Annotated in this window: 51 protein-coding genes, 2 tRNA genes, 1 other RNA gene and 3 pseudogenes (1 of these 57 cut by a window edge); 32 read left to right on the top strand and 25 right to left on the bottom strand. The window is 71.5% G+C overall.

The features are described 5' to 3' along the window. Window positions 1-54: 54 nt before the first annotated feature. Window positions 55-762, bottom strand: coding sequence for a purine-nucleoside phosphorylase (deoD, locus tag EV384_RS02785; protein WP_130329839.1), 708 nt, complete (start codon window positions 760-762; stop codon window positions 55-57). Window positions 763-837: 75 nt separating this feature from the next. On the opposite strand from deoD, the gene EV384_RS02780 reads away from it, so the two are divergent. After that, window positions 838-924, top strand: a tRNA-Ser gene (locus EV384_RS02780). Between the two features lie 86 nt (window positions 925-1,010). Here the strand turns inward: EV384_RS02780 and EV384_RS02775 are convergent. The 8 genes and pseudogenes from EV384_RS02775 to EV384_RS02740 all read right to left on the bottom strand — a co-directional run. Next, a pseudogene (locus EV384_RS02775) lies at window positions 1,011-1,403 on the bottom strand (hypothetical protein); the annotation flags it as partial. Between the two features lie 21 nt (window positions 1,404-1,424). Beyond that, the gene (locus EV384_RS02770; protein ID WP_130329837.1) at window positions 1,425-2,294 is read right to left on the bottom strand and encodes an aldo/keto reductase family oxidoreductase; all 870 of its coding nucleotides are present in this window, start codon (window positions 2,292-2,294) and stop codon (window positions 1,425-1,427) included. Window positions 2,295-2,656: 362 nt separating this feature from the next. Next, window positions 2,657-3,856, bottom strand: a complete 1,200-nt coding sequence (locus EV384_RS02765) for a low temperature requirement protein A (RefSeq protein WP_165439857.1) — start codon at window positions 3,854-3,856, stop codon at window positions 2,657-2,659. A gap of 232 nt (window positions 3,857-4,088) precedes the next feature. Next, on the bottom strand, window positions 4,089-4,868 hold the full coding sequence (locus EV384_RS02760) for a maleylpyruvate isomerase family mycothiol-dependent enzyme (protein ID WP_130329833.1): 780 nt from the start codon (window positions 4,866-4,868) through the stop codon (window positions 4,089-4,091). Window positions 4,869-5,575: 707 nt separating this feature from the next. Further along, a complete protein-coding gene (locus EV384_RS02755; RefSeq protein ID WP_130329831.1) occupies window positions 5,576-6,004 on the bottom strand; it encodes an SRPBCC family protein in 429 nt (142 codons plus the stop codon). Window positions 6,005-6,241: 237 nt separating this feature from the next. Then, window positions 6,242-6,736: a hypothetical protein gene (locus EV384_RS02750; protein WP_423202942.1), complete on the bottom strand. Its 495-nt coding sequence runs from the start codon at window positions 6,734-6,736 to the stop codon at window positions 6,242-6,244. A 32-nt stretch (window positions 6,737-6,768) separates the two neighbouring features. Then, the gene (locus EV384_RS02745) at window positions 6,769-7,383 is read right to left on the bottom strand and encodes a hypothetical protein (RefSeq protein WP_130329827.1); all 615 of its coding nucleotides are present in this window, start codon (window positions 7,381-7,383) and stop codon (window positions 6,769-6,771) included. 379 nt (window positions 7,384-7,762) lie between these two features. Next, window positions 7,763-7,847: transfer RNA gene (locus tag EV384_RS02740), tRNA-Ser, on the bottom strand. An 81-nt stretch (window positions 7,848-7,928) separates the two neighbouring features. Here EV384_RS02740 and ffs point away from each other — a divergent pair. The 9 genes from ffs (at window position 7,929) to EV384_RS02695 (ending at window position 18,155) form a co-directional block, all read left to right on the top strand. After that, window positions 7,929-8,018, top strand: an RNA gene (ffs, locus tag EV384_RS02735) — signal recognition particle sRNA small type. 107 nt (window positions 8,019-8,125) lie between these two features. Continuing rightward, window positions 8,126-10,789, top strand: coding sequence for a DNA polymerase III subunit gamma and tau (locus tag EV384_RS02730; protein ID WP_130329825.1), 2,664 nt, complete (start codon window positions 8,126-8,128; stop codon window positions 10,787-10,789). 114 nt (window positions 10,790-10,903) lie between these two features. Continuing rightward, the gene (locus EV384_RS02725; RefSeq protein ID WP_231929814.1) at window positions 10,904-11,212 is read left to right on the top strand and encodes a YbaB/EbfC family nucleoid-associated protein; all 309 of its coding nucleotides are present in this window, start codon (window positions 10,904-10,906) and stop codon (window positions 11,210-11,212) included. Window positions 11,213-11,220: 8 nt separating this feature from the next. Beyond that, on the top strand, window positions 11,221-11,814 hold the full coding sequence (gene recR, locus EV384_RS02720) for a recombination mediator RecR (protein ID WP_130329823.1): 594 nt from the start codon (window positions 11,221-11,223) through the stop codon (window positions 11,812-11,814). 331 nt (window positions 11,815-12,145) lie between these two features. Beyond that, window positions 12,146-13,816: an ABC transporter substrate-binding protein gene (locus EV384_RS02715; protein ID WP_130329821.1), complete on the top strand. Its 1,671-nt coding sequence runs from the start codon at window positions 12,146-12,148 to the stop codon at window positions 13,814-13,816. A 101-nt stretch (window positions 13,817-13,917) separates the two neighbouring features. Further along, entirely contained in the window at window positions 13,918-14,925 is a 1,008-nt protein-coding gene (locus tag EV384_RS02710) for an ABC transporter permease (RefSeq protein ID WP_130329819.1), read from the top strand. 80 nt (window positions 14,926-15,005) lie between these two features. After that, window positions 15,006-15,962 carry an ABC transporter permease gene (locus tag EV384_RS02705; protein WP_165440140.1) on the top strand — a complete coding sequence of 319 codons (957 nt, stop codon included), beginning with the start codon at window positions 15,006-15,008 and terminating at the stop codon, window positions 15,960-15,962. A gap of 112 nt (window positions 15,963-16,074) precedes the next feature. Beyond that, complete coding sequence (locus EV384_RS02700) at window positions 16,075-17,061, top strand: ABC transporter ATP-binding protein (protein ID WP_130329815.1); 987 nt, start codon at window positions 16,075-16,077, stop codon at window positions 17,059-17,061. Next, window positions 17,022-18,155 (top strand): ABC transporter ATP-binding protein, encoded by a 1,134-nt coding sequence (locus tag EV384_RS02695; RefSeq protein ID WP_130329813.1) that lies wholly within the window; start codon window positions 17,022-17,024, stop codon window positions 18,153-18,155. Before EV384_RS02700 ends, EV384_RS02695 begins: the two co-directional genes overlap by 40 nt. A gap of 57 nt (window positions 18,156-18,212) precedes the next feature. Here the strand turns inward: EV384_RS02695 and EV384_RS02690 are convergent, their stop codons facing one another. Continuing rightward, window positions 18,213-18,701 carry a hypothetical protein gene (locus tag EV384_RS02690; RefSeq protein ID WP_130329811.1) on the bottom strand — a complete coding sequence of 163 codons (489 nt, stop codon included), beginning with the start codon at window positions 18,699-18,701 and terminating at the stop codon, window positions 18,213-18,215. Then, window positions 18,683-19,339 (bottom strand): HNH endonuclease family protein, encoded by a 657-nt coding sequence (locus EV384_RS02685; protein WP_130329809.1) that lies wholly within the window; start codon window positions 19,337-19,339, stop codon window positions 18,683-18,685. Before EV384_RS02685 ends, EV384_RS02690 begins: the two co-directional genes overlap by 19 nt. Window positions 19,340-19,447: 108 nt before the next feature. On the opposite strand from EV384_RS02685, the gene EV384_RS02680 reads away from it, so the two are divergent. From EV384_RS02680 to EV384_RS02665, 4 genes are read left to right on the top strand one after another with little or no spacing between them, the layout of a single operon-like run. Then, window positions 19,448-20,968 (top strand): MFS transporter, encoded by a 1,521-nt coding sequence (locus EV384_RS02680; RefSeq protein ID WP_130329807.1) that lies wholly within the window; start codon window positions 19,448-19,450, stop codon window positions 20,966-20,968. A 58-nt stretch (window positions 20,969-21,026) separates the two neighbouring features. Next, a complete protein-coding gene (locus tag EV384_RS02675; protein WP_130329805.1) occupies window positions 21,027-22,082 on the top strand; it encodes a hypothetical protein in 1,056 nt (351 codons plus the stop codon). Between the two features lie 18 nt (window positions 22,083-22,100). Continuing rightward, window positions 22,101-22,523 (top strand): YbaB/EbfC family nucleoid-associated protein, encoded by a 423-nt coding sequence (locus EV384_RS02670; RefSeq protein WP_130329803.1) that lies wholly within the window; start codon window positions 22,101-22,103, stop codon window positions 22,521-22,523. After that, window positions 22,520-23,161: a hypothetical protein gene (locus tag EV384_RS02665; protein WP_130329801.1), complete on the top strand. Its 642-nt coding sequence runs from the start codon at window positions 22,520-22,522 to the stop codon at window positions 23,159-23,161. Before EV384_RS02670 ends, EV384_RS02665 begins: the two co-directional genes overlap by 4 nt. Window positions 23,162-23,260: 99 nt before the next feature. Here EV384_RS02665 and leuA read toward each other — a convergent pair whose 3' ends face one another. After that, a complete protein-coding gene (leuA, locus tag EV384_RS02660; RefSeq protein ID WP_130329799.1) occupies window positions 23,261-25,012 on the bottom strand; it encodes a 2-isopropylmalate synthase in 1,752 nt (583 codons plus the stop codon). Window positions 25,013-25,410: 398 nt separating this feature from the next. Between leuA and EV384_RS02655 the strand changes: the two genes are divergently transcribed. Next, on the top strand, window positions 25,411-26,511 hold the full coding sequence (locus EV384_RS02655) for a toxin glutamine deamidase domain-containing protein (protein WP_130329797.1): 1,101 nt from the start codon (window positions 25,411-25,413) through the stop codon (window positions 26,509-26,511). Window positions 26,512-26,522: 11 nt separating this feature from the next. Further along, the gene (locus EV384_RS02650) at window positions 26,523-26,804 is read left to right on the top strand and encodes a hypothetical protein (protein ID WP_130329795.1); all 282 of its coding nucleotides are present in this window, start codon (window positions 26,523-26,525) and stop codon (window positions 26,802-26,804) included. Here EV384_RS02650 and EV384_RS02645 read toward each other — a convergent pair. Beyond that, entirely contained in the window at window positions 26,741-28,069 is a 1,329-nt protein-coding gene (locus tag EV384_RS02645) for an MFS transporter (protein WP_130329793.1), read from the bottom strand. The genes EV384_RS02650 and EV384_RS02645 overlap by 64 nt on opposite strands. Before the next feature lie 77 nt (window positions 28,070-28,146). Here EV384_RS02645 and EV384_RS02640 point away from each other — a divergent pair, with 77 nt between their 5' ends. Beyond that, on the top strand, window positions 28,147-29,136 hold the full coding sequence (locus EV384_RS02640) for an ArsR/SmtB family transcription factor (protein ID WP_130329791.1): 990 nt from the start codon (window positions 28,147-28,149) through the stop codon (window positions 29,134-29,136). Window positions 29,137-29,168: 32 nt separating this feature from the next. Here the strand turns inward: EV384_RS02640 and EV384_RS02635 are convergent, their stop codons facing one another. After that, entirely contained in the window at window positions 29,169-29,699 is a 531-nt protein-coding gene (locus EV384_RS02635) for a nitroreductase family protein (protein WP_130329790.1), read from the bottom strand. Between the two features lie 84 nt (window positions 29,700-29,783). Then, window positions 29,784-30,566, bottom strand: a complete 783-nt coding sequence (locus EV384_RS02630) for a hypothetical protein (RefSeq protein WP_242623909.1) — start codon at window positions 30,564-30,566, stop codon at window positions 29,784-29,786. Between the two features lie 247 nt (window positions 30,567-30,813). On the opposite strand from EV384_RS02630, the gene EV384_RS02625 reads away from it, so the two are divergent. Further along, on the top strand, window positions 30,814-32,079 hold the full coding sequence (locus EV384_RS02625) for an aspartate kinase (protein WP_130329788.1): 1,266 nt from the start codon (window positions 30,814-30,816) through the stop codon (window positions 32,077-32,079). Between the two features lie 4 nt (window positions 32,080-32,083). Next, window positions 32,084-33,145 (top strand): aspartate-semialdehyde dehydrogenase, encoded by a 1,062-nt coding sequence (locus EV384_RS02620; RefSeq protein ID WP_130329786.1) that lies wholly within the window; start codon window positions 32,084-32,086, stop codon window positions 33,143-33,145. A gap of 35 nt (window positions 33,146-33,180) precedes the next feature. Here the strand turns inward: EV384_RS02620 and EV384_RS02615 are convergent, their stop codons facing one another. Further along, complete coding sequence (locus tag EV384_RS02615) at window positions 33,181-34,557, bottom strand: sensor domain-containing diguanylate cyclase (protein WP_423202881.1); 1,377 nt, start codon at window positions 34,555-34,557, stop codon at window positions 33,181-33,183. A gap of 231 nt (window positions 34,558-34,788) precedes the next feature. Here EV384_RS02615 and EV384_RS02610 point away from each other — a divergent pair, with 231 nt between their 5' ends. Next, the gene (locus EV384_RS02610) at window positions 34,789-35,568 is read left to right on the top strand and encodes a phosphodiesterase (protein ID WP_130329782.1); all 780 of its coding nucleotides are present in this window, start codon (window positions 34,789-34,791) and stop codon (window positions 35,566-35,568) included. A gap of 171 nt (window positions 35,569-35,739) precedes the next feature. Here EV384_RS02610 and EV384_RS02605 read toward each other — a convergent pair whose 3' ends face one another. Continuing rightward, on the bottom strand, window positions 35,740-36,543 hold the full coding sequence (locus tag EV384_RS02605) for an alpha/beta fold hydrolase (protein ID WP_130329780.1): 804 nt from the start codon (window positions 36,541-36,543) through the stop codon (window positions 35,740-35,742). A gap of 285 nt (window positions 36,544-36,828) precedes the next feature. On the opposite strand from EV384_RS02605, the gene EV384_RS02600 reads away from it, so the two are divergent. Then, window positions 36,829-38,568, top strand: coding sequence for a bifunctional metallophosphatase/5'-nucleotidase (locus EV384_RS02600; RefSeq protein WP_130329778.1), 1,740 nt, complete (start codon window positions 36,829-36,831; stop codon window positions 38,566-38,568). A gap of 83 nt (window positions 38,569-38,651) precedes the next feature. Here EV384_RS02600 and EV384_RS02595 read toward each other — a convergent pair whose 3' ends face one another. Beyond that, the gene (locus tag EV384_RS02595; RefSeq protein ID WP_130329776.1) at window positions 38,652-39,935 is read right to left on the bottom strand and encodes an MFS transporter; all 1,284 of its coding nucleotides are present in this window, start codon (window positions 39,933-39,935) and stop codon (window positions 38,652-38,654) included. Window positions 39,936-40,045: 110 nt separating this feature from the next. On the opposite strand from EV384_RS02595, the gene EV384_RS02590 reads away from it, so the two are divergent. Next, a complete protein-coding gene (locus EV384_RS02590; RefSeq protein ID WP_130329774.1) occupies window positions 40,046-40,519 on the top strand; it encodes a hypothetical protein in 474 nt (157 codons plus the stop codon). Between the two features lie 33 nt (window positions 40,520-40,552). Here the strand turns inward: EV384_RS02590 and EV384_RS02585 are convergent, their stop codons facing one another. Together EV384_RS02585 and EV384_RS02580 are read right to left on the bottom strand one after the other, a co-directional pair. Further along, complete coding sequence (locus EV384_RS02585) at window positions 40,553-41,365, bottom strand: class I SAM-dependent methyltransferase (protein ID WP_130329772.1); 813 nt, start codon at window positions 41,363-41,365, stop codon at window positions 40,553-40,555. A 69-nt stretch (window positions 41,366-41,434) separates the two neighbouring features. Beyond that, window positions 41,435-44,044, bottom strand: a complete 2,610-nt coding sequence (locus EV384_RS02580; protein ID WP_130329770.1) for an ATP-binding protein — start codon at window positions 44,042-44,044, stop codon at window positions 41,435-41,437. A gap of 202 nt (window positions 44,045-44,246) precedes the next feature. Here EV384_RS02580 and EV384_RS02575 point away from each other — a divergent pair, with 202 nt between their 5' ends. After that, a complete protein-coding gene (locus EV384_RS02575) occupies window positions 44,247-44,714 on the top strand; it encodes a hypothetical protein (RefSeq protein WP_130329768.1) in 468 nt (155 codons plus the stop codon). A gap of 57 nt (window positions 44,715-44,771) precedes the next feature. Here EV384_RS02575 and EV384_RS02570 read toward each other — a convergent pair. After that, window positions 44,772-44,882, bottom strand: a pseudogene (locus EV384_RS02570) (ionic transporter y4hA); the annotation flags it as partial. A 313-nt stretch (window positions 44,883-45,195) separates the two neighbouring features. Here EV384_RS02570 and EV384_RS02565 point away from each other — a divergent pair. The 4 genes from EV384_RS02565 (at window position 45,196) to EV384_RS02550 (ending at window position 47,919) form a co-directional block, all read left to right on the top strand. Next, entirely contained in the window at window positions 45,196-45,558 is a 363-nt protein-coding gene (locus EV384_RS02565; protein ID WP_130329766.1) for a cyclic-phosphate processing receiver domain-containing protein, read from the top strand. Between the two features lie 122 nt (window positions 45,559-45,680). Further along, complete coding sequence (locus EV384_RS02560; protein WP_242623908.1) at window positions 45,681-46,304, top strand: DUF1963 domain-containing protein; 624 nt, start codon at window positions 45,681-45,683, stop codon at window positions 46,302-46,304. 175 nt (window positions 46,305-46,479) lie between these two features. Beyond that, entirely contained in the window at window positions 46,480-46,998 is a 519-nt protein-coding gene (locus EV384_RS02555; RefSeq protein ID WP_130329764.1) for a hypothetical protein, read from the top strand. Window positions 46,999-47,208: 210 nt separating this feature from the next. Then, window positions 47,209-47,919 (top strand): DNA alkylation repair protein, encoded by a 711-nt coding sequence (locus EV384_RS02550; protein ID WP_130329762.1) that lies wholly within the window; start codon window positions 47,209-47,211, stop codon window positions 47,917-47,919. 272 nt (window positions 47,920-48,191) lie between these two features. On the opposite strand, the gene EV384_RS02545 is transcribed toward EV384_RS02550, so the two are convergent. The 4 genes and pseudogenes from EV384_RS02545 to EV384_RS02530 all read right to left on the bottom strand — a co-directional run bounded on the left by EV384_RS02545 (window position 48,192) and on the right by EV384_RS02530 (window position 51,478). After that, on the bottom strand, window positions 48,192-48,836 hold the full coding sequence (locus EV384_RS02545; RefSeq protein ID WP_130340165.1) for a DNA alkylation repair protein: 645 nt from the start codon (window positions 48,834-48,836) through the stop codon (window positions 48,192-48,194). A gap of 236 nt (window positions 48,837-49,072) precedes the next feature. Then, window positions 49,073-49,843 (bottom strand): MerR family transcriptional regulator, encoded by a 771-nt coding sequence (locus EV384_RS02540; protein WP_130329760.1) that lies wholly within the window; start codon window positions 49,841-49,843, stop codon window positions 49,073-49,075. Window positions 49,844-49,873: 30 nt separating this feature from the next. Beyond that, entirely contained in the window at window positions 49,874-50,635 is a 762-nt protein-coding gene (locus EV384_RS02535; RefSeq protein ID WP_130329758.1) for an ABC transporter permease, read from the bottom strand. Continuing rightward, window positions 50,632-51,478: pseudogene (locus EV384_RS02530) on the bottom strand (ABC transporter ATP-binding protein). Before EV384_RS02530 ends, EV384_RS02535 begins: the two are co-directional and overlap by 4 nt. Window positions 51,479-51,718: 240 nt before the next feature. Here EV384_RS02530 and EV384_RS02525 point away from each other — a divergent pair. The 5 genes from EV384_RS02525 to EV384_RS02505 all read left to right on the top strand — a co-directional run. Then, window positions 51,719-52,093: a PadR family transcriptional regulator gene (locus EV384_RS02525; RefSeq protein WP_109801855.1), complete on the top strand. Its 375-nt coding sequence runs from the start codon at window positions 51,719-51,721 to the stop codon at window positions 52,091-52,093. Further along, on the top strand, window positions 52,090-53,466 hold the full coding sequence (locus EV384_RS02520; RefSeq protein ID WP_130329754.1) for a permease prefix domain 1-containing protein: 1,377 nt from the start codon (window positions 52,090-52,092) through the stop codon (window positions 53,464-53,466). Before EV384_RS02525 ends, EV384_RS02520 begins: the two co-directional genes overlap by 4 nt. A gap of 641 nt (window positions 53,467-54,107) precedes the next feature. Further along, entirely contained in the window at window positions 54,108-54,488 is a 381-nt protein-coding gene (locus EV384_RS02515) for a YciI family protein (RefSeq protein WP_130329752.1), read from the top strand. Window positions 54,489-54,493: 5 nt separating this feature from the next. Next, window positions 54,494-54,880, top strand: coding sequence for a YciI family protein (locus EV384_RS02510; protein ID WP_130329750.1), 387 nt, complete (start codon window positions 54,494-54,496; stop codon window positions 54,878-54,880). After that, a protein-coding gene (locus tag EV384_RS02505; protein ID WP_130329748.1) for an RNA polymerase sigma factor crosses the window boundary here: on the top strand, window positions 54,877-55,982 show its 5' portion. It continues 139 nt past the right edge of the window; 1,106 of the gene's 1,245 nt are visible here — the first part of the coding sequence; the start codon lies at window positions 54,877-54,879; its stop codon lies off the right edge, out of view. Before EV384_RS02510 ends, EV384_RS02505 begins: the two co-directional genes overlap by 4 nt.

Genomic DNA, 55,982 nt, shown 5'->3' with positions numbered 1-55,982 from the left:
GAGATGCGGCCGCCCCGCCACCGAGGGTGGCGGGGCGGCGAGGCTGCGGAAGGGTCAGGCGATGGCGGTGTCGAGGGCGATCTCGACCATCTGGCTGAAGGTCTGCTCGCGCTCGGCGGAGGTGGTCTTCTCGCCGGTCTTGATGTGGTCGCTGACGGTCAGGATGGTCAGCGCCCGCGCCTTGAACCGGGCGGCGATCGTGTAGAGCGCCGCGGACTCCATCTCGACGGCCAGCACGCCGTAGTCGGCGAGGGCGTCGTAGAGGTCCGGCCGGTCGGTGTAGAAGGCGTCCGCCGCCAGGATCGGCCCGACGTGCATGGTGATGCCGCGCCGCTCGGCCACCTCGACCGAGGTGCGCAGCAGCCCGAAGTCGGCCACCGGGGCGTAGTCGATCAGCCCGTCGAAGCGCATCCGGTTCATGTTCGAGTCGGTGGACGAGCCGATGGCGGCGACCACGTCCCGCAGCGCGAGGTCCTCGCTGAGGGCACCGCAGGAGCCGACCCGGATCAGGGTCTTCACCCCGTACTCGTTGATCAACTCGTGGGCGTAGATGGAGGCGGAGGGCATGCCCATGCCGGAGCCCTGGACGGAAACCTCGACGCCGTTCCAGCGGCCGGTGAAGCCCAGCATGCCGCGGACCGTCGAGTAGCAGCGGGCGCCCTCGAGGTAGGTCTCCGCGATCCACTTGGCCCGCAGCGGGTCACCCGGCATCAGGACCCGCTCGGCGATCTCTCCCGGCTCAGCGCCGATGTGCGTACTCATGGCAAAGATCCTGCCAGGCCCGCCACCGGGATACCGGTTCGGCGTCCACACCCGCGGTCCTGTACCCTACTCGGCGGTGGCGTGTCCGAGTGGCCTAAGGAGCACGCCTCGAAAGCGTGTGAGGGTGCAAGCCCTCCGCGGGTTCAAATCCCGCCGCCACCGCTCGTGAGATGCGAGAACGCCCGGTCGGTCCGTGAGGACCGGCCGGGTCTTCCGCTTGTGGTCTCGGTTTTGGTCTCAGTTCGCGCTCAAGGGCCCCTTTTCGGGTCCTCTGCCGGGCTGTCCCCGAGCAGCCCGCCGACGCGCTGGGCGATGTCCCGACGGACCTGGGCGGTCAAGTCCGTGCGCGGGTTGACGGGGCCACCGGTCGGCGTGGCGAACAGCCAGTCGCTGCCTTCCCAGAGTTGGGCGGCGGTGGCGCGCTCCTGGTCCTGCTCGTCGCGGTGCTTGCGGAGCAGCGCCACCAACTCGTCGGGTAGCCCGATGCTGCGCCGGCCAGCCCACGACCTGGTCTCGGCGGTGTCGGCTCGCACCTGGCGGCGGTCGGGGCAGTGCCCGCCGTGCTTCCGCCCGCACGGCGAGCGGCACCCGTGCTCCCATCTCGGCCGCTGCCGGCCGCGCCGGACGGTCAGCGTCCCGGCGGGGTTTCGTGGCGCTGGCTCTCAGGAGGCGATCCGGTTCAGCTCGGTTAGCGCGTCCTCGGGGAGGTTCAGCGCAGCAGCGGAGACGTTCTGGCGCAGGTGCGTAACGGATGAGGTGCCGGGGATGAGCAGGATGTTCGGGGAGCGCTGTAGCAGCCACGCCAGCGCGACGGCCATCGGTGTGGTGCCGAGGCGGGTGGCGACTGCGCTCAGTTCCTCGGACTGGAGTGGGGAGAAGCCGCCGAGCGGGAAGTAGGGCACGTAGGCGATGCCCTGTGCGGCGAGGGAGTCAACCAGGTCGTCGTCGTCCCGGTTTGCGATGTTGTAGAAGTTCTGCACGCACACGATCGGCGCGATGGACTGTGCTTCGGCGATCTGCTCGGCGTTGACCGTGCTGAGACCGAGATGCTTAATCAATCTCTCCTGCTGCAGCTGCGCGAGCACAGTGAACGGTGCGGAGATTGGGCCGGGAGTGGGCCTGTCGAACCCGCCGACGCGCAGGTTGACGATGTCGAGTGCGTCTAGTCCGAGGTGATCCAGGTTGTCGTGCACGGCCTGGCGCAGCTGCTCGGGAGCGAGCGCCGGCAGCCAGTTCCCCTCGGCGTCTCGCAGCGATCCGACCTTCGTCACGATGCGCAGATCGTCCGGGTAGGGATGTAGGGCCTCCCTGATCAGCTCGTTGACGACGACAGGCCCGTAGAAGTCGGCGGTGTCGATGTGGTTGATGCCCAGGCGCACGACCTCGCGCAGTACGGACACGGCAGCGTCGGGGTCGGCCGGTGGGCCGAATACGTGTGGCCCTGCCAACTGCATGGCGCCATATCCCATGCGAGTGACCGTCAGATCCTCGGCCATGGTGAACGTCCCGCCGGGAACTCTGGTCGATGTCACGACGATTCCTCTCCCTGTTGTCGCAAGTTCCCTGGGCTTCCCGCCGAAGCGGCCGCCAAACTGCGGCCACGTCAGCACGGGATGGCTGCACACTCCGCCAGCGGCGCGAAACAGGCAGCGACCCGGCCGATCCTGGGAGCGGCACGGACAGGCAGACCACGATCGCCGCTGCCCACAGCGATCGTGGGGTGGGAGTGTCACCCAGGTCCTGATACCGATCTGTCACGCAGGTCCTGAGACCCGACAGCCGGCTGCCGGCCGTGTCGTACTCCGCTTGATGAGTGACAGATTGGTTCCACATGATGCGCGACACTCCCGCCGATCGTGATGTTGACGGAGAGAGTGGCGCTCGCCGGTGCTGGTCACGTCTCGCTGGGGCGGTGGGGGCCTGGTGGGGAGATCGGTGCGGGGTGTCGTCGTACACGAATGTTGTCAGTGATGACGATGCCGGTGAGGACTGTGGCGCTAGCGAGGGCGTTGACGAGCGGTCCCAGGAGCAGCATCGGCGGCAGGAGGCAGGCGAGCGCGAGTAACCCAATAACACAACTTCTATAAACGCGGCCGAATACCAGGTACCCCAGGAGGGTCCGACCGGCGAGGAACAGCGCGGTACCGCCGAGGATGGTGACGGTCGCGGTCGCGCGTGGATGGCCGAACGGGTCGTCGATGACCAGTTCGTTGCCGACCGAGGTGACGACGAGGCCGGCGATCATGACCAGGTGGGCGTAGGACACCAATTTGCTGAGCCGGTCGGGGTTGGCTGAAGCCTGGATGGCCGGCCCCATGTCTTCTCCGGCGCGGAAAATGTAGATCCGCCAGATCAATGCCGTGACGGCGAATGTCATCACGAACGCCACGGTCTGGTCGGTGGAAAAGCCGCGACCGGTGAGGCTCGATCCGATGGCCAGGATCACCTCGCCGAGGGCGATGACGAACAGTGCCCGGTTGCGGTCGGCCAGGTACTCGCCGCCGGGCGGCAAGTCCCCACCGGCCAGGCGCCTGAGTCCTGGCAGGGGGTAGCTGAACCACCGTGCGACGTAGATGAGGACAACCGCGAGCGTCCACAGCGCCGTACGTACCGTGCCCGAGGCGACCGCCCCGATAAGCCAGGGCACCCCGGTGGCGGCATGCCAGATCGTCGCCCGCCCAGCAACATGTTGCAGCTCCTGGCCCCGCAACAGGACCACGAGGAACAGATCGCGGCCGATCTGGATGGCAAGGTAGGTGACCGCGAAGATCAGGCCGGTCTTGCCGAACGCTTCGGGGACCGCCGCGGAGAGCACCAGGGCACCCACCATGGTGGCGAGGACCAGCAGTTGTACCGACGGCCGCCGCGGGTTCAACTGTCCGGTCACCCGCGCGGTGAGGGACCACACCCATCCGATGGCCAGCAGCAGCACCAGGGTCCGGAACGCGCCGGACCAGGTCAGATTATTGAACAGCTGCTGGGCGAGCGCGCGGAGCGCGAAGACGAACACCACATCGAAGAACAGCTCCAGGAACGACGCTCGCGCGACGTCCTCGAGCTTGCGAAGCAGTCCGTTTGTTCCACTCGTCGTCACCGGCCCGCCCGCTCCTACCGATCTTGGGTCGGTATTAGCGTATCCGTCCTCATCGCTTAGATGGCCAAGTCCCGAGCTCTCCCTCAAGATCGTCTAGCCGGCACTGTCCAGCCTTCATCGCCTTGTGCACCCAGACATCAAACGCGCGCTGCCGACCGTGATGCGTAGGCACCCGTGCGATCATCTCGATCGGGTCGGCTCCGCCCGCCCATACGACTGACGCGGATGCCTCTCAGGGCGCCACGTTCAGGGCTTCGAGCACCCGCTGCGCGAGCCCGCCGTCGCCGGACACCGACACCTCGTGGTCGGAGACCGCGCCACGGCCGGCGCCAAGGCGGGCGAATGATGCCCACGACAACGTCAGGTGGACGTCCGGGTCGGCCGCCGAACCGGCCGGCAGCAGGGAACCCCGGCCGTCGGCGCCCACCTGCACGCACACGTCGGCGGGCAGCTCGCCATGCGCGGTGATGCGCACGGTGGATCCGGGCGGTGCTCCGGCGAGCTTGGCCACGCTCCTGGGCAGCGACAGGATCAGTAGCTCCTGGGTGATGCGGGCCGAGTCGGTGCCGAGGTTGCCGGGGCGGCCCACCGCTTCGCGGACGTCTTGCTCGTGCGTCCACAGGTCGAAGACCCGGAACCGTAGTCCCAACTCGTGCGGGCCCACGGCGTGCAGCCGCGGGATGAACACCGTCGGTTGCTGCGCGGCGCCGGCGAGCTGACGCAGGCGCACCGGCAGCAGGTCGCGCAGCTCGGCCAGCAGCGCGGTCGGCGGCCGGCCCCGACGCTCGCGCACGTGGGAGTCGATCCACTCCTGCGTGGGCACGACGTAGTCCTCGGCCCCGCCGGCCAGCCACGCCTCCGGTCCGGTGATGTGGGCGTAGACGTCGGCGACCGACCACAGCGGGCACTGGGTGCGCGCCGCCCACGCCGGCCCGTCAAGTTGCTCTCCGAGCGTGAGCAGCTGCTGCAGGCTCTCGCCGTAGGCGGCGGCGACCGTGTCCACGGGGTTCACCGCGGAAGTGTGGCATCGCGGGGACCGTCCCGCAACGCCGCGGCGACGGCCTGGCGCTTCCGGACGAGGTCAATGAGCCGCGCGGCCAGCAAGGGGACCACCCCGCGAACTCGTCCGTGTTTCTGCTGGTCAGGGGCCGTCACTGGTCAATCGTTCGGGTCTCTGCCATCAGGCCCGGTACTGGTGGACCTCCAGACCATCGAACCTGTCGGCGCGGATGTAGACGTCGGTGGGTGCCGGGACGTCGACCGCGCCACCATGAGCCCCTGTCTGTAGGAGCCGCACGGCCGCCGGCGGCTGCCATCCGCACTGGCTTCGACCGCCATCATTCATCCGTCGACCGGTCCACCGAGGAACGCGCTGCTACTGCCGCCACGTCGCCACCATGGCCGTTGACATCAATGGCTGACATCAACCGCGATGACCAAGGACGGGCTCCCCCGTAGGTACGCGAGACCCCACGCGGACGGTACGGAACTCTGCGGACGCCATGATTCATGTCGGAAGCGCCTTGTAAGCGAGATGTCAGGCAGCATCTCGTCAGGCCCCGGATCGTGCTGGAACCCCGACCCAGCCAGCCGCAGCTCTCGACCTGCGCAGGAAGCCGTGAGTAACCGCCTCGCCGACGATCCAAGGATTCAGGACGACTGAAGGTCGTGGGGATTGCCTGAGAGTCAACGCTGAATGGTGGTTAGCGACACGAGGGCTCACGCCTCGAGGTTCTTCTTGAGCAGCGCGAGGTTTCGAGGCAGGCCCTTGCGGGTCTCGGGCTTGACGAGGAGGGGCACCAGGAGCTTGCCGATCCCGCGACCCTCGAAGTCGAGCTCGACAGTCACTCGCGAGCCGACCGCCGTCGGCTCGACTCGCGTGTCAACGAGCGGCCGGACCGGGCCATCGACCCCCCTCATCGACCAGCTGTGCGGGGCGTCGTAACTGGTGAACTCCATAGTCATGGGCTGCTCGCGCTTACCCACGCGACGGACGGTGATCACCTTGCCGCCGACGGCGAGCTCACCCTCCTGGGACGCCGATACGACGTTCTCCTGCCAGGCCGACAGATTCGCCGGGTCGATCGCGTAGGCGAAGACCTTCTCGACGGGCGCGTTGATCTCGATACTGGCGATTACGGCGGCCATGCGGGCTCCTCGGTCGGCGGCGATCGTTTGGAACTCTAGTCGCGCACTGCCGGACCCGCGCCAACGCTGTGCTGCCGGGCGAGGCACCCGGCTTGCCCTTCAACACCGAGCGTGTGAGGGTTTACGCCCTCCGCGGGTTCAAATCCCGCCGCCACCGCCAACGACCGAAGCGCCCGGGACATCCCGGGCGCTTCGTCGTTCTACCGGGCCTGCGAACCACCCAGGGAGCCGGGCCGGTCAGCAGGGGCCGTAGCCCTCGTCGAAGAGGCGGCGTGCCCAGTCGGCGTACCCGGCGATGATCTTTCGGACGGTCGTCCCGTCGTGCAGGAAGAGGTACGCGCGGTCGTCGCTGCGGGCGAGCAGCCCGTCGAACCGGTACGTGCCCCGCGGCGCCCGCAGCGGGATCGCCGACGGATAGCTGGCCCGTACCTCGCTCACCGGGGTGCCGACGGTGATGCCCTCGGGCGTGCTCATCGGGTCGTCCAGCCAGAGCAGCACCAGCCGGTCGTCGAAGAAGACCGGGCTGACCGTTCCGTGCCCGGCCAGGGTGGGGCCGCAGGCGTCCTCGTCCGAGCGCAGCACCCCGCGCCGGGTCAGTTCCGCCTCGGTGGCGCCGAACTCGATGTCGCGCAGCCCGTCGAGGTCGACCACCTCGGCGTCGCCGACCGGCCGGGCCGGCACGTCCGGCCCCTGTGGACGGACGCCGCTGCCCGCGATCGAGGCGGCCACCATCAACGTGGCAATGAAGATGAATTGTCGCAGTTTCATGGAATCCCCCAGTCCCCAACGGGACCGGGGCGATCAGGTTGCTGGTGCCGGCCCGATTGCCGGAGTTCCCACTCCTCGGCCAGCTCGTCCCAGTAGTCGGCGGTGAGGCCGCGCCGGCCGTGCGCCAGCCAGCCGGTGGTGTCGCCCTCCAGGTGCAGGCCGAGCTCGGCGAACGGATCGATCCACGGGCCTGGCTCGACGCCGAGCCGGGCGAGCGCCGCGTTGATCGGCCACTCGGCCCGCGGCCGGTCGAGCGTGCCGTCGAAGTGCGGCCCCCAGCTCACCTCGCCGCCCAGCCACACGACCGACGACTGGTGGCCCAGTCCGCCGGCGAACTCGGCCTCCAGGTAGGCCACCGGCCCCTGCCGCGACCAGCGGGCCAGCAGCTCCGCCAGCGCGGGCGAGAGGACGAGCTGGAACGGCCGCGTCGCGGACGGCTCCCCGGTGGCGAAGTCCGGCAGCGCGCCGGTCAGCTCCTCGACCAGCTGCGGGGTGACCGGGAGCAGCGCGAAGTCCTGCCGGAGCGCGGCGAGCACCGCGTGGTCCAGGCCGGCGGTCTGCTCGCGGAGCAGCTCGACGTCGGCCACGACCGCGCTGAGCTGGTAACTCATCCGATCCTTCCGCCGTCCACAGGCTGTGGATGGAACATGTGTACGACGGATCCGCCGGTGCTGCTCCGGACGCCGTACCGTCGATCATCGCAATCCCCTCCGTACCCGGAAAGGGGCCGGCCCCGGCGGGCCGGCTTCTGGACGACCGGGTGCTTCGCGTGGTGGATGGGAATCCGGTTACCGGTCCCATTCATGCCTCCGTGGCGTCGATCGACCCCGTCGATCACCGGAGGGAGCTTCCGCGAGGTTCGACGTACCTTGGCCGCGGTCGCCGTCGTGGCATCGGTCGTCGCCCGCGTCCCTGATGCCGAGTGGATGTACACCGGCGGGTACGACGAAGGGCCGGTCCCGTGCGGGGCCGGCCCTACGTGCGAGTGAGCGGAGGATACGAGATTCGAACTCGTGAGGGTGTTAACCCAACACGCTTTCCAAGCGTGCGCCCTAGGCCTCTAGGCGAATCCTCCGCGAGCCAGGATACAGGTCCGTCAGGGGTGGGCCACCCCACCACCCCCTGAAGATCCACGCCGGGTCGGGTACGCTTGGGGCACCTCCCGTGCGGCGGTACCTCGTGAACCTCCCCAGGGCCGGAAGGCAGCAAGGATAAGCGAGCTCTGCCGGGTGCACGGGAGGCCTTTCTGTCTCCGGGTGCCGGTAACGTCCCTGCGGGTCAGGTCACGGGGTGGTGGGTGGTCACCCGCGCCTGACCGGCGCAGAATGGCTCGGTCGAGAGGAGGCGGTACGGGTGGCACTGGCCCTTTACCGCAAGTACCGGCCGCGCACCTTCGCCGAGGTCATCGGCCAGGAGCACGTCACCGAGCCGCTGTCCCAGGCGCTGCGCAGTGGGCGGCTCAACCACGCCTACCTCTTCTCGGGCCCGCGCGGCTGCGGCAAGACCTCCAGCGCCCGGATCCTGGCCCGCTCGCTCAACTGTGAGCAGGGCCCCACCCCGGAGCCGTGCGGCCAGTGCGGGTCCTGCCGCTCGCTGGCCACCGACGGCGCCGGCTCGATTGACGTCATCGAGATCGACGCGGCCAGCCACGGCGGCGTCGACGACGCCCGGGAGCTGCGCGAGAAGGCGTTCTTCGCGCCGGCCAGCAGCCGGTTCAAGATCTACGTCATCGACGAGGCGCACATGGTCTCGTCGGCCGGCTTCAACGCCCTGCTCAAGCTGGTCGAGGAGCCCCCGGAGTACGTCAAGTTCATCTTCGCCACGACCGAGCCGGAGAAGGTCCTCGGCACGATCAAGTCGCGGACCCACCACTACCCGTTCCGGCTGATCCCGCCGAAGGTGCTCCGGCCGTACCTGGAGCAGCTCTGCGACGCCGAGGGCGTCACGGTGGATCCGGCGGTCTTCCCGCTGGTGGTGCGCGCCGGCGGCGGCAGCGCCCGGGACAGTCTCTCCGTGCTCGACCAGCTCATCGCCGGCGCCGGCCCGGAGGGGGTCAGCTACGCCCGGGCCGCCGCGCTGCTCGGCGTCACCGACTCGGCGCTGATCGACGAGATGTGCGACGCGCTCGCCGCCGGGGACGGCGCGGCCGCGTACGCCACCGTCGACCGGGTGGCCGAGGCCGGGCACGACCCGCGCCGGTTCGCCGCCGACCTCCTCGAACGGCTGCGCGACCTGATCGTGCTCCAGCAGGTGCCGGACGCCGCCGCCAAGGGGCTGATCGACGGCCCGTCGGACCAGATCGAGCGGATGACCGCCCAGGCCCAGCGGCTCGGCCCGGGCACCCTGTCCCGCTGCGCGGACATCGTGCACAACGGGCTGGTGGACATGCGTGGCACCACCGCGCCCCGGCTGCTGCTGGAGCTGATCTGCGCCCGGATGCTGTTGCCCGGCGCGGACGACTCCACCGGCGGGCTGCTCCAGCGCCTGGAGCGGATGGAGCGCCGGCTCACCCTGGGCGGCGGCGAGCTGCCCTCGGCCGCCGCCGGCCCCGCGCCGGTCGCCCCCGCTTCTCCGGTACGCCCCGAGCCCGCCCCCACCGCCGCGTCCCGCCCGGAGTCCGGCGCCGGTTCCGCCGCACCGGGCACCCGCGCCGACGAGCAGGCCTCCGCTGCGAGCCGGCCCGGCGCCGGCGCTCCGGCTTCCCGCCCCACGCCGACGGCTGGAGCGGCGGCCGGCGCTGATCCGGCGGCCGGGAACGGCGTGCCGGCGGAGGCCCCGGCCGCGCCCCGGCGGGCGGTGCTGCCCGACCCGGCCACCCCCGAGCCGCCCCGCCCCGGCGCCGCCCCGTCCGGCGCCCTCGACGCGGTCGCGGTCCGCCGGGTCTGGCCGGAGGTGGTCGGCAAGGTCAACCGGACCAACAAGCGCATCGCGGCGCTGATGCGCGACGCGGTCGTTCGGGAGTTGGACGGCGACACGCTGGTGCTGACCGTGAAGTCGACGGTGCTGGCCAAGATGATGTCCGACCACGCCCCGGTGCTCACCGACGCGCTCTACGAGGAGCTGGGCGGTCGCTGGCAGATCCGCTGCGAGGTGGCCGGCGAGCGGGGCGGAGTGTCGCTCGGCGGCTCGTCGCGGGCCGCCGCCCCGGCCCGCCCGGCGTCCCCGCCGCCCGCCGCCCCCACGTCGCCCGCCGGTCCGGCCGCGGCCGGTCCGGTCTCCACCGCTTCGGCCGGGCCAGCTCCGGTCTCCGCCGGTCCACCCGGGCCCGGTTCCAGCTCCGGCGGTGACCCGTCCGGCCCGTCCGGGCACCGCGCCACCTCCGGTGGCCCGTCCGGGCCCGCGGCGACCCCGGGTGGGCAGGTCGGTGGTCCGGTCCGCGCGGAGTCGAGCGGTCCGGCCGCCGGTGCGCCCACGGCGACCGTCGAGGAGGAGTGGCCGGAGCCGGCCCGTCCCGGCGGCGCCGCGGGCGGGGAAGCGGACTGGCCCGAGCCGGCCCGGCCCGGTGGCCCCGCCGCCGGTTCGGACGACTGGCCGGAGCCGGCCCGGCCCGGCGGCGCGACGGCGGCCGCACCGGCGACGGCCAGCACGCCGGCCGCCCCGACGGCGACGGCCGGGGGCAGTGCCCCCACGGCGCCGGCCGTACCGAAGCCGGCCGGTCCCCAGCCGGCCAGCAAGGCCCCCGTGAGCAGCGCGATCGCGGCAGCCCGGGCGGCGGCGGCCGGTGCCGGCGCCGCGAGGGGAGCCCGGGCCGTCCAGCCGGCGCGGAAGACCGCGGACGCCGACTGGGCGGGCGAGCCGCCGTACGACCCGGACTACGACGGACCGGTCCGCGGCGGCGGACGCCCGGCCGCGGCGGCGCCGGCGACCCCGACGTACGAGGGCTTCGACCCGGGCGACGAGCCGCTGGACGAGGTGATCGACGAGCGGACCGCCCGGCAGTCCAGCGAGGAGCAGGCGGTGCAGCTGCTCCGGGAGGCGTTCGGGGCGGAGAAGATCGATGAGGTGGACGCGCGCTGAGCGCGCGTCGGCGCTGAGGACGAGGACGTGTGCCGCCGCCCGACTAGGCTGGGCGGCGGCCGAGCAGACGAGTGCGAGAAGGAGCCATCCGTGCGCCCAGGTGGACAGCCGAACATGCAGCAGATGCTGAAGCAGGCGCAGAAGATGCAGCAGCAGATCGCCAAGGCTCAGGCTGAGCTGGCCGACGCGGAGCTGACCGGCACCGCGGGCGGTGGCCTGGTCACCGCGACCGTCGCCGGCACCGGCGAGCTGAAGTCCATCAAGATCGACCCGAAGGCGGTCGACCCGGAGGACGTGGAGACCCTGGAGGACCTGGTCGTCGCGGCCGTGCACAACGCCGCCGAGGCGGCCCGGGAGCTGACCGAGCAGAAGATGGGCCCGGTCGCGGGCGGCATGGGCGGCCTCGGCCTGCCCGGGTTCTGAGCCGGCAGATGTACGAGGGTGCCATCCAGGACCTGATCGACGAGCTGGGGCGGCTGCCGGGCGTGGGCCCGAAGAGCGCCCAGCGGATCGCCTTCCACGTCCTGTCGGCGGATCCGGCCGACGTGAACCGGCTGGCCGGCGCGCTGCGCAAGGTCAAGGAGCTGGTGCGCTTCTGCACCACCTGCTTCAACGTGGCCGAGTCGGAGCAGTGTCGGATCTGCCGCGACGCGCGGCGCACCGACGAGGTGCTCTGCGTGGTCGAGGAGCCGAAGGACGTGGTGGCGATCGAGCGGACCGGTGAGTTCCGTGGCCGGTACCACGTGCTCGGCGGGGCGATCAATCCGCTGGAGGGGATCGGCCCGGACAACCTGCGGATCCGCGAGCTGATGACCCGGCTGAGCGGCGGCGCGGTGCGCGAGCTGATCCTCGCCACCGACCCGAACACCGAGGGCGAGGCGACCGCGACGTACCTGGCCCTGATGGTCAAGCCGATGGGGATCTCGGTGACCCGGCTGGCCAGCGGACTGCCGGTCGGCGGTGACCTGGAGTACGCCGACGAGATCACCCTGGGTCGGGCGTTCGAGGGCCGCCGGGCCGTCTGACCGACGCCACGGGCACACTGGCCGGCACCTCTTCGGGTGCCGGCCAGCTCTATCCGCATACCCGGAATGTGGGACGAGTGCCGAGCGCCACGCGCACGGTTCCCGGCCCGACAGTCGGGCGATTTGTTGCGATCTGCCTGATCCCAGGCTCCGCCTCGTGCTGTGACAGGCCCGTTTGCCTGGAGATCGGGCAGTGTCAGACCCGACTACTTGGTGTCGGCTTGATAGCGATTGCCTAACGGGCGTTCCGCTTCCGTGTGTCGTGTCATAGCCTCCGGCACACGGACTGAGCCACAACTCGGCGTGGTCATGCGCATGACAGAGGTGAGAGATGCAGGCAGGCAGGCTTAAAGCGGCCGTGGCCCTCGCGGCCGCTGCCGCTCTGGCGGTCGGGGCGTCCGGCTGCGCCAAGAGCGAGCGCGACGATGCGGGCGGTGGCGCCAAGACTGGTGGCACCTTCGTCTTCGCGGGGGCCGGTGACCCGAAGAACTTCGACCCGATCTTCAACGACGACGGTGAGTCGTTCCGGCCGATCCGCCAGATGTACGACACCCTGATCCAGAACAAGCCGGGCACGGCCGATCTGCAGGGCGCCCTGGCGGAGAGCTGGGAGCACGACGCCGACGGCAAGGTCTGGACCTTCAAGCTCCGCAAGGGCGTGAAGTTCCACGACGGCACCCCCTTCAACGCGGCCGCGGTCTGCTTCAACTTCGACCGCTGGTTCAACATGAAGGGCGCCGCCGCCCAGTCCCAGATGATCTACTACTCGGACGTCTTCGGCGGCTTCGCCAAGAACGAGGCCGAGGGCGTCGGCCAGCCGGTCTACAACAAGTGCGAGGCCAAGGACGACGGCACCGCCGTCGTCACGATGAACCAGTACAAGGGCGCCTTCCCCGGTGCCTTCGCGCTGACCGCGCTGTCGATCGCCAGCCCCGAGGCGCTGAAGAAGTACGACGCCGACGCGGTGAAGCAGAACGGCGACTCCTTCGAGTACAGCGCGTTCGCCAACGAGCACCCGGTCGGCACCGGCCCGTTCTCCTTCGGCGGGTGGGACAAGGCCAAGGGTGAGATCACCCTGAACCGGAACCCCGACTACTGGGGCGACAAGGCCAAGGTCGACAAGCTCGTCATCAAGGTCATCAAGGATGAGAACACCCGTAAGCAGGAGCTGCGCGCCGGCACCGTCCAGGGCATCGACTTCCCGGCCCCGGCCGACCGCAAGGCCCTCTCCGGCGAGGGCTTCCAGGTCCTCGACCGTCCGGCGTTCAACATCCTCTACCTGGGCTTCAACCAGAAGAACCCGAAGCTGAAGGACCTGCGGGTGCGGCAGGCGATCGCCTACGCCCTCAACCGTCAGCAGCTCGTCCAGACCAAGGGCCCGGGTGGCACCAAGGTCGCCGACGAGTTCATGCCGGACACCGTGCTCGGCTACGCCTCCGACGTGCAGAAGTACGACTACAACCCGGAGAAGGCCAAGCAGCTGCTCAAGGACGCGGGCGTGCAGAACCTGACGCTCAACTTCTACTACCCGACTGACGTCTCCCGGCCGTACATGCCGAACCCGCAGGAGATCTTCACCGTCCTCGCCAACGACCTGCAGGCCGTCGGCATCAAGGTCAACGGTGTGGCCCGCCCGTGGAACGGTGGCTACAAGGACGACGTGCAGCAGTTCGGCAAGCAGGACCTGCACATCCTCGGCTGGACGGGTGACTACAACGACCCGGGCAACTTCGTCGGCACCTTCTTCGGTCGCGGCAAGGTCGAGTTCGGCGACCAGGCGATGACCGAGATGTTCGACGCCATCACCAAGGCCGACGGCACCGTCGACGAGGCCGGCAAGAAGGCCGCCTGGGAGCAGGTCAACCGCGACATCGCCGCCAAGTGGCTGCCGGCCGTGCCGATCTGGCACGCCCCGCCGGCCATCGTCGTCACCAAGGACGTCAAGGGTCTGGTCGCCAGCCCGCTGACCGACGAGCGGTTCAACACCGTCAGCGTCGGCTGATCACGCCGCTGAACCGCTGACGCCGTACGCGGGATCGGCCCGGGCCGGGCATACGCCCCGGCCCGGGCCGAACCGCTGATATCGAGAATCTGGTGTGAGAGATGTTGCGAGTCATAGTCCGCCGCCTGCTACAGCTCGCGGTGACCCTGATAGCGCTGTCCGCGCTCATCTTCATCTGGTTGCGGAACCTGCCCGGCGGCCCGATCGAGGCGCTGCTCGGTGAGCGGGCCACCCCCGAGCGGCGCGCGCTGCTGACCAAGGCGCTCGGCTACGACCAGCCGATCCTGGTGCAGTACGGCAAGTTCATGCAGCGGGTCCTGACCGGCGACTTCGGCAACTCGATCCGGACCGGTGACCCCGTCGCCGAGGTGATCGGTCGCGCCTTTCCGGCCACCATCGAGCTGGCCCTGGTTGCCATGATCATTGCGGTCGGGCTCGGCGTGCCGCTCGGCTACCTCGCTGCCCGGCACCGCGGTCGGCTGCTGGACAATCTGAGCATCGCGGGCACCCTGCTCGGCATCTCGATCCCGATCTTCTTCCTGGGCTACCTGCTCAAGGACGTCTTCACCCAGAACATCCACTGGTTCCCGCCCTCCGGGCGGCTCAGTACCGGCGTGGACAACACCGAGGTCACCGGCTTCTTCGTCCTCGACGGGCTGCTCACCCGGGAGTTCGACGCCACCGCCGACGCGCTCTGGCACCTCATCCTGCCGGCGTTCACCCTGGCCACCATTCCGCTGGCGGTGATCGTCCGGATCACCCGGGCCAGCGTGCTGGACGTGCTCAACGAGGACTACGTCCGCACCGCCGAGGCCAAGGGCCTGCGGCACCGCGTCATCCGGGGCCGGCACATCCTGCGCAACGCCCTGCTGCCGGTGGTCACCACCATCGGCCTGCAGACCGGCGCGCTGCTCTCCGGCGCGGTGCTCACCGAGAAGGTCTACAACTGGGGCGGCCTCGGCACGCTGATCACGGACTCGATCAGCGGCGGCCGCGACTATCCGGTGCTCCAGGCGCTGATCCTGCTGGCCGCGCTGGTCTTCGTGGTGGTCAACCTCCTGGTCGACCTCTCCTACGCCTTCATCGATCCGAGGGTGCGTGTGCGATGAGTGACCCGATCACCCGGCCCGGCGTGGCCGCCCCCCGCGACGGCGCGGACCAGCCCGGCACCGACGAGCGCCGTCCGGGCATGAGCGAGCGCGGCATCGGGCTGCTCGGCGAGCGCAAGAAGGCGCGACTGGACGAACTGGCCCGCGCGAGCGCCGACAAGGGCGGCGTGAGCCTCGTCCGGGACGCGATCCGTCGGTTGCGGCGCAACCCGGTTGCCATCGTCGGCGCGTCGATCGTCGCGCTCTTCGTCCTGATGGCGATCTTCGCGCCGCTGCTCGCGCCACACGACCCGGCGCAGCGCTTCGACGAGCTCACGAAGAACCTGACCGTCGACAACATTCCCGGTGCCAGCAGCGAGTTCCCGCTCGGATCCGACCCACTCGGGCGGGACTTCTTCTCCCGCATGATCTACGGCGCCCGGCAGACCCTCTTCGTCGGCGTGGTCGCCACCCTGATCGGGCTGAGCCTCGGCGTGCTCATCGGGGCGATCTCCGGCGCCTTCGGCGGCTGGGTCGACAACATCCTGATGCGCTTCACCGACGTGATGCTGGCCCTGCCCGCCCTGCTGCTGGCGATCAGCCTGGTGGCCATGGCCAGCCGGTCCAGCCAGTGGACGGTCATCTTCGCGGTGGCCATCGTCAACGTGCCGATCTTCGCCCGGCTGCTGCGTGGTTCGATGCTGGCCCAGCGGGAGAGCGACCACGTGCTGGCCGCCCGGGCGCTGGGCGTGAAGCAACGCAACATCGTGCTCCGGCACATGCTGCCCAACGCGATGACCGCGGTGATCGTGCAGGCCACGTTGACCCTGTCCACCGCCATCCTGGAGGCCGCCTCGCTCTCCTTCCTCGGGCTCGGCGACCCGGACATCAACCGCGCCGAGTGGGGTCTGATGCTCGGTGTGGACGGTCAGCGCTATTTCGAGGTCCGTCCCGAACTTGCCTACTACCCGGCGCTCGCGATCATCGTGGTCGCGCTCGGCTTCACCCTGCTCGGTGAGGCGATGCGCGAGGCGATCGACCCGAAGAACCGGCGGTGACGGCGATGCGACGGACCAGCACGGCCGGCGGACGCCGGCAGGGAGCGCGAGGAGTGAGCCTGCGAGGCCCGCTGTCGCGAGCGAAGGACCAGCGTGATGAGGAAGTGACCCGATGAGCCTGCTCGACGTACGCGATCTGAGCGTGGTGTTCCAGCGCCGCGGTGAGCGGCCGTTCACCGCGGTCGACAAGGTGAGCTTCAGCGTGGAGCCGGGGCAGACCGTCGGTCTGGTCGGCGAGTCCGGCTGCGGTAAGAGCGTGACCAGCCTGGCGATCATGGGCCTGCTGCCGAAGCGGGGCAACAAGGTCACCGGTGAGGTGCTCTTCGAGGGCGCCAACCTGCTCAAGCTGCGCCCGGACGACATGCGGGACCGGCGCGGCCGGGACATCGGCATGATCTTTCAGGACCCGCTCTCCTCGCTGAACCCGGTGATCCCGATCGGGGTGCAGGTCGCCGAGGTGCTCGAACGGCACCAGGGGATGGACCGGAGGAAGGCCCTGCGGGAGGCCCGGCAGCTGCTTGACGCGGTCGGCATCCCGGACCCGGAACGCCGGCTCAAGGAGTACCCGCACCAGATCTCCGGCGGGATGCGCCAGCGCGCGCTGATCGCCATCGCGCTGGCCTGCAAGCCGCGGCTGCTGATCGCCGACGAGCCGACCACCGCGTTGGACGTGACCATCCAGGCGCAGATCCTCACCCTGCTCAAGCAGCTCGTCGACGAGACCGGCACCGCGCTCATCATGATCACGCACGACCTCGGTGTGGTGGCCGGCCTCTGCGACACCGTCAACGTGCTCTACGGCGGCAAGGTGGTGGAGCGGGCGGCCCGGCACGAGCTGTTCGCCCGGCCCAGGCATCCGTACACGCACGGTCTGCTGAACTCCGTGCCGAGGCTGGACTCGGTGCGCGGTGAGCGGCTGCACGCCATCCGGGGCTCGGTGGCCGACAACATCCCATGGACCGAGGGGTGCGCCTTCGCGCCCCGCTGCGACCACGTGGTGGACGCCTGTCTGGAGGGCGCGCCCCCGCTGGAGCCGACCGCGACCGGCGGCGACCTGCGATGCAACAACCCCGTTCCGGTGGAGGTGACGGTCCCGTGACTGAGCGTACGGAACCATTGGTCGAACTGCGCGACGTCAAGGTCCACTTCCCGATCAAGAGCGGTCTGCTCGTCGACCGCACCGTGGGGTACGTCTACGCGGTCGACGGCGTCTCGCTGTCGATCAACGCGGGTGAGACGTACGGGTTGGTCGGCGAGTCGGGCTGCGGCAAGTCGACGCTCGGTCGGGGCCTGCTGCGGCTGGTCGAGCCGACCGACGGGGAGATCGTCTTCGACGGCACCGACATCCGCTCGCTCAAGGGCGAGACGCTGCGCCGGGCCCGGCGACGGATGCAGATGATCTTCCAGGATCCGCTGTCCAGCCTCGACCCCCGCCAGTCGGTGGAGTCGCTGCTGGTGGAGGGGCTCAAGGCGCACGGGCTCGCCGACGACAGGGCGGAGACCAGCCGCCGGCTGCGGGAGACGCTGGACGCCGTCGGGCTGCCCGCCTCGGCGCTGCACAAGTACCCGCACGAGTTCTCCGGCGGCCAGCGGCAGCGGATCGGGATCGCCCGGGCGCTGGTGCTCAACCCGGAGCTCATCGTCGCCGACGAGCCGGTCTCGGCGCTGGACGTGTCGATTCAGGCGCAGGTGCTCAACCTGCTCGAGGACCTGCAGAACGAGCGCGGCCTGACGTACCTGATCATCGCCCACGACCTGGCAGTGGTCCGGCACATCGCCGACACGGTGGGCGTGATGTACCTGGGTGGACTGGTGGAGGAGGCGTCCAGCGACGACCTCTACCGGGAGCCGATGCACCCGTACACCCGGGCGCTCATGTCGGCGGTGCCGGTGCCGGATCCGCTGGTGGAGGACCGCCGGGAGCGGATCCTGCTCGCCGGCGACCTGCCCTCGCCGACCAACCCGCCGGCCGGGTGCCGGTTCCACACCCGCTGCCCGTGGGCGCAGCCGACCCGCTGCGCCGACGAGCGGCCGGCGCTGCGCGAGGTGGTCACCGGGCACCGGGTGGCCTGCCACTTCGCCGAGGACATCGCGGCCGGCCGAATCCGCCCGCACGAGGTCGAGCCGGAGCTGGTCCGTCCGGACGAGGGCGCGGCGCCGGGCGATACCGGTGAGCTGATCCCCACCCCGTGACAACGGCACGAGGCCCCCTTCCCCGAGCCGGGGGAAGGGGGCCTCGTCGTGTCCCGGTCAGCCCTCGGGGCGGTCGAGCAGGGCGACGGCGACGGCGTGCACCGCGTCCAGGCCGGCCGGGTCGGCCAGCGCGGTCTTCCCGCCGGTCACCGCGTACCACTCGTCGGCGTCCTTGTACTGCACCCGCAGGGTCACCTGGCCGTCGGCGTACTCGGTGCGCAGGGTCAGCTCCCCGGTCACCACGCCGGCCTCGTCGGTCATCACCCCGCCCGGTCCGGCGGTGATGTCGGTGGTCCGCTGCTGCGGCCCGACGGCCGGTGCGCCACCGGCGGGAGTCGCCGGGACGGCGTCGGCGGACATGCCCGCCCCGGAGACGTCCGCGGACGCCGCCGGGGCGCCGTCCACGGTCATCCCGGCGGTGGTCGGTCCGGCGGTGGTCGGTCCGGCGCCGCCGCCGGTGGCCGCCGCGGCGTCCTCGCCACCGGCGTCCGGCATCTGCTTCGGGGCGGGCGTCGCCCCGGCCCCGGTCACGGCTTGTTCGCCCATGTGCAGCCCTCCAACATGTCCGTCAGGGCGGTCTTTTCGGCGCTGGTCACCGTCAGCCGCCAGTAGTGCTTGACCGTTACCCAGTCGGCGGCGTACTGGCACCAGTACGACCGGTTCGCCGGCTTCCACCGGGACGGGTCCTGGTCACCCTTTGCCCGGTTGGAGGTCAGGGAAACCGCGATGAGCTGTGGCCGGGTCAGATCGTTGGCGAAGTCGCCGCGCTTCGAGTCGTCCCACTCGTCCGCGCCCGAGCGCCACGCGTTGGCCAGCGGCACCACATGGTCGATGTCCACGTCCGACGGGTCGGTGAAGACCCGGCCGTCGTAGGCGCTCTCCCAGTGCCCGCCCACCACGTTGCAGCCGGAGAGCTTGATGCTCTCCCCGTCGCGCTGGAGGACGGTGTCGCGGACGTCGCAGTTCTTCCCGGTGTCCCGCCAGTGCGGGAACCGGGCGCGGCTGTAGCCCTTCATCGACCCGGCACTCGCGACGGTCAGCTCACCGAGCTGTTGGGAGACGTTGCCGGCGCTGCTCGGCGCCGCCTCCGGCTCGTCAACCGGCACGCAACCGGCCGCGCCGAGGGCGATCGCCGCGGCGAGCGCCGCCGCCACCGCGGCACGAGCTCCTGATCTGGTACGCACAGACGACACCTCTCCAGCTTGCGGGCTCCCGGCGATCCCGCACAGTACCCCCGGGCCGGTTTCTGTGATTCGTGGCGTCCGGATCGGATCGCGGGCAGATTGGTAGCCATGACCGCACCCGCTCCCGCGCTCCGGACGGGCACCGCCGCCGGGCGGGGCACGCTGCTCGCCGCCGTCCTCGCCTCCGGCATGGTGTTCCTCGACAGCACGGTGGTGAACGTGGCACTGCCCCGTCTCGGCGCCGAGCTCGGTGCGACCGTCGCCGGTCTGCAGTGGACGGTGAACGGGTACCTGCTGATGCTGGCCGCGTTCGTGCTGCTCGGCGGGGCGCTCGGCGACCGGTTCGGCCGCCGCCGCGTCTTCCTGCTCGGGGTGGTGTGGTTCGCCGTGGCCTCCGTGCTCTGCGGACTGTCCCAGGGCACCGGCTGGCTGATCGCGGCCCGGTTCCTCCAGGGCGCCGGCGGGGCGCTGCTCACCCCGGGGTCGCTCTCCGTGCTCCAGGCCAGCTTCCACCCGGACGACCGGGGCAAGGCGATCGGCATGTGGGCCGGGCTCTCCGGGGTCTCCACCGCACTCGGTCCGCTCCTCGGCGGCTGGCTGATCGACACGCTCTCCTGGCGGTGGATCTTCTTCATCAACGTGCCGCTGGCCGTGGGTGTGGTGCTCGCCGCGCTGCGCTGGGTGCCGGAGAGCCGGGACGAGAACGTCTCGCGTACCGGCGCGGGGCGGCGCCGGTTCGACGTGGCGGGCACGCTGCTCGGCGCGCTCGGCCTCGGCGGCGTCACGTACGCCCTGATCGACGCCCCGGCCCGCGGCGTCGGCTCCCTGCCGGTGCTGGTCTCGGTGCTGGTCGGGGTGGTCGCCGCGGTGGTCTTCGTGCTGGTGGAGCGGCGGCGCGGGGACACGGCGATGCTCCCCACCGGTCTCTTCAGCAGCCGGCTCTTCTCGGTGCTCAACATCTTCACCGTGGTGGTGTACGCGGCCCTCGGCGGCTTTACCTTCTTCCTCGCCGTCTACCTGCAGAACGTGGTCGGCTGGTCGGCGCTGCTCACCGGCCTGGCCACCGTGCCGATGACGGTGCTGCTGGCGGTCGGCTCGTCGCGGGCGGGCGCGCTCTCCGCCCGGATCGGTCCCCGGCTGCCGCTGACCGTCGGCCCGGTGGTCGCCGCCGTCGGCCTGCTGCTGCTGCGCCGGGTCGGCCCGGGCGCGTCGTACCTGACGGACGTGCTGCCCGGGGTGGTCCTCTTCGGAGCGGGCCTGACCCTGGTCGTGGCGCCGCTGACCGCCTCCGTGCTGGCCGCCGTGGCGGACCGGTACGCCGGGGTGGCGAGCGGGTTCAACAACGCGGCGTCCCGGGCCGGCAGCCTGCTGGCGGTGGCCGCGCTGCCGCTGCTGGTCGGCCTCTCCGGCACCGGCTACGAGCAGAAGCCGGCGCTGACCGACGCCTTCCGCGGGGCGCTGCTCTGGTGCGCCGGGCTGCTGCTGGCCGGCGCGGCGATGGCCGCGCTGCTGATCCACCGGCCGCCCCGGGAGGCGCCCGGCGCCCAGCCGTGCCCGTCGCTGCCCGCCTCGACCCCACCCGACGACCGCCGCCGTCGCGGGCCTGACGGGCGGGCGTCCACTCGGTAGGGTGTGGCGGCGGCCACCGGGCGTAGCCGGGGCTCGCCGCGACCGACCGGGGGGACCCTTGACCCAGATCGAGATCAATCCGGGCCAGTTGACCAACGCCGCGCGCGGGCTGGATCAGTTCGTCGTGCCGGACCTGGCGGACGCGGCGCGGCGAATGGCCGACTCGTACCGGCTCGACCCGCCCGGGCTGGGCGCGCTGCTGTCGTTCGCCGAGGGCTACTACAACTCGGTCGCCGACTACCAACTGCGCAATCTGGAGACGGCGGTGCAGGTCGTCGAGTCGGTCGCCGCCGGGCTCCGCCGGACGGTGGCCAACTACCACGCCGCCGAGCAGGCCAACGTCGACATGTTCCTGACCCCCGCCGCCGACGACCCGGACGGCTACCTCGGCGGGCTCGGCGACGCCGGGTTCCCCCGCCTCTTCACCGACCCGCTCGGCGGGCTGGACGGGTTGGGCGACGGCGCCGCCGAGGTGCTCACCGTGGCCACCCAGAGCATGTTCGTCGGCCTCGGGGTGGCCACCGCGGCGATGGCGCCGGACTACCTCCCCGCGCCCGTCACCGCGGCGGCGATGGTCGCGAACGGGTTCTCCGTCATCGAGGCGGCGCGGGAGCTGGGCGCGGTGGCGGCCACCCTGGAGGGTTCGGTCATCAAGAAGTTCGACGGGTACGCCACCGGGGCGACGGCCGGCTGGGTGGACGGCAGCGTGGTCGAGTACCGCGACGTCGTCGCCGAGGTCTCCCGGGAGCTGGGTCAGGTGCAGAAGGCGCTCGGTGCGCTCTCCGCGTCCCTGCTGGCCGTGGCCGGTCTGCTCACCGCGTTCTGGCTCGCCTTCATCGCCTTCACCGCCGAGTTCTTCGTGGTGATCCTCGACCTGACGCTCTCCTCGATCGGCCCGCAGGCCCTCGTGCTCCAGCCGATCATCCAGGCGCTCGGCGCGGCCGCCAGCGCCTCCTGGCTGACCGCCACCGGCACCGTGATCACGGTCGCCACGGCGGCGGTCACCCTGCTCTCCGGCGTGGTCAAGGAGTTCGCCGCGGTGCAGACCTTCGACGAGCAGGGCGACGGCACGCCGGACCTCCGGCAGATCCCGATCGCCTGGCACTCCGCCTGAACGAGGAAGGTAGCGGCGATGAGCGGATTCGACGCCCAGATCCAGCAGGCCATGCGGCAGGTGCGGCAGCGGCTCGACACGTTCGACCAGCACCGGACCGTGCTCGCCGAGACGGTGGGCGAGGGGACCAGCGAGGACGGTCTGATCACCGCCCGGGTCGGCGCGGGCGGCGCCGTGCAGGACCTGGAGATCAACCCACGCGCGATGCGGCTGGACAGCCACACCCTGCGGGACTCGCTCCTCGCCGCCATCCGCGCCGCGACCGAAAACTGGGCCGAGGCGGTACGGGAGGCGACGGCGCGTCCACCGGTCGACCCGGAGCAGCTGCTGCGGGACTTCGGCGTCGGTCCGGAGCTGAAGTCGACCATGGCGCAGTTCTCCCAGCGGGCCGCCGACATCGAGCAGAACCTCGCCGCCCTCCGCCGGGACCTGGCCGGATGATCGGGCTGACCGCCGAGCCGGGCCGTGCCGGTGAGCTGCTGGTGGTCCGTGCGCCCCGCCGGCCCGGGCACGCGGTCTTCGGCTGGCTGGTGCCGGTCGCCCTCGGCCTGGCGGCGCTGCTGGCGGTGCTGGTGGTGGTGCTGCTCTGGTCCCGGTCACCGATCGCCGCCCTCGGGGGCGCCGTCTGCACCGTCCTCTTCGTGATGTTCTTCGCCCTGCTGCCGGGGGCGACCCTGGAACATCGCCGCCGCAGCGGCCGCGACGACAGCGTCGGGCTGCCGGTGGCCGAGCTTTCCGCCGATGGCGTCCGGGCCCGGTACCGGGTGCCGAGCCTCGGCGAGCGGCGCGCCGGCGAACCGGCCGACCCGGCGTACGACGCCGCGGTGGCCTGGGCCGACGTCACCGGCTGGCGATACGGCCGGGACCCGTACGGCCAGTCCGTGATCGTGGTGGAGGTGAGCGACCCGGCGGCGGTGGCCCTGCGCCCCGCCGACCCGCTGCTCCGGTCCTACCTCGACCGGCTCGTCCGGGACACCGGCTCGCCGGTGGTGGTGCGGGCCCCGATCGCCGGGCCGGAGCAGGAACGGGCCGTCGTGAACCGGCTCACCAGGCAGGGCGTGCCCCGCACCGACGGCTGACCGGCCGCCGGCACGGGTGACCGGCGGGCCGGCCACCACTCCCGCCGGGCCGGACGGTGCCCGGGCGGCGCCCGGCGGGTGCCGGACGCCGCCGTGGGCTCAGCTCCGCGCGCGGTTGACCGCGCTGGTGACCGCCTTCACCGAGGCGGTCACGATGTTGGCGTCCGTCCCGACGCCCCAGACGGTCCGGCCGTCCACCTCGCACTCCACGTACGCGGCGGCCTGGGCGTCCCCGCCCGAGGAGAGCGCGTGCTCGTGGTAGTCGAGCACCCGCACCGCCACGCCGAGGGACTGCAGCGCGTTGACGTACGCGTCGATCGGGCCGTTGCCGACCGCGGCGAGCGAGCGGCGCCCGCCGTCGAAGCCCACCTCGGCCTCGATCTCGACCTTGCCGTCGGCGGTGCCGATGGCGTAGCCGGCCAGGTTGACCACCGGGTCGACCTGGTGGTCGAGGAGGTAGTTGCGGGCGAAGATCTCCCACATGGTGGCCGGGTCGACCTCGCCGCCGTCGTGGTCGGTGACCTGCTGCACCACGCCGGAGAACTCGATCTGGAGGCGACGCGGCAGGTCGAGCTGGTGCTCGGACTTCATGATGTACGCGACGCCGCCCTTGCCGGACTGCGAGTTGACCCGGATGACCGCCTCGTAGGTGCGGCCCAGGTCCTTCGGGTCGATCGGCAGGTACGGCACCGCCCAGGTGAACCCGTCGACCGGCACCCCGGCCGCCGCCGCATCCTTGGCCAGGGCCTCGAAGCCCTTCTTGATCGCGTCCTGGTGCGAGCCGGAGAAAGCGGTGTAGACCAGGTCGCCCGCGTACGGGTGGCGCTCGTGCACCGGCAGCTGGTTGCAGTACTCGACGGCCCGCTTGACCTCGTCGATGTTCGAGAAGTCGATCATCGGGTCGATGCCCTGGGAGAAGAGGTTCAGGCCCAGGGTCACCAGGTCGACGTTGCCGGTCCGCTCGCCGTTGCCGAAGAGGCAGCCCTCGATCCGGTCCGCGCCGGCCAGCAGGCCCAGCTCGGCGGCGGCCACGCCGGTGCCCCGGTCGTTGTGCGGGTGCAGGCTCAACACCAGGCTGTCCCGGCGGGGCAGGTGCCGGTGCATCCACTCGATCGAGTCGGCGTACACGTTCGGCATCGCCATCTCGACCGTGGCCGGCAGGTTGATGATCAGCTTCCGGTCCGGGGTCGGATCGACCACCTCGATGACCTTGGCGCAGACCTCCAGCGCGTACTCCAGCTCGGTGCCCGTGTACGACTCGGGGGAGTACTCGTAGTGGATGTCGGTGTCCGGGGTGTGGATCTCGGCGTACTTCTGGCAGAGCCTGGCGCCCTGGGTGGCGATGTCGGTGATGCCATCCCGGTCCAGGCCGAAGACCACCCGACGCTGGAGCGTCGAGGTCGAGTTGTAGAAGTGCACGATGGCCCGGCGCGCGCCGCGCAGCGACTCGAAGGTCCGCTCGATCAGGTGCTCCCGGCACTGGGTGAGCACCTGGATGGTGACGTCCTCCGGGATCAGGTCCTGCTCGATCAGCTGCCGGACGAAGTCGAAGTCCGTCTGGCTGGCCGACGGGAAGCCGACCTCGATCTCCTTGTAGCCCATCTGCACCAGCAGCTGGAACATCCGGCGCTTGCGCTCCGGCGACATCGGGTCGATCAGCGCCTGGTTGCCGTCGCGGAGGTCCACCGCGCACCAGCGCGGCGCGGCCTCGACCCGTCGGGCCGGCCAGCTGCGGTCCGGCAGGTCGAGCCGGAACTGCTGGTGGTACGGCAGGTAGCGCTGGAACGGCATCCGGCTGGGGCGCTGCCGGGCGATCGGATCGGTCTCGGCGTCGGTGGCAGGTTGAGCCATGGCGGAGTGCTCCCTGGGAACATGTGGCGTCAGCAATCGGAAGGTGTCGGCGGTGCTGCCGGGCCACGGTGCCCGGGCGGTGCCGAGGTGAAGTTCGGATGTGCTGGACGGCGCGGTTCAACTCCGCGACGAGGTGCCGGCCGTCAGGCCTCGTCGCGGCAGCCAAGAAGAAGGTACGCCTGCCACATGACAGGGTGACCCTACGTGATCACGACGGCCCGCGGTAGCTCGGTCCGTCATTTGAGACGCGGATCCCGGTCACCTCGCTCCCCCCCCGCGCCCGCGCCCGGGCCACTAGGCTCCTGCCCGTTCCGGGCAAACGATCATCGTCAGTCGGAGGTGCGGCGTGCCGATCCGCGTCACGATCACCGGTCCCGTCCCGGCGGCGGCCCGCTGAGATGGGGCTGGAACTGCCGGAGTGGCTGACCGAGCCGCTCAGCTGGGTCGGGTTGACCTGGCCGGAGGCCGACGAGGAGCTGCTCTTCGCCGCCGGCCAGCAGTGGCTCGCATTCGCCGGGACGCTCCGCGGGGTGGCGCAGGGCGCCGAGGGCGCCGCGGACGCGGTCGGGACGTACAACCTGGGTGAGACCGCCGACGCGTTCCGCCGCTGGTGGGAACGGGAGGACGGGCCGCGGCGCCGGTTCGTGGAGGACATCACCGCCGCCGAGATCATCGGCTGCGCGTTGATCATCTTTGCGGCCGTCACGCTGGCGTTGAAGATCGCCTTCATGGTCCAGCTGATCATGCTGGCGATCTCGGTGGCCGAGGCGCTGGCGGCGGCGGTGGCCACCTTCGGCGCGTCGACCGCCCTGGTCCCGGGCCTGATCGCGGCGGCCCGGGTCGCCTGCCGCCAACTGATCAAACAGGCGGTGCGCAAGGTCGAGGGGGAGCTGAAGCGCCTCTTCGCCCAGGCTAAGAAGCTCCTCAAGCGGGTGGAGGGCAAGCTCGCCCGCAAGGGGGCGAAGAAGGGCGCCAAGGCCGCGCAGGACGTGATGGCCCGGACCCGGCACTACGGCAACTCCTCACCGGCCGACTTCGGGAAGGAGTTCCCCGAGCTGTCGCACGGGGTGAACCCGAACTTCGGCAAGGACCCGGCCTTCGGCATCAACTGCCAGAGCTGCGTCACCGCCACCGACCGGTCGCTCGCCGGCCAGGCCAGCTCCGCCGTGCCCCGCCGCTTCTACCAGGACGCCAACGGGAACTTGATCAACGATCCGCGGTTCGACTGGCCGCACGGGGTCAACCAGGCGCTCGGCGGCAACAACCCGCTCCGCTCGGCCAGCGGGTACGACGACATCGCCAGCGAGCTGGAGAACGCCGGGGACGGCGCGCGCGGCATCGTGCACGGCATGCGGGTCGACGCCAACGGCAACCCGGTCGCGGGTCACGTCTTCAACGTGGTGAACCGCAACGGTACGGTCCACTTCATCGACGGCCAGACCGGCGGTTACGCGTACCTGGAGAACTACTCCGGGTTCCAGTTCATGCGGACGAATTGAGGATCACCACGATGGACGTGACGCAGGCCCGCGACACCGCCACCCGGCTGCTCGCCGCGTTCCCGCCCGGCGTCCCGGACGCCGTCCTCACCGGCGGGGCGGAGGACCAGGGCTGGTGCTGGGTGCTCCAGTGGACCACCCGGCGGGCGATGGCCTCCGGCTCCCCGGACGACGCGCCGCCGCCGGGGATCGGCCCGGTCGCCGTCGACAAGGCCACCGGCGAGGCGTTCTATTTGTCCAGCGTGCCGCTCCCCGTCGCGCTGGACATGGCCCGGGCGGCCCGGGGCCGCTGAACCTCGCCCGGCTCGCCCGGCGAGGCGGTTTCGCCGAGGCGCGGGCGACGGTCTGCCCAGGCGACCATCGGCGGGGCCGCCAGGGCGGTGGCGGTGAAGAGCGCGGCCATCGGCAGCCACCCCCAGCCGCCGGTGCTCACCCCCAGGGCGGTCAGCCCAGCCGGCGCGGCCAGGTTCTGGAACTGCCCGCCGAGCCGGAACGCGCCGACGTACGCGCCCCGGTGCGTGGCGGGCGGCAGGGTGGTGGTGATGCCCCAGGCGCCGGCCGACTGGACCAGCTCGGCGAAGGTGAGCACCACCGCCGCGCCGACCAGCACCACGATGGTCGTCACCCCGCCGGTCAGCGCCGACACCGGCAGGATCAGGCAGAAGAGCGCGATCAGCAGACCCCCGGTCCGCAGCGCCCGGCCCGCGCCGGCCACCGTGTCGGCACCCCGGCTGGCCCGTACCTGGAGCAGCACCGCGAGGATCGTGTTGAGCAGCACCAGAGCGGCGATCAGGGTGCGCGGGGCGTCGGTGTGGCTCAGCACCCAGAGCGGCAGCACCACCAGGTAGAGCGTGCCGTGCGAGCTGAGCAGCCCGGCCAGCAGCGACACGGCCAGGAACGGCCGGTCGCGGAACACCGCCAGCCGGCTGGTCCGCCGCGCGGGCGCCGCGGCGACCGGGACCCGGGGCAGCCGGTACACGAAGGCCGCGGTGACCAGCAGCATGACGGCGTTGAACCAGACCATTCCCCGGTACGCGGCCATCGTGTCCACCGCCAGCACCACGCCGCTGATCACCGCGCCGAGCCCGAATCCGACGTTCAACGCCGAGCGCTGGTACGCCAGCGCGGTCACCCGCTCCTCCGGGCGGAGCACGTTGATCGAGTAGACCTGCCGGGCCACCCCGGTGGTCGCGTCCACCACGGCCAGCGCCACCACCACGGCCAGGAAGCCGGCGAAGCCGCCCACGAAGGGGTACGCCCCGAAGAGCACCGCCTCGGCGAACATGCCGACCAGCCACACCCGCTGCGCGCCGTACCGGTCGGTCAGCGCGCCGAGCGGGACCGTCCCGAGCAGGGAGACGCCGGCGGCGATCGAGAGCCCGAGCCCGACCTGGGTGGGGCTGAGGCCGAGCGCCCGGGTGAAGAAGACCGCGCTGCCGGCCATGAAGAGGCCGTGGCCGACCGCGTACACCATGGCCTGCACGGCCAGGGCGCGGGTCAGTCCGGCCGGCGGTACGACGTGCCGGACGGCGGTGCGGATGGTGTCCCTGGTCCCCATGGTCGATGAGCAAACCGTGCCCCCCACGCGCCGGTCGAGCCTTTTAGGCTGAACCGAATTCTCGTCGGGGGTGGAGGATGTCGCAGCTGCGGTTCGGCGCGTCCGACGTCGCGGGCGTGCGGTTCGCCGTCTCGCCGGTCTGGGAGACGGTCTCCAGCATGTGGGCGCTGGCGGACCCGGTCCGGCACGCCGTGCACCTGCCCTGGCTCGACCAGGCCCGGGTGACCATCCGCCGCCCCGACGTGGCCGTCCGGGTGCGTCCGCTGGTCGAGCTGACCCGGCCGCGCGGCTGGCTGCCCGATTTCCTCACCCCGCCGGCGGCCCGTCCCGACGCCGACCTGGCCGAGCAGCTCGACCAGATCGCCGCCACCCCGCCCGACGTGGTGGTCCGGGACCTGCTCGCCACCATCCCCGCGCGCCCGCTGAGCCCGTTCGGGCAGGCGCTGCGCGACGACCCCGCCGGCCGGCTGCCGGAGCTGGTCACCGCCCTGCGGGTCTGGTACGACGAGGCGATCGCCCCGGAGTGGCCCCGGATCCGGGCGCTGCTGGAGGCGGACATCGCCCACCGGGCCGCCCTGCTCGCCGAGGGCGGCGCCGGGCAGCTCTTCGGTCAGCTGCACGCCAGCCTGCGTTGGGTCGGCGACCGGGTGGTGAGCGACGACCCCTGGCAGCTCGACTTCGACCTGGGCGGCCGGGGGCTGGCGCTCAACCCGGGCATCTTCACCGACCGGCGGGTGCTGTGGAACCTGCTGGAGGACTCGCCGCCCGGCGGGACGTACCCGGTGCGGGCGGTGGCCACCCTCTGGGAGACGCCCCCGCTGGCGGCGGGCGACCCCCTGGCCCGGGTGATCGGGTCGGGGCGGGCGGCGCTGCTCAACCTGCTCGACGCGGCGGCGACCACCACGGACCTCGCCCGGCGGACGGGGATGTCCTGCGGGAACGTCTCCCAGCACCTCGCCGCGCTGCACGCCGCCGGCCTGGTCTCCCGGTCCCGGCAGGGCCGGCACGTCCTCTACCGGGGCACCGAGGCCGCCGCGGTCCTGCTCCGGGCCAGCCGGGGGGAGTGACCCCGACTCCGCGGGCGTGGGGCGCGGGGCGGTCAGCGGAGCAGCAGCGTGGCGAGCGGGTGGCGGTGGCGCAGTTCGGTCTCCCGGCGGCGCAGCTCCTCGGGCAGGGCGTACGGGTCGCCGAGTCGCCCGACCGCGGCCACCACCAGCGGCCGGACGTCCGGTGCCAGGTCCAGCTCGGCGGCGAGCCCGGCCCGGTCGAACCGGGTGAGCTGGTGCACGTGCAGGCCGAGCGCGGTGGCCTGCACGGTCAGGTGGGCGATCGCCTGGCCCAGGTCGTACGCGGCCCGTTCGGCGGCACCGCCGGTGTGCGCGCCGACCACCAGGGCGGAGGCGTGCCGGGCCCAGCGCTGGTCGCCGGGGGCCAGGCTGACCAGGATCCGCTTCCAGGTCTCGTCCAGCCGGTGCCCGAGGGCGAACCGCCACGGCTGGGCGTTGCCCGCCGACGGGGCCCAGCGGGCGGCCTCCAGCAGCGAGGACGCCTCGTCGCCGGCCAGCTCGGCGTCCGGGTCGAAGGACCGGGGGCTCCAGCGGAAGGCGAGCAGCGGGGTGAGGTCGGCCATGGGGCAAGAGTCCCCTATGGGCGATTCGCCCTCGGATGCGGGTCGGGCGAATGTGGCGAAGAGCACCCGTAACGTGACCCAGGGTCAGGGCGTTCCCGCGCTCGGGCTGTCGGACGGGGAGGGCGCGCCCCGACCGACCGCGTCGCCCTCCACCACCGGCCCGGCGAGCTGCACGGTGGCCGGCGCCGGGCCGGGCTCGCCGGCCAGCTTGAGCGTGCCGAAGTCGGCCCGGACCGCGGTCGGCGTGCCGTCCGTCCCGTAGCAGTAGATGCCCACGTCCAGCGGGGCGTTCAGCGAGGCGGAGGTCGACTCGACCGAGTAGCACTGGCCGGTGGCCCCGGTCGGCGTGGCGGCGGGGGAGACCGCCAGCGGGGCCCGCCGGTCGGTGAGCACCTCCAGCCAGTCGGTGAACGGGTGCTGCACCCGGGGATCGAGCCGCCGGGGCACGGCGTCGTCGCGGTCGCCGAGGCGTACGCAGCTGGCCGGCTCCGGACGGCCCGCCGACGGCAGGGCGCACTGGAAGAGCCCGTCCGCCGTGGCGGCGAGCGAGACGTCCACCGTGCCGCCCAGCCCCCACGCGGGCACGTCGACCCGCCAGGTCCCGTCGTTCGCGCTGGTCACCACGACCGTCCGGTCCGGGGCGTCGGTCGTGCCGAACGCGTACCGCGCGGTGAGGTGGCGGTCCTGCGCGGCGGCCGCCAGCGCGGCCAGTTCGTCGCGCGCCGCGTCCACGCCGGCCGGCACCGGGTCGGCGGTGGCGAGCGGGGCCGGTGTCGGCTGGTCGGCGGTGCAGGCGGCGAGGAGCGCCGGCAGGGTGATCGCCAGGACGCCGGTCAGTCGCCGGGCCGCGCGGAGGTGAGCGTGCACCGGGTCATTCTGCGGTGCGGGGACGGGTGTCGGGAGCCCGCCGTACGGCTGCCGTCCCGGCGTGTCGCGCCGCCCTCCCGCCAGCGGGTCCCGCCCTGGTGAGCCGGCCCTCACCGGGCCGGATGGTGGGATCACCCGACCCGGCGGCTCGTGCCGCCCGATAGGCTGATGAGGTCTGACACGCGCCGCCGGACCGGAACCCGGCGGCGTCGGCACGCTCAGGGTCGCTGGGAGGGAGTGCACCGTCGTGGCACTCGTGGTGCAGAAGTACGGCGGGTCCTCCGTCGCCAATGCCGAGCGGATCAAGCGGGTGGCCGAGCGCATCGTGGCCGCCCGCAAGGCCGGCGACGACGTGGTGGTGGTGGTCTCCGCGATGGGGGACACCACCGACGAGCTGCTCGACCTGGCCAACCAGGTCAGCCCGCTGCCGCCGGGTCGCGAGCTGGACATGCTGCTCACGGCCGGGGAGCGGATCTCCATGGCGCTGCTCGCCATGGCCATCCACAACCTGGGGTACGAGGCCCGCTCGTTCACCGGCTCGCAGGCCGGCGTGATCACCACCTCGGTGCACGGCAGGGCGCGGATCATCGACGTCACCCCGGGCCGCCTCAAGGGCGCGCTGGACGAGGGCGCGGTGGTCATCGTGGCCGGCTTCCAGGGCGTCTCGCAGGACACCAAGGACGTCACCACGCTGGGCCGGGGCGGGTCGGACACCACCGCCGTGGCGCTCGCCGCCGCGCTCGAGGCGGACGTCTGCGAGATCTACACGGACGTGGACGGCATCTTCAGCGCCGACCCGCGGATCGTGCCGAACGCCCGGCACATCAAGCACATCACCTACGAGGAGATGCTGGAGCTGGCCGCCTGCGGCGCCAAGGTGCTGCACCTGCGCAGCGTCGAGTACGCCCGGCGCGCGGGGTTGCCGATCCACGTCCGTTCGTCATACTCGACCAACACCGGCACGATGGTCACCGGATCGATGGAGGACCTTCCTGTGGAACAGGCACTGATCACCGGGGTAGCCCACGACCGCAGCGAGGCGAAGATCACCATCGTCGGCGTACCCGACGAGCCGGGCGCCGCCGCGCGGATCTTCGACACCGTGGCCGGTGCCGAGATCAACATCGACATGATCGTGCAGAACGTCTCCACCGAGGGCACCGGCCGGACGGACATCTCGTTCACGCTGCCCAAGACGGACGGCCCGACGGCGATGGCCGCGCTCAGCAAGATCCAGGAGGTGGTCAAGTTCAAGGGCCTCCTCTACGACGACCACGTCGGCAAGGTCTCCCTGATCGGCGCGGGCATGCGGTCCCACCCCGGCGTCGCGGCCGGCTTCTTCGCCGCGCTCGGCGCGGCCGGGGTCAACATCGAGATGATCTCCACGTCCGAGATCCGGGTCTCCGTGGTCTGCCGGGACACCGACCTCGACAAGGCGGTCCGGGCCATCCACGACGCCTTCGAGCTGGGCGGCGACTCCGAGGCCGTGGTCTACGCGGGCACCGGGCGGTAGCCGGATGTCGTCGCTGCCAACCCTCGCCGTGGTCGGGGCGACCGGTGCCGTCGGCACGGTGATGTGCCAGCTGCTCTCCTCCCGGCGCAACGTCTGGGGTGAGATCCGGCTGCTCGCCTCGGAGCGCTCGGCGGGGCGGCAGGTGCCGTGCCGGGGCGAGCAGCTGACCGTCCAGGCCCTCACGCCGGAGGCGTTCGACGGCGTCGACGTGGCCATGTTCGACGTGCCCGACGAGGTCTCCGCCGAGTGGGCGCCGGTCGCGGTGAGCCGTGGCGCGGTGGCGGTGGACAACTCCGGCGCGTTCCGGATGGACCGGGACGTCCCCCTGGTGGTCCCGGAGATCAACCCGGAGCAGGCCCGCAACCGCCCCAAGGGCATCATCGCCAACGCCAACTGCACCACCCTGGCGATGATCGTGGCGATCGCGCCGCTGCATCGGGAGTACGGCCTGCGCGAGCTGGTGCTCGCCTCGTACCAGGCGGTCTCCGGGGCGGGGCAGGCCGGCGTGGACGCGCTGCACGCCCAGCTCAGCAAGATCGCCGGGGACCGGGTGCTCGGCTCGCGCCCCGGCGACGTGCGGCAGGCGGTCGGCGACGAGCTGGGGCCGTTCCCGGCCCCGCTGGCGCTCAACGTGGTGCCCTGGGCCGGCTCGCTGGTGGACGGCGGCTGGTCCTCCGAGGAGATGAAGATGCGCAACGAGTCGCGCAAGATCCTCGGGCTGCCCGACCTCAAGGTCTCGGCCACCTGCGTCCGGGTGCCGGTGGTGACCGGTCACTCGGTGGCTGTGCACGCGGTCTTCGCCACCGAGGTGGACGCCGAGGGCGCCCGCGAGGCGCTGCGCAACGCGCCGGGCGTGATCCTGGTCGACGACCCGGCCGCGGGCGAGTTCCCGATGCCGATCGACGCCGTCGGCACCGACCCCTCCTGGGTCGGCCGCATCCGCCGCGCCGTCGACGACCCGAGGGCCCTCGACCTCTTCGTCACGGGCGACAACCTCCGCAAGGGCGCCGCCCTGAACACCGCCCAGATCGCCGAACTCCTCGCCAAGGAATTCACCCAGGCCTGATCCCGGTTTGATCCGGCGCCCGACCCGCCTCCGGGTCAGGCGGCGGCGAGGCGGACGCCGTCGCGGCCGTGGCGCTTGACCGCGTAGAGGGCCTGGTCGGCGCGGCGGAGGGTCAGCTCGGGGGATTCGCCGGCCTGGGGCAGGGCGACACCGACGCTGATGGTGCGGCCGGTCCGACGGGCCGCCTCGGTGAGCCGCTCGGCGATCCGGACCGCCTCCTCGGGGCGGTTCACCTCGATCACCGCAACGAACTCGTCGCCGCCGATCCGGTACAGCTCGTCGCCCTGCCGCAGCGCCTCCTCCAGCGCCCGGGCCAGCCCGACCAGCAGCCGGTCGCCGGCCTGGTGGCCGTACGTGTCGTTGACGTCCTTGAAGCCGTCCACGTCGATCGCCAGCAGGGCGGTACGCCCCGGGGTGGCGGTCGCGATCCGCTTTCCGAACGGCCCGGTGTGCCGCAGCCCGGTGAGCGGGTCCGAGCTGGCCTGCTCGCGCAGTTGGGCCAGGGTGCGCAGCCGGTCCAGGCAGGTCCACGCCTGCCCGGCCAGCAACTCCATCAGGTTGATCGTGGTCGGGTCGGGCCGGAGCAGCCGCTCGTCCGCGACCAGCAGCACCCCGCCGGCGTCCGGCGGCCCGACCGGCACCGCCACCAGGGTGCGCGCGCCGGCGCGGGCGAGCGGCAGGTAGTCGTCGGTCGGCGGGTGCCCGGCCTCGCCCAGCGTGTACGCCGCGCCGTGCCGGTGGGCTCGGGCGATCAGCCGGCCGAGCGGGCCGGCGCCGGCCTCGGTCAGCTCGGCGCGGATCCGCGCCTCGAGCTCGCCGGGGGCGCTGGTCGGCGCGCCGAGCCGGGCGCCACGCCGGCCGGAGAGGACCAGTACGGCGGCGGAGAGGGCCGAGACGTCCCGGGCCGCGCTGATCGCGGCGGTCATCAGGTCCCATTCGGTGGGGGCGGAGGTCATCGCGGCGGCGTGCCGGAGCAGCTTCTCGCTGCGGCTCTCGGCCGGCGGTCCGCCGAGCGCCGTGATCCGGGCACCCAGTCGGACGGCGAGCCGTTCCGCGGTCCTCCGCCACGGGCCCAGCTCCACCGGGCCGCTCCACTGCAGGTCGAGCACGCCGATCGGCCGCCCCGCCGGGTCCAGCACCGGCGCGCAGAGCTCGGCGGTCACGTCGGGGCGTAGCGGGAGGTAGTCGGGGTCGGTCGTGACGTCCGCGACGGTGGCGGGCTGGCCGGAGGCGTAGACCCGGCCGACGATGCCCGTCTTCGGCGGCACGGTGGAGAAGACCTGCCAGGCGCCGGTGGCCGCGACGCACTGGAGCCGGTCACCGACCTGGAGCAGGATCGAGATGGTGGCCGGGGTGTGCCGGGCGAGCGCGGCGACGGTCCACTGGCACGCCTCCAGGGCGGTCGACGCCATCGGGAGGCGGACCGTGACGTCTCGGATGACTCGCTCGTGATCCACGTCGTTCCTGGTGGGAGGGCCCGGGCCGACGCCGGGGGACGCGATCAAGGGTACTCACCGAGCGGCGCGGCGACCTTCGTACACATGTGCTATCCACAGGCTGTGGACGCGGCCTGTGGGTACGGCGGGGCCGCGCGGCGGGGTGGTCGGCGATAGCGTGAGGGTCCCGGGCCCGAGGAGGCGTCGATGCTCATCGCCCAGCTCAGCGACCCGCACGTGACCACCGGCCCGCTCGCCGCCGAGCAGGCCGCCGGGCTGCACCGCGCCCTCGGCCGGGTGCTGGCGCTGCGACCCCGCCCGGACTGCGTGGTGATCACGGGCGACCTGGTCAACAACGGCCGCACCGACGAGTACGTCGCGCTCCGCGAGATCATCGGCCGCTTCCCGCTGCCGGTCCACCTCGCCACCGGCAACCACGACGACCGGGAGTCGCTGCTGGACACCTTCGGCGGCACGCCCTACCTGGGCGGCGGCTTCTCGGCGTACTACCACGTCGACCTCCCGGCGGGGACCGTCGTGGTGCTGGACTCGCTCGCCCCCGGCAGCAGCGGTGGGCGGCTCGGCGACGACCAGCTGGCCTGGCTCGACGGGGTGCTGGCCGGCCGGCCGGAGGTGCCGGCCGTCGTGTGCCTGCACCATCCGCCGGTCGCCGTCGGCGTCCCGGCCGCCGACGCCATCCGGCTCGCCGACTCCGACGCGCTCGCCGAGGTGATCGGCCGGCACCCCCATGTCGTCCGGGTCACCGCCGGTCACCTGCACCGCCCGGTCACCGCCGCCTTCGCCGGCACGGTGCTCACCACCGCACCGAGCACCTGGGTGCAGGCCACGCTGACGATGAGCGACGACGAGGAGATCGGTCTGGTCGCCGAGCCGACCGCGTTCCTGCTGCACCGGGTGGCCGACGGCGGCTGCGTCACGCACACCGTGCAGGTCAGCCACGCCGCCGGGCAGACCTGCTGGTTCTGAGGCGTTGGACCGGCTCTGGTACGTCGCTACATCTACTGCTGACCCACCGGGCCGCGGCGCCGGTTCCCCGTCCCTGGGAGCCGGCGCCGCCCGCGTGGCCCCCCGACCGCTCCGGGCCACCCGAGCAGGCCGGGCCGCCCGACGAAGAGCCCGACCGGGAGCCGTGACCGCTCAGCCGAGCAGGTCGGCGCGGATTGCGGGGGCGAGCTCCTCCGGCGGGACCTCGTGGAAACCGCCGGGCAGACTCCGGTGGGTCGCGCCGGGAATCGTGTCGGCCGTCGCGGCGGCGGCGTCGCGCAGCCACCGCGGGCTGCCGGCGCTGTCGACGACGACGGTGGGCGTGGCGATCGTCGCGAGCCGGGCGGCGGGCAGTGTGCCGTCACCGGTCACCGTGGTGTCGTAGGCGAGGGTGTGCGCCAGACCCTCCATCCAGGACCACTCCGGCGTCCCGCGCATCCCGGCGACGGCCTCGGCGGGCACCCCCACCGCGTCGGTCAGGAACAGCTCGACCGCGTCGCCCCGGCGGCCCGCGGCGACCAGCTCGGTGAGCCGCTCCGACAGCTCCGCCTTCGGGCCGCCCTCGGGCCCGACCTGGAACGGCGGCTCGAAGAGGGCCAGCCCGGCGATCGGCAGCCCCTCGGCGGCCGCGTACGCGGCGAGGATCGCGCCGGAGGAGAGGCCGTAGACGTACGCCAGGCCGCCGGCCGCCTCGATCAACGCCGCCACGTCCTCGATCTCGCGCTGCACCACGTACGGCGCGGTGTCGCCGCTGCCGCCCCGGCCCCGGCGGTCGTAGCCGTACGTCGTGAAGTCGGCGGCCAGCGCGGCGGCCAGCGCCCGGGTGGTCGACCGGTCGTTGAAGGCGCCGCCGATCAGGATGACCGGCGGCCCCTCGCCGGCGGTCTCGTAGGCGATCGCGGTGCCGTCGGCGGATCTGGCCGAGCCCACCGTCCAGGTCGTCCCGTCGGGAGTCATGGTTACTTTCTAACCGAGCCCCCCGACAACGGGCGGCCCTGAAGGAATTCACCTGCCGGTCATGTCGGACTCGTCGGGCAGACCGGTACAGGTCGCCGGTCGGATCCACGGTTCTGTTGTGCTGCCCCGGTCGACCGATCGCGTGTCGGATGGCAAGCTTGCCCCGGCGGGGCGGCATCCCCCGACCGCCGTCACCCGCCATCGATCCCCTGTCACGGCACGGATCAGGGTCGCCGGGCGAACCATCGTCCGGACCGTCACGCGCCGATTCTCACGAGGAGTTCCATGTCCGTCCCCGGGATGCGCCGGGCCGCCGTCGGCCTGGTCGCGCTCGCCGCGACCGCGCTCGGCACGGTCGCCGTCAACCCCAACCAGGCCGAGGCCGGTCCCAAGCCGGTCGACGTCAAGCTGCTCGCCATCAACGACTTCCACGGCAACCTGGAGCCGCCGACCGGCTCCAGCGGCACCATCGCCGGGCAGCCGGCCGGTGGCGCGGAATACCTGGCCACCCAGCTCGCCAAGCTGCGCGGCACGACCGAGGAGGAGCAGGAGCGCACCATCACGGTCGCCGCCGGTGACCTGATCGGCGCCTCCCCGCTGCTCTCCGCGGCCTTCCATGACGAGCCCACCATCGAGGAGATGAACCTCGCCGGGCTCGAGTTCACCAGCGTCGGCAACCACGAGTTCGACGAGGGCGCCACCGAGCTGCTGCGGATGCAGGACGGCGGCTGCCACCCGGTGGACGGCTGCGCCGACGGCACCCCGTTCGAGGGCGCCAAGTTCCAGTACCTCTCCGCCAACGCCTTCAAGACCGCCACCGGCCAGCCGCTGCTGCCGCCGTACGGCATCAAGAAGGTCGACGGCGTCAAGGTCGGTTTCATCGGGATGACCCTGGAGGGCACCCCGCAGATCGTCAGCCAGCAGGGCGTCGCCGGCCTCACCTTCGCCGACGAGGCGGAGACCGCCAACAAGTACGCCCGCATCCTGCGCGCCCAGGGCGTCGAGACCATCGTCGTGCTGCTGCACGAGGGCGGCGTCCAGAACGGCGGTGGCATCAACGACTGCACCGGCTTCAGCGGGCCGATCGTCGACATCGCCAACCGGATGGACCCGTCGATCGACGTGATCGTCAGCGGGCACACCCACGCCGCGTACAACTGCAACATCAACGGCAAGCTGGTCACCAGCGCCAGCTCGTTCGGTCGCCTGGTCACCGACATCAACCTGAAGATCGACCGTCGGTCCGGTGACGTGATCACCGCCTCGGCGAACAACGTCATCGTCACCCGGGACGTCCCCAAGGACCCGGCGACGACCGACCTGATCAACCGGTACAAGACCGTGCTCGGCCCGGTCGCGGACAAGGTGGTCGGCGAGACCACCAGCGCGATCACCAAGACGCAGGAGAACCTGTACCAGACCGGCGTCGACGCCAACGGCAAGCCGACGTACCAGACCGGTGAGTCGCCGCTGGGCAACCTGATCGCCGACGCCCAGCTCGCGGCCACCGACAACGAGCAGAACGCGGTCGCCGCGTTCATGAACCCCGGTGGTGTCCGCGCCGACCTCGACGCCGGCCCGGTCACCTACGCCGAGGCGTTCACGGTGCAGCCGTTCGCCAACAACCTGGTGACGCTGGACCTCACCGGGGCGCAGCTCTACTGCATGCTGGAGCAGCAGTTCACGGTCGCCCGGGTGCTGTACGCCTCGTCGACCGTGCACTACGTGGTCGACCCGAACGGCACCACCGCGGCGGCCGGCGTGCCGTGCAGCGGCAGCCGGGTGGTCCGGGGCAGCCTCACCATCAACGGTGCCCCGGTCGCCGACGCCGCGACCTACCGGGTCACGGTGAACAACTTCCTCGCCGGCGGCGGCGACGGGTTCAGCGTCCTCACTGGTGGCACGAACCTGGTCACCGGCATGATCGACCTGGACGCCTTCGTCGCGTACCTGACCGCGCAGTCGCCGGTCTCCGCGCCGACGCTGAACCGGATCCAGACCACCACCGAGGTTCCCGTCGCCTGACGGCAGGCTCTCGCGACGACGGGCCCCGGAGCATCCGCTCCGGGGCCCGTTCGCATTCCCGCCGCGTCCGCGCCGGCCCGTCGTCAGAGGGCGGCGGGTTCCGGGTCCCGGGCGGGGGCGGGGGTGAGGCGGCCGTCCTGGGCCGGGGTCAGCAGCCGGCGCAGCGACAGGGCCAGCGCCGAGGCGGTCAGGCAGCCGCCCACCACGACCACCACCCAGATCTTCCCGTCGGCCGCGCCGATCAGCGGGCCGGCCGTGACCGGGCCGATGATCCCGCTCACCCCGAAGATGATCGAACTCATCGCGTTGTACCGGCCGCGCAGCTCGTCGGTGGCGAGCGCGTTGGTCAGCGCGGGCATCACCGGCGACAGCATCGTCTCGCCGAAGCCGAAGATCGCCGCGCAGGCCACCACGCCGAGCGCGGCGACCAGCGCGTTCCCCGTACCGATCAGGCCGGCGGCGCCGAGCACCAGCCAGGCGGTCGCGAAGACCGCGCCGACCGCGGCGAGCGCGCCGGTCCGGCTGCGCCCCTCCATCCGGCGGATCACCAGCAGCTGGGAGAGCACGATCATCACGGTGTTGCCGGCGAGGGCCCAGGCCACCACCCGCGGCGTCACCTCGACCACCCGGACCGAGTACGCGGTGAAGCCCACCTCGATCTGCGCGTACCCGCAGGTGGTGAGGACCAGGCCGAAGATGACCAGGCGGCGGAACGGCCGGTCCCGCAGCACAGTCAGGTAGCCCCCGGTCGACGGCCGGTCCCCGGCGGTCGGGGCGGCGGCGAGCCGGCGGCCGACGTGCGGCAGGGTCAGCAGGATGAGGCCCGGCATCAGGTAGGTCAGCGCGTCCAGCAGGTAGATGGCCTGGAAGGTGATCGGCCGGGCGGTGTCCACGATCGCGCCGGAGATCAGGCCACCCACCCCGATGCCGAGGTTGAGCAGGGCGAACTGGAGGCCGAAGACCCGCTGCCGCTCGCCGTCGTCGGTCAGCGAGGCGAGGATGGTGGTCTGCCCGGACCAGAGCGCCGAGCCGCCCACCGCGATCAGCGTGGCCACCGCGAACGCCGACGCGGTCGAGTCGACCAGGGCGAGCGAACCGGTGCCCACGGCCTCCACCGCCAGGCAGGGCAGCACCACCCGGCGAGCCCCGAACCGGTCGATCAGCGTGCCGCCCACCGGCGACAGGGCCAGGGTCACCGCGCCGAACCAGCCGATCACCAGGCCGGCCCGGGTGTCGGTCAGCCCGCGCACGTCGGTGAGGTAGATGAAGAGGAACGGCAGGGTCAGGCCGCGCCCGACGGCCGAGAGCAGGGTGCCGAGCAGGATCCGACGGGCTTCCGGACGGGCGGGCAGGGCGCGGCGCAGCATGCCTGGATTCTGTGCGGTGGGTACGACGCCCCGCGAGCCGTTTACCGGCGGCCGCGCGTACCGGCGGGCCACCGGGTGAGCAAACACACGCGGTCTGGGATGCTGGGGCGGTGACCGGCACCTGGCGACACCTGCCCGCCGCGGCCCGCGAGATCGCGGTGGCCGCCTCCGACGCGGTCGCCGCCGCCCAGGCCCGGGACGCCGGGGCGTACGAGCCGGCGGTCGACCGGCTCACCGGCGTCGACCGGGCCGGCCTGGTGCTCGGCGGGGTGGTCCGGCTGCTGCTGGAGGAGACCCACCCGGACGGGCTGGACGGCGACGACGTACGACAGGTCCTCGAACGCTGCGTCCGGGACGTGGCGGCGTGGCGGCCCGACGTGGACCCGCACGTGCTGCTGGTGCTGCTGGCCAGCGCCCTCGGCGTCTATGACCCGGGCGACGACGACACGCCGCCGGACCCGGCGGCGATCGCCCGGCACGCCCCGCTGCTCGTCGCCGATCTGCTGGCGGCCAGCGGCCGACCGGTGTCGGGCTACCTGACCACCGCGTTCGCCGAGGTCGCCCGCACCGAGCTGCACGACTGAGCCGCCGTCGCGGGGCAGCGGGGCCGGCGGGCGTCACGCCCGGGTCGCCACCACCTCCAGGTACTCCGCCGGGATGCGGACGGTGCCGTCGGTGGAGCGGTCGTACCGGCGCGCCAGCCCGACCAGATCGGCGTGCAGCGCCGGCCGCCGCGGTTCGTCGAGCGCCTCGAACGCCTTCAGCGTGGGCCCGTAGTTGACCCGGAAGAAGTCGGCGAACTCCTCCGGCGCGGTGAAGCGGAAGACGAAGGTCCGCCGGGTTGCCCGCAGGTCGCGCAGCGTCGCGCCGAAGAGCTCGGCCAGCCGCTCCTCGCGGCCCCAATCGACCGGCCCGCGCAGCCCCGCGGGCGGCGGGACGTGCCGGCCGACCGTGCGGAACAGGTCGCCGATGAAGCCCTCCGGCGTCCAGGCGGCCAGCGCCACCGTGCCGCCGGGCCGGCAGACCCGGACCAGCTCGGCGGCGGCGCGCTCCTGGTCCGGCGCGAACATCACCCCGACGCAGGAGAGCACCGCGTCGAACGAGGCGTCCGGGTAGGCCAGCCGCTCGGCGTCACCGGTCGCGAAGGTCACCGGCAGCCGCTCCGCCACGGCCCGCGCGTGGGCGCGTTCCAGCAGCTCCGGTACGTAGTCGACGCCGGTCACCCGGCAACCGCAGCGGGCCGCCGCGATCGCCGCGTTGCCGGTGCCGGTCGCCACGTCCAGGACGGTCGCCCCGGCGGCGAGGTCGGCGGCCTCGACGAGCAGCTCGGAGACGAGGTGGATGTGGGCGGCGACGGCGCCGTAGTCGCCGCTGGCCCAGGTCTGCTGTTGCCGCGCCTTGACGGCGGCCAGGTCGATCGTGCTGGTCATGGCGGTGCCCTCCGTTCGGTTGCCGGTGACGCTAGGACTGCGGCGGCGGCCGGACATGGGGAGAACCACCTATGTTGGCGGCACCAGCCCCTGCCGGCGCGCGACCGCGGCGGCCTGCCCCCGGTTGGGCACGGCCAGCTTGCCGAGGACCGCGGAGACGTGGTGCCCGACCGTGCGCGCCGACAGCGACAGCCGCGCGGCGATCTCCGCGTCGCTGAGCCCGTCGGCGACCAGCGCCAGCACCTCCAGCTGCCGGGCGGTCAGCCCGGGTGGGTTGGCCGCCGTCGCCGGTCGCGGGCCGCGCGGCACCCGGGCCAGGCCGCGCCCGCGCAGCTCGGCCCGGAGCCGGCGGGCCGTCCGGACCGCGCCCAGGGCGTCCAGGATCCGCAGCGCCTCGCCCGCCGCCTCCGCGTCCCCGCAGGCCAGGGCCTCCGCCCGGCGGTACGGGCAGCCGAGGCGCCGCCACTCGTCGGCCGCGCCGGCCCAGTCGCCGTCGAGCAGCCGCCGGTACGGCGACGCGGCCACCTCCGGCGCCGACGTCAGCTCCCCGGCCCGCCACCGCCAGTACGCCAGCTCCCCGGCGGACCACGGTTGTCCCGCCGCGACGGCCAGCTCGTAGCCGCGGCGGGCCTCGGCGGCGGCCTGCTCCGGCTCGCCGTCGAGCCAGTGGTGCTCGGCGAGGGCCGCCGCCGCCGGGCCGACGAACTGGAGCTCGCCCGTGCCGTACGCCCACCCGGCCACCTGGGTCAGCTCGTCCGCCGCCGCCGGATCGCCGTACCGGGAGCGGAGCAGGCCGCGGACGAGCAGCGCCGGCACCAGGCTGCCGCCGGGTTGCCCGGAGCCGGCGAGGGCGCTCTCGGCGTCGGCCAGCGCGCCGGTCCAGTCACCCCGGAGCAGCCGCAGCCGGGCCCGGTAGCCGAGCAGGTGGCGGGCGTACCCGTCGAGGTCCCGCCCGGTGGTGAATTCCAGCGCGCGGTCCAGTCGGGCGCCGGCCGCGTCGAGGTCGTACCGCTCGACGGACATGGTGGCCAGGTTGACCAGGGCCCGCGCGGCATGGTCGTCGAGCCCGTCGAGCGCGGCCCGGACGTGCGCCTGCTCCAGCAGCTCGACGCCGTCCGGGTCGCCGCGCTGCAGCCGCGCCGACCCGACGTTGACCAGCGCGTGCGCCTCGGTGTCCCGATCCCCGATGCGGCCCGCCAGCGCGAGCGCCCGGCCGCCCCAGTCGATCGCCTCGTCGTCCCGGTTGGCCAGCATCAGCAGCTGCGCCATCCCGCTGTACGCCATGGCCAGCTCCCGGCCGGGCGGCGCCGACTCCAGCACCTCGACCGCCCGGGTAACCGCCGCGCGGGCGGCCGCGCTGTCGCCGGTCCACCAGCAGAGCCGGGACAGCCAGCGCAGGTTCTCGCCGATCGGGACAGTGTCGCCGTCGGCCTCCCGCAGCGCGAGCGCCTGCCGCCGGGCGGCGAGGGCCTCCGTGCCCAGCCCGGCGAGGTAGGCGGCGGACGAGTACGCCTCCAGCAGCTCCGCCCGGCTCGCCGCCGGCAGTCCGGCCGCGCGCGGCAGCGCCACCGCGTAGTGGGCGACGACCTGCCGGTGCGCGCCGACCGCCGGGGCCCGGCGCGCGGCCAGCGGCGCCCACCGGAGCACGGCCGCCGCGTCGTCGGCGTGGTGCGCGTGGTGCACCAGCCGGGCGACGTCCACGTCGGACCGGTCGGCGAGCCGGGCCAGCACCGCCGCGTGCAGGGCCGCGCGGCGCACCGGGGAGAGGCCGTCCCGGACCGCCCTACCGAGCAGTTCGTGGCGGAACCGCACGCCGTCCTCCGCCGGCACCAGCAGCCCGCCGGCCAGGCACTCCTCGACGGCCGCCGCCGGCTCCCCGGCGAGCAGGTGCGACTCGGTCCGGGACGGCACCACCGACACCAGCCGGGCCACCTCCCGCGCCGCCGGGCTGAGCGCGGCGAGCCGGGCGGCCACCAGGTCGCGTACGGTCGGCGGGACGCCGGGCCCGGCGGCGGCCAGCACCTCGGTGACCAGCAGCGGATTGCCCCCGGTGGCCTGGTAGAGGCCGGCGGGGGAGCGACCGGCCCGGCGGGCCAGCTCCGCGACGGCGGCGGTGGAGAGCGGTGGCAGCGGCAGCCGGCGCACCAGCGCGCGGGGCAGCCCGGCGAGCACCGCGTGCAGGGGGTGCTCCGGACCCACCTCGTCGTCGCGGTAGGTGAGCACCAGCAGGGCGCGGCAGCCGGCCAGCCGGCGGCCGAGGAACGCGGTCAGGTCGAGGGTGGCCTCGTCCGCCCAGTGCGCGTCCTCGATCACCAGCACCGGTCGGCGGCGTTGCCGGGGGCCGGCCAGCTCGTCGAGAAGGGCGTCGAAGAGCACGCCCTGCCGGTCGCCCTCCCGCCCGTCGGCGGCCCGGCTGTCGGCGAGCCGCTCGGCGAGCGCCCCGCCGACCTGCCGGCCGATGTCGTGCAGCGGGCCGAGGGCGCGCGGGGTGAGCAGCGGGTCGCAGCCGCCCTGCAGCACCCGGGCCTGGGCCCCGACCGCCGCCGTGAACGCGCTGACCAGGGCGGACTTGCCGGCACCCGCCTCGCCGGCGACGAGCGCGATGCGGCCACCGGCGGCACTGGCCGTCAGCAGCTCGTCCAGCGCGTCGAGTGGGTCGGCCCGCTCCAGCAGCTCCATCGTGGCCGATGCTAGTCACGGCGGGCGGCGGAGAGCTCGTCCTGACGTCGAGCCGACTGGTCCGCGCCGGTCAGGAGCGGTAGCGGATCACGGCGTTCGCCGTAATGCCCATGCGCTGCGGGCCCACTCCCACCCCCGACAGCGACGCCACCTCGTCGAGCGGGGCAGCGGCGGCCCGCTCCACCGTCTGCTGTGGCCGCCCATGCGAACCGAACCGATAGTCATAGACCGGGTCGACGGGCCGGTGACGGTCGAGGTGAACACGTTCGGCAACCCGCGGGTCCTGGTGGGCGGAATCCCGGGGACCGGCCGGCGGGACGTCTTCGATCTGCCCGCAGTGGGCGGTGGAACGGTCCGCGCCAAGCTGAAGACCAAACTCCTCGACGCGTACCCGGTGATCGAGATCGACGGGGTTAACCACCGGACCGGGCCGGAGACCCCGGTCGTGCTCCGGATCCTGATCATGATCCCGTTCCTCCTGGCGATCAAAGGCGGGCTGATCGGCGGCGCCTTCGGCGTGGTCGGCTTCGTCGGCAACCATTCGATCGCCCGCAATGATCGGTCGACCGGGGCGAAGGCGGCCCGGATGATCCTGGCGACGCTGGGCGTGGGCTTGGCGTACCTGGGCGTGGCCGGCATCGTCGTGGCGGCTCTGGACCAGCCGGCGTGACCCCCGGCGGGCGTCCCCGGCGGAGGACCGCGACCGCCGGACCCCGGACGCCCGCCGCTACGGACTGGCCGCGAGGAAGACGAAGGCGGCGAGCAGCACCAGGTGCACCCCGCCCTGGAGCACGGTCGCCCGACCCGGCACCACGGTGAGCACACCGGTCACGGCGGTTGCCTTCTTCCTCGACAAACCATGTCGGTCACGGCAGCGTGGAAGAGACCTCAGCGATCTAATGGCCAAGTGCTCACCGCGCAGAAGCGGGGCACGTCATCCCATCAGCTGTCCAGCCTCCTCACGACCAGCGGGCGCACGGTCTGCCGCAAGACCTTGAAGGCCTGAAGAGTGGAGTGCTGACCCGCCAGCCGCTACCGGAGCCATCCTGCACCAGCAGGCTGACAGAGCCCATTAGAAGAGTGCGCCCGATGTCCGAGGTGATCGTCCCCGAGCCCTCGGATCTCCCGACGAGGTGCGGCACGATGGTCCCGTGGACGGCAGCAAGCTTCGGCGAATCGTTCTGGTAGACGACCTGCGCTCCTTCGTTGATGGCCGTGATGCCGCGGTGGCACGCAGCAGCGCCGCCGGGGTCGCCCTCCTCGAACGCCACCGCGACGAGCGGCTGGACGAGCTGTGGCTCGATCACGACCTCGGTGAGGCCGACACGATCTGGCCGGTTGTGGAGGTGTTGGAGCGTGCGGCCTTCGAAGGGCGTCCGTTCGACATCGGCGTCGTCCATGTCCACTCCGCCAACCCGGCCGGCGCGGGCAAGATGGCTCAGGCTCTGCAACGTTGGGGCTACCGCGTCCGGATCGCATCCGGCTCCGCGGCAGTCGGCTATCTGAACGAGTAACCGAGAGTCTCGGTGTGGATGGGGTTCGAGCAGTCAGCGACGAATCAGTGAGTCTTGTCAGCCCCGCCGAAAACGGCATTCGTCCGACCGCTCGTTCGAAGGGCGCCGCGTACCCTGCTCGCGTGGTGAAGCTGATGATCTACGCCGGCGCCGCGGCAGCAGACGCGTCGGGAACCCGGACGGGCGGAGTCCCGCTCACGCCGCCGGAGTTCGAGTGGCCTCGGTGCCGCGAGTGCGAAGGGCCGATGCAGTTCCTGGCTCAGATCTGCCTTGCTGACGCCGATCCCGGCAGTGCCGGTCTGCTGTCGGTCTTCATGTGCCAGAACGAGCCGGGGCTCTGCGAAGAATGGCATGCCGCCGCGGGCGGAAACAGCGCCTTCGTGTTCGGGTCCGATGCCACGCGGGCCGCCCCGGTACCCGATGACGGCGTCACGCTGCTCGACGAGACGTCCGCGATCGGCTTCGTGCAGATCGAGGGGGACGACTATCTGGGAGCGCGGGGCCGCTGGGCTCGCGAGACCGGTCGGTCCGGGCCGGAGGTGCTGGGCCAGCTCGGTGGTCGGCCGGCGTGGCTGCAGAACGACGAGACACCCGACTGCGGCGTCTGTGATCAACCGATGTCGTTCGTCGTGCAGCTTGAGGAAGGACACGATTACCGAACCTCGGCGAACTTCGGCGGTGGTGGCTGTGGTTACGGATTTCGTTGCCGATCCTGCGGCGACGCCGCGTTCCTTTGGCAACGATGAAGCGACTGAGGCCGACCCAGGACCGTCACCCAGGGCAGCGCAGAGCGGGCACGCGACGGTGGCACCGCCGCACAGCACGACGCGGTAATGCCTGAACTACAGCAGGCGCACGGTCGGCGGCGGATGCGGATGTTCGAACCTGAGGTCGCGGGCCCCGAGCCTAGGCTGCGCCGCCATGAGTGAAGAACTGCTCAATCAAGTCGTGTACACCGACTACGGCCAGCTGACGTTGGAGTGGGGGGAAGAGATCTGGGACGGCGACGCTGACCGATTCTTCAAGGATCAACAGAACGGGCTCGTCGGCGCAGCGGTCTCCGGCAACGTCGTGATCCTGCTTGCCCGTCGGTCGGGCGGGTCCGCGGTACGCATCGTGCTAAAGGCCTCCGAGCCAAGAGCGAATGCCGACTGGGAAGACGTCCTCGAGGCATCGTTCGACCTGCCCCCAGGTCGTGTCATGCGATGGTCGACCTGGGCGGGTGAGTCCGGCGGGTCGCTCGCCGTGCCGCCAGGGCAATACCGTCTGAGAGCGTCGGCCGTGGGTCGGGATGCCGGCGTGCAGAACGAGTTCGCCGACGAAGTGGCCGATAGGTATCTCCTCGAACTCTGGCCTGCACCGGCAGCGCCGGATGCTGTACTTCGCGTGGGCAGCGACGATGCCCGCCGCTGGCATCAGACATGGGGAAGCCGCCGCTGAGCCGCCTCACCAATCTTTGGCCGGGGCCGGCCACGGGCTCTCCGGGGTCGGAGTTCCAGAGAACGGTGTCTGCTTGGAGACTCAATGGCGAGGTTGTCGACCGCGTACATATAGGAACGAGCGGGCCGCGGCATGACAGTAAGTTGATCTCGGCTTTTGTAAGTAGACGCAGCACAGTAGGCACCGGCGGTCGCGGTAGGTTGCACAGTTATGGCCACGACCGCGGACGTCCGTCACGAACTCGCCAGCCTCGCCGACCCGCGACGGGCGGAGGGAGTGAGCCGGTTTCTGCAGATGATTCCCGGCGGGTATGGCGAGGGCGACCGGGCCATCGGCGTCTCCGTGCCGGAACAGCGCCGGGTGGCCGGCCGGTACTGGCGCGACCTCTCCCTAGCCGAAACGGCGACGCTGCTGAAGAGCAGTGTGCACGAGGAGAGGCTGACGTCGCTCTTCATCCTAGTGCGAAAGTTCATCAAGGGGGACGAGGAGGAACGGGGCAGGATCTTCAGCATGGTCCTGGCCAACACCGGCCGCATCAACAACTGGGACCTAGTGGACTCATCCGCGCCGTACATCGTCGGCCCCTGGCTGATCGACAAGGACCGGAACGTACTGGATCGGTTGGCCGAGTCGAGCCTGGTGTGGGATCGGCGGATCGCCATCATGGCAACTCTCGCCTTCATCAAAGCCGGCGACTTCCATTGGACCTTCCGGCTCAGCGAACGGCTCCTGCGCGACCCACACGACCTCGTACACAAGGCGGTCGGCTGGATGCTGCGCGAGGTGGGCAACCGTGACAGAGCGGCGGAGGAGGAGTTCCTGGCCCGACGTTACCGGGTCATGCCACGGGTCATGCTGCGGTACGCGATCGAGAAGTTCGAACCGCAGCGACGTAGGGAGTACCTATCCGGCGTGGTCTAGATGATCGATGCGCGCCGGATGGTGGGCGTCTCTTTGATAAGACTCGCCTTTTGGGCGCAATTCGGAGCCCGCGATGCACAATCTTCGGCAGTTTCGAGCAGCGGCCCACCGGCGTCGAGTCACGCTGCGTGACACGCGGATCGCGGCAGAAGCGGATGTTTGCATGGGTACGTCTCCGTGTGCGTTGCGCTTCGCCTCGCTACGTAGCCAGCTTCTGTTGATCGTGTTGCCGCGTTCCAGGGGTAGCGACACGAGCGTGAGCGCGAACCTTTCTATTTATCGTGCTGTCTGCGCACCATCTCGTTGATCCAGATGGGCGCGAACGGAGACGTGCAGTTCGGGGGAGTCGGGTAGTCCTTGAGCACCTCCAGGCGCTCACCGATGTCGATTGCACGGGCGCGGTGCTCGGCGTGCTCGATCCCGATCTGAGCCAGGCAGTGGTTCATCGCCCACTGCAGGCGATCCGGGGCGTCTCTCATCGCCGCCTCGATGACGTCGAGCAGTCCTGCGAGGTCGAGGCCCTCGGGCTTCTTCGCCACGCGTTCGGTGGTCAGCGCCCAGCCGGCACTCGCGACCACTGGATCCGGATCGGCGGACCAGGTCATGCGCAGCTCTTCGGAGTGCGGGTTCTTCTTGACCACGTAGTTCACGAGCCAGTCGTGCACCTTGGGGGTGCGCGCCTCGCGCAACATGACGTCCAACTCGTCACGCTCGAACGCTTTCGGGCGGCAGATCAAGATCGCCAGCAGTCTCGCCGCAGTGTCATCCGTCTCCCAGAGCTGGCGCGCGAGTTCCTGCTGCGTCTTCAGCCGCTTCGCGAGCGCCCGCAGTTTGCTGAGGTTCACACCGTGATCGTCACCGTGTTTCTCGTTCACCTCGCGTGTCTTCGGGTCCTCGAGCGCGGCCAGCTCGGCCATCACCTCGGCCACCGTCGTCTCGACCACCTCAGCCTCCTGCCCATCACGTGTGAGATTCAGCCTACGAGGAAGCACGGTCAACCAGGTGATCAGCAAGCGCATAGTCAAGGCCACTATCCGCTATTCGGCAGTACCGGAAGCTGAAGCACATGGCGGACCAGTCACCGTCTGTGACGCGCGATCAGCGGCAGATGAGTGCGCCTGATCAGAGGCGGGTGCGGGCGCGGCGTGACGCCTCAGGGCTCGCGCTTCTCGACCCGAGTCCACCCGGCCCACCCACGCTCAGCGATCAGCTCCCGCAGCCGCGCGACGGCGGGGTGGGCACCATCGGCGAACGCGTCCATCAGGCGGATGAACTCCGCGTCGGGCACGTGCTCGTCCCGCCAGTCCAGCTGCCCATTGACCGCCGCCTGCTCGAACAGCTCGCTCATCAGGTCGGCCGTCTCGCGCAACAGTTCCTCGTCCTCCCAGTCCTCCGCGATCCGACCGATGAGCTGGTAGAGCCGGACCATCTTCGGGTCGGCCAGCTCGGCCACCTTCTGGGCCATGAACGCCGGGATCGCCTCCGGCCAGCGCGCCGCTATCAGGATCCATGCGTCGCGCTCGGCCACGATCATCGCCTCCGGCGCTCCGGTGGCACGCAGGCGGTCCAGGTAGTCGACCACCTCCTCCGGGAGAGCCAACGAATCTCCGGAGTCCAGCCTCGCGATCCGCCGCCGGTGCTCCTGCAGCGCGCGGATCTGCGCCCGCAGCTGCCGGTCGATCTCGGTGGTCGCGGCGGCGAACGTCTCCGGGTCGGCGTCGAGCAGCTCGCGGATCCGGGCCAGCGGGACGCCGGCCTCGGCCAGGGTCCGGATCCGGATGAGTCGCACAACCGCGACGGCGCCATAGGTCCGGTAGCCGGAGGCGTCGCGCTCCGGCTCCGGGAGCAGTCCGATCTGGTGGTAGTGCCGTACCGCGCGGATGGTCACTCCGGCGTAGGACGCCAGCCGTCCGATCGTCAGCATGGCCTCATCCTGCACTAAGGCGACACAACATCAACTGATCTTGCGGCGGTAGATGGCCATCGCGAGGGTGTACGCGACGATGAGGAGGCCGGCACACCAGGCGAGGGCGATCCAGATGTCGCCACCGACCTGCTGCTGAGCGAACAAGCCGCGGATCGCGTTGACGATGGACGTCACCGGCTGGTTCTCGGCGAAGGCGCGCACCGGGCCGGGCATGCTTTCGGTGGGTACGAAGGCCGAGCTGATGAACGGCAGGAAGATGAGCGGATAGGAAAACGCGCTCGCGCCGTCCACGGACTTCGCGGTCAGGCCCGGGATGATGGCGAGCCAAGTCAGGGCCAGGGTGAACAGCATCATGATGCCGGTGACCGCGAACCAGTCCAGCGCGCCGGCCCCCGAGCGGAAGCCCATGACGAGGGCGACCAGCACCACCACCACGAGCGAGATCAGATTGGCGACCAGCGAGGTCAGCACGTGCGCCCACAGTACGGACGAGCGTGCGATCGGCATGGACTGGAACCGCTCGAAGATGCCGCCCTTCATGTCCAGGAAGAGCCGGTATGCGGTGTAGGAGATGCCCGAGGCCACCGTGATGAGCAGGATGCCTGGCAGCAGGTAGTTCACGTACTTGTCCGACCCGGTCTGGATCGCGCCGCCGAATACGTAGACGAACAGCAGCATGAAGGCGATCGGCATGACCACGGTCGTGATGATGGTGTCCGGGCTGCGGCCGATGTGGCGCAGGGACCGGCCCAGCAGGACGGTGGTGTCACCGAAGAAGTGCTTGGTCATCGAGGGTCCTTAGTTGTTCGTGCCGTCGGGGCTGGCGGCGCCTACTTTGCTGTCAGTGCCGTCGTCACCGACGATGGCGAGGAAGACGTCCTCGAGGGTCGGCTGCTTCTCGACGTACTCGACCTTGGCGGGCGGGAGCAGCTGCTTGAGCTCGGAGAGAGTGCCGTTGGCGATGATGCGCCCCCGGTGGAGAACCGCGATCCGGTCGGCGAGCTGTTCGGCCTCGTCAAGGTGCTGCGTGGTGAGCAGCACCGTCGTGCCCTGCCCGGCGAGCTCCCTGACGGCCTGCCACACCTCGAGACGCGCCTGTGGATCGAGCCCGGTCGTCGGTTCATCGAGGAAGATCACCGGCGGGTTCCCGATGAGGCTCATCGCGATGTCGAGGCGGCGGCGCATGCCACCCGAGTACGTCGACACCTTCCGTGTCGCCGCGTCAGTCAGTGAGAAGCGGGCCAGCAGGTCATCCGCGATCCGGCCCGGATCCCTCAGATGCCGCAACCGGGCGATCAGCACCAGGTTCTCCCGCCCGCTGAGGATCTCATCGACGGCCGCGAACTGTCCCGTCAGGCTGATGGACTCCTGCACGTTCGCCGCTTGCGTGGCGACGTCGAAGCCGTTGACGCTGGCCGTTCCCGCGTCCGGCTTGAGCAGCGTGGACAGGATCCTCACGACGGTGGTCTTACCCGCCCCGTTGGAGCCGAGCAGGGCGAAGATGCTGCCCCGCGCCACGTCGAAGTCCACGCCACGCAGCACGTGCAGATCCTTGTACGACTTCTCCAGGCCCTGGACCTGGATCACAGGCCCGCGGACCTGCTCGGTTGACATCTGAGAATCTATGGACATGGTGCCAGCATGCAGGGTTGACGCAGCGTCAAGGTCAAGCCCGGGAGCAAGGCAGCGTTATCTGCTCGTGAGTGGGGTCAGGGCTCCATCCACCGCTCACTAATCGGCTATGAGAGGTCATCTGGCTGCGGCGGGATCGCGGGTACCGCCGCCACGGACGCGTGACCGGGCCGTTGTGCCACACAATACCTAGCAGTACTATGCACAACACTTCTAGGGTATGGAACGGGGTGAGTTCTCGTGAAGGTCGCCAAGGATCTGGTGGCCGCCTCGGCGACACCGATGGTGCTCGGCATCCTGGCCGAGGGGGAGAGCTACGGCTACGCCATCCTCAGGCGGATCAACGAGCTGTCCGGTGGCGAGCTGGACTGGACCGAGGGGCTGCTCTACCCGTTGCTGCACCGGCTTGAGCGCCTCGGTTATTCGGAGTCGAGCTGGCAGTCGGTAGCCGGCGAGCGGCGGCGCAAGTACTACCGCATCACTGACAAGGGCCTGGCTGAGTTGGCCGAGCAACGCCGCCAGTGGGACACGGTCACCGACGCGCTCAAGGAGATCTGGCTTGGCCTCGGCGACCGCAGGCCGCTGACGGCGATCCCGCTGGGGTGCCGGGCATGACGGCGCGGGAGGGTCAGGAGGAGTTGGAGGCGCAGTTCCGGCAGTGGCGTCAGTACGTACAGCGCCGCCGGGAATTGCAGCCGTCCGACGCCGACGAGCTCGAAGACCATCTCCGCGGCTCCGTCGACGAACTCGTCGCGGTCGGCCTGAGCGCGGATGAAGCGTTCCTGGTCGCGGTCAAGCGGATGGGTAGCCTCGACGAACTGTCCCGCGAGTTCGCGCGTGAGCATTCGGAACGGCTGTGGAAGCAGCTGGTGCTGACCGGCGAGGCCGGCAGCCCGGCGGCGGACACGCGGTCGCGGCGGGACCTGTGGGCGATGGTCATCTGCGCGGCGGGCGCGGCGGCGTCCATCAAGGTGCCGGAGCTGTTCGGGTTGAGGTTGGCGGACGACGGCGCGTTCTACGCGCGGAACTTCACCCTGTTCGCCCTGCCCTGGCTGGCGGTCTTCCTGGCTTGGCGCCGACAGGCCCGACGCCCGCTGATCGGGACACTGGTGGCGCTGTTCGGGCTCGGCGCGGTGGCGGCCAACGCCTACCCCCTGGCCGAGGAGTCAAAGTCGCTGGTCCTCACCAGCATCCACCTCCCCATCGCCCTGTGGCTTGTGGTGGGTTTGGCCTACGTTGCCGACGACTGGCGCTCCTCGCGCCGACGCATGGACTTCATCCGCTTCACCGGCGAGTGGTTCATCTACTTCGTACTCATCGCCCTCGGCGGCGGTGTGCTCAGCTTGTTCCTGTTCCACACCTTCAATGCCATCGGGATCATCCCGCAGGAGTTCATCTCGCAGTGGCTCCTTCCCTGCGGCGCCGTGGCCGGGGCTGTCGTGGCCGGGTGGCTGGTCGAGGCCAAGCAGAGCGTGGTCGAAAATATCGCCCCGGTGCTCACGCGGCTATTCACTCCGCTGTTCACGGCAGCACTGCTGGCCTTCCTCGTCGCCGTCGTCTGGACCAGCCATGGCATCAACGTGGAGCGCGAAGCGCTGATCCTGTTCGACCTCCTGCTGGTCGTGGTGCTGGGGCTACTGCTCTACTCGATCTCAGCGCGCGATCCGCTGGCCCCGACCGGCCTGTTCGACAAACTTCAGCTCGCTCTCGTGGTCAGCGCGTTGGCCATCGACGTACTGGTACTGCTCGCGATCACCGGACGCATCACCGACGAGTACGGCACCACACCCAACAGGGCTGCCGCGCTCGGCGAGAACGTCATCCTGCTGGCCAACCTCGCCTACTCGGCGTGGCTGTTGCTGAGGTTCATCCGGCGGCGCACACCGTTCGCGGCGCTCGAGCGCTGGCAGACCGGCTACCTACCCGTGTACGCCGTGTGGGCCTGGACCGTGGTCCTCCTCTTCCCTCCGTTGTTCAGCTATGTCTGACCGAGAAGGTCCAGCCCATGACGGCGATGTCGACGGCCCGCCCATCGGTGTGACCGGCCTGCCGCATCGCTTGCGTGCCAAACACGCGCGTCCGCCCCAATCGTGCGCAGGAAACGCGGATGGTCCTCCGCAGGTGCCCTCATCGGCAGAGTGTGTGCGCTATCAGCGGCAGAAGAGGATGTCTACGTCGATCAGTAGAGCCACGCCGATCCCCTCCCCATGATTCACGAACAAGACAGCGACGCACTGTTCTCGGTATGCGAGCGTGTCCGTCAGGGGGTGGTCACCTGCCTCTATAGGTACTGTCATCGAGTTCGTTGTAGGGCCACCCCCGGCGCCATGAGCGGTCACGCCGTGCCGTATCTGCAGACGAGGGGCGAACATCCGCGACACTCAGACCTGCTCGACCTCCCCAACTGTTCGCGGTTTTGCCGGGGAGTCCAGCGGGCGAGTGTGCGTTTCGAAGGACGGAGGTCGATCCTTTCCTCAGTCACTACGCCGGGGCTGCCTTGAAACGGAGTTTCCGGGATGGTGTCGTATCAAGGCGTAGCCGTTCGTGGAACCAGTGTGCGGCGGCCGGCTGGGCCGCCGGACACGAGGAGTCGGGAAAGGCCCTCGTCCGGGACTGAGAGGAGACGACCATGACGGAGTACCTGATCACCTTCAACGATGAGTGGGTGCCCGACCACACGGCGGAGGAGCTGCGCGAGAAAGGCACGGCCGCCCGGGCCGTGATCGAGGAGATGCAGGCCGACGGTGTCCTGATCTTCACCAACGGCGGGCTCGACCGGTCCACCGCGGTGTGCAGTGTCGAGCCGGTTGACGGCAAGGCCGTCTTCACCGACGGCCCGTACGTCGAGACCAAGGAGCACCTCGGCGGCTTCGCCGTCGTGGACGTGCCCGACGACGCGGCGGCGCGATACTGGGCCGGCAGGCTCGCGACCGTGCTCGACTGGCCGCAGGAGGTGCACCGGTTCCGAGGTCCCGGGCAGGCCCGGCGTAACGGCTCTGGGGAGAAGTGAGCGCGGTGCCCAGGTACCTGCTGTCCGTCTACGGACCGGCCGAGCGCACCGAGTTCGGCACCTACCCCTCCCAGAAGGCCATGCTGCAGGCGTTCGCCGACACCGGTGCCTTCACCGAGAGGCTCCAGAGGGACGGTCACTTCGTCTTCGCCGACGGCCTGGAGCCCGCGACGACCGCCACCACCGTCGACGGGCAGGGCGAGAAGTCGGCCTTCACCGACGGGCCCTACCTGGGGACGAAGGAGTACCTCGGCGGCTTCTGGGTCATCGAGGCGGCCGACCTCGACGTGGCCCTGGCGCTTGCCGCCGAGGGGTCGAAAGCGTGCCGCGGCACGGTCGAGGTGCGTCCCTTCCGAACCGAGGAATCCGTCCGAGCGCTGCTGGCGCCGTGACCGGTCCCACCGTCGAGCAGGCGATCACCCGTGTCCACCACGAGGAGTGGGCGCGGGTGGTCGCCGGCCTCGCGCGCCGTTTCGGCGACCTCGACGTCGCCGAGGAAGCGACGGCCGAGGCGTTCGTAGCGGCTGCCGAGCGGTGGCCGCGCGAGGGCGTACCGTCCAATCCCGGCGGTTGGCTCGCCACCACCGCGACCCGCAAGGGGATCGACCGGCTCCGTCGCGAGTCGCAGCGCGACGCCAAGCACCAGGCGGCCCGGATCGTGTACGACGACACCCCTCCTGAGCCGACCGGCCCGGTCGAGGACGACCGGCTCAGACTGGTCTTCACCTGCTGCCACCCTGCGCTCGCGATGGAGGCCCGGGTGGCGCTCACCCTGCGCCTGCTCGGCGGCCTCACCGTCCCCGAGATCGCCCGCGCCTTTCTGGTGCAGGAGACCACGATGGCGCGGCGGATCACACGCGCCAAGGCAAAGATCAAGGCGGCGCACATTCCCTACCGGGTGCCCTGGGCCGACGACATCCGTGAGCGGCTCGCCGGCGTGCTCGCGGTCGTCTATCTCGTCTTCAACGAGGGGTATCTCGCCGGTGAGGGGGACGACCCGTTGCGAAGCGACCTCACCGACGAGGCGATCCGCCTCGGCCGCCTGCTCCGAGCTCTCCTCCCGGACGACGGCGAGGTGGCCGGTCTGCTTGCCCTAATGCTCCTCACCGACGCCCGGCGGCTGGCGCGTGTGTCCCGCACCGGGGAGCTGGTGACCCTCGACGAGCAGGACCGCGGCGCGTGGGACCGCACCCTCATCGCCGAAGGCAAGGCCCTGGTCCGCGAGCGGCTCGAGGCGGTGGCGGCGGGCGGTGACCCACCTGGGCGCTACCAGCTGCAGGCCGCGATCAACGCGGTCCACACGGATGCCCCATCCGCCCGAGACACCGACTGGTCCACCATCGTCGCCCTCTACGGCCGCATGGTGCTGCTCGACCCCTCGCCGATCGTGCGACTCAACCGGGCGGTCGCGGTCGCCGAAGTCGACGGCCCCGGGGTCGGGCTCGCCGAGATCGACCGGCTCGGCGAGGTCCTTGACGGCTACCATGCCTTCCA

The sequence above is a fragment of the Micromonospora kangleipakensis genome (assembly GCF_004217615.1).
Lineage (GTDB): Bacteria > Actinomycetota > Actinomycetes > Mycobacteriales > Micromonosporaceae > Micromonospora > Micromonospora kangleipakensis.
Note: the sequence above shows the minus strand (reverse complement) of the source record. Positions and strands in the feature narration are given on the sequence as shown.

Coding starts and splice junctions, on each gene's coding strand:
- EV384_RS02550 (WP_130329762.1), top strand. CDS start 47,209: ATGGCCACGACCGCGGACGTCCGTCACGAACTCGCCAGCCTCGCCGAC.
- EV384_RS02700 (WP_130329815.1), top strand. CDS start 16,075: ATGAGCCTGCTCGACGTACGCGATCTGAGCGTGGTGTTCCAGCGCCGC.
- EV384_RS02575 (WP_130329768.1), top strand. CDS start 44,247: ATGCGAACCGAACCGATAGTCATAGACCGGGTCGACGGGCCGGTGACG.
- EV384_RS02635 (WP_130329790.1), bottom strand. CDS start 29,699: ATGGCCGACCTCACCCCGCTGCTCGCCTTCCGCTGGAGCCCCCGGTCC.
- EV384_RS02665 (WP_130329801.1), top strand. CDS start 22,520: ATGATCGGGCTGACCGCCGAGCCGGGCCGTGCCGGTGAGCTGCTGGTG.
- EV384_RS02690 (WP_130329811.1), bottom strand. CDS start 18,701: ATGGGCGAACAAGCCGTGACCGGGGCCGGGGCGACGCCCGCCCCGAAG.
- EV384_RS02605 (WP_130329780.1), bottom strand. CDS start 36,543: ATGACTCCCGACGGGACGACCTGGACGGTGGGCTCGGCCAGATCCGCC.
- EV384_RS02540 (WP_130329760.1), bottom strand. CDS start 49,843: ATGCTGACGATCGGACGGCTGGCGTCCTACGCCGGAGTGACCATCCGC.
- EV384_RS02620 (WP_130329786.1), top strand. CDS start 32,084: ATGTCGTCGCTGCCAACCCTCGCCGTGGTCGGGGCGACCGGTGCCGTC.
- EV384_RS02680 (WP_130329807.1), top strand. CDS start 19,448: ATGACCGCACCCGCTCCCGCGCTCCGGACGGGCACCGCCGCCGGGCGG.
- EV384_RS02715 (WP_130329821.1), top strand. CDS start 12,146: ATGCAGGCAGGCAGGCTTAAAGCGGCCGTGGCCCTCGCGGCCGCTGCC.
- EV384_RS02750 (WP_423202942.1), bottom strand. CDS start 6,736: ATGGTGGCCGCCTCGATCGCGGGCAGCGGCGTCCGTCCACAGGGGCCG.
- leuA (WP_130329799.1), bottom strand. CDS start 25,012: ATGGCTCAACCTGCCACCGACGCCGAGACCGATCCGATCGCCCGGCAG.
- EV384_RS02650 (WP_130329795.1), top strand. CDS start 26,523: ATGGACGTGACGCAGGCCCGCGACACCGCCACCCGGCTGCTCGCCGCG.
- EV384_RS02670 (WP_130329803.1), top strand. CDS start 22,101: ATGAGCGGATTCGACGCCCAGATCCAGCAGGCCATGCGGCAGGTGCGG.
- EV384_RS02745 (WP_130329827.1), bottom strand. CDS start 7,383: ATGAGTTACCAGCTCAGCGCGGTCGTGGCCGACGTCGAGCTGCTCCGC.
- EV384_RS02640 (WP_130329791.1), top strand. CDS start 28,147: ATGTCGCAGCTGCGGTTCGGCGCGTCCGACGTCGCGGGCGTGCGGTTC.
- EV384_RS02515 (WP_130329752.1), top strand. CDS start 54,108: ATGACGGAGTACCTGATCACCTTCAACGATGAGTGGGTGCCCGACCAC.
- EV384_RS02580 (WP_130329770.1), bottom strand. CDS start 44,044: ATGGAGCTGCTGGAGCGGGCCGACCCACTCGACGCGCTGGACGAGCTG.
- EV384_RS02555 (WP_130329764.1), top strand. CDS start 46,480: ATGAGTGAAGAACTGCTCAATCAAGTCGTGTACACCGACTACGGCCAG.
- EV384_RS02710 (WP_130329819.1), top strand. CDS start 13,918: ATGTTGCGAGTCATAGTCCGCCGCCTGCTACAGCTCGCGGTGACCCTG.
- EV384_RS02595 (WP_130329776.1), bottom strand. CDS start 39,935: ATGCTGCGCCGCGCCCTGCCCGCCCGTCCGGAAGCCCGTCGGATCCTG.
- EV384_RS02600 (WP_130329778.1), top strand. CDS start 36,829: ATGTCCGTCCCCGGGATGCGCCGGGCCGCCGTCGGCCTGGTCGCGCTC.
- recR (WP_130329823.1), top strand. CDS start 11,221: ATGTACGAGGGTGCCATCCAGGACCTGATCGACGAGCTGGGGCGGCTG.
- EV384_RS02610 (WP_130329782.1), top strand. CDS start 34,789: ATGCTCATCGCCCAGCTCAGCGACCCGCACGTGACCACCGGCCCGCTC.
- EV384_RS02695 (WP_130329813.1), top strand. CDS start 17,022: ATGCAACAACCCCGTTCCGGTGGAGGTGACGGTCCCGTGACTGAGCGT.
- EV384_RS02705 (WP_165440140.1), top strand. CDS start 15,006: ATGAGCGAGCGCGGCATCGGGCTGCTCGGCGAGCGCAAGAAGGCGCGA.
- EV384_RS02755 (WP_130329831.1), bottom strand. CDS start 6,004: ATGGCCGCCGTAATCGCCAGTATCGAGATCAACGCGCCCGTCGAGAAG.
- EV384_RS02545 (WP_130340165.1), bottom strand. CDS start 48,836: ATGGCCGAGCTGGCCGCGCTCGAGGACCCGAAGACACGCGAGGTGAAC.
- EV384_RS02645 (WP_130329793.1), bottom strand. CDS start 28,069: ATGGGGACCAGGGACACCATCCGCACCGCCGTCCGGCACGTCGTACCG.
- EV384_RS02655 (WP_130329797.1), top strand. CDS start 25,411: ATGGGGCTGGAACTGCCGGAGTGGCTGACCGAGCCGCTCAGCTGGGTC.
- EV384_RS02520 (WP_130329754.1), top strand. CDS start 52,090: ATGACGGCGCGGGAGGGTCAGGAGGAGTTGGAGGCGCAGTTCCGGCAG.
- EV384_RS02585 (WP_130329772.1), bottom strand. CDS start 41,365: ATGACCAGCACGATCGACCTGGCCGCCGTCAAGGCGCGGCAACAGCAG.
- EV384_RS02535 (WP_130329758.1), bottom strand. CDS start 50,635: ATGACCAAGCACTTCTTCGGTGACACCACCGTCCTGCTGGGCCGGTCC.
- EV384_RS02725 (WP_231929814.1), top strand. CDS start 10,904: ATGCAGCAGATGCTGAAGCAGGCGCAGAAGATGCAGCAGCAGATCGCC.
- deoD (WP_130329839.1), bottom strand. CDS start 762: ATGAGTACGCACATCGGCGCTGAGCCGGGAGAGATCGCCGAGCGGGTC.
- EV384_RS02615 (WP_423202881.1), bottom strand. CDS start 34,557: ATGGCGTCGACCGCCCTGGAGGCGTGCCAGTGGACCGTCGCCGCGCTC.